At 41.4% G+C, this 55,560-nt stretch carries 39 protein-coding genes and 1 rRNA gene; 32 read left to right on the top strand and 8 right to left on the bottom strand.

The features are described 5' to 3' along the window. Positions 1–544 precede the first annotated feature (544 nt). The 3 genes from ACSQ7D_RS10175 (at position 545) to ACSQ7D_RS10165 (ending at position 4,340) form a co-directional block, all read left to right on the top strand. Positions 545–877 (top strand): PadR family transcriptional regulator, encoded by a 333-nt coding sequence (locus tag ACSQ7D_RS10175; protein ID WP_002673691.1) that lies wholly within the window; start codon positions 545–547, stop codon positions 875–877. A 3-nt stretch (positions 878–880) separates the two neighbouring features. After that, positions 881–2,590: a PspC domain-containing protein gene (locus ACSQ7D_RS10170; RefSeq protein ID WP_437136180.1), complete on the top strand. Its 1,710-nt coding sequence runs from the start codon at positions 881–883 to the stop codon at positions 2,588–2,590. A 115-nt stretch (positions 2,591–2,705) separates the two neighbouring features. Beyond that, complete coding sequence (locus ACSQ7D_RS10165; RefSeq protein WP_437136179.1) at positions 2,706–4,340, top strand: S8 family peptidase; 1,635 nt, start codon at positions 2,706–2,708, stop codon at positions 4,338–4,340. Between the two features lie 111 nt (positions 4,341–4,451). Here the strand turns inward: ACSQ7D_RS10165 and ACSQ7D_RS10160 are convergent, their stop codons facing one another. Then, positions 4,452–5,057, bottom strand: a complete 606-nt coding sequence (locus ACSQ7D_RS10160) for a superoxide dismutase (protein ID WP_437136178.1) — start codon at positions 5,055–5,057, stop codon at positions 4,452–4,454. Between the two features lie 62 nt (positions 5,058–5,119). On the opposite strand from ACSQ7D_RS10160, the gene ACSQ7D_RS10155 reads away from it, so the two are divergent. The 13 genes from ACSQ7D_RS10155 to ACSQ7D_RS10095 all read left to right on the top strand — a co-directional run bounded on the left by ACSQ7D_RS10155 (position 5,120) and on the right by ACSQ7D_RS10095 (position 28,160). Beyond that, positions 5,120–6,733 (top strand): sulfatase-like hydrolase/transferase, encoded by a 1,614-nt coding sequence (locus ACSQ7D_RS10155; protein ID WP_437136177.1) that lies wholly within the window; start codon positions 5,120–5,122, stop codon positions 6,731–6,733. Positions 6,734–7,145: 412 nt separating this feature from the next. Next, positions 7,146–9,740, top strand: coding sequence for a DNA gyrase/topoisomerase IV subunit A (locus ACSQ7D_RS10150; protein ID WP_437136176.1), 2,595 nt, complete (start codon positions 7,146–7,148; stop codon positions 9,738–9,740). Positions 9,741–9,933: 193 nt separating this feature from the next. After that, entirely contained in the window at positions 9,934–11,565 is a 1,632-nt protein-coding gene (locus ACSQ7D_RS10145; RefSeq protein ID WP_437136175.1) for a DUF6377 domain-containing protein, read from the top strand. A 162-nt stretch (positions 11,566–11,727) separates the two neighbouring features. Continuing rightward, entirely contained in the window at positions 11,728–14,697 is a 2,970-nt protein-coding gene (locus ACSQ7D_RS10140) for a SusC/RagA family TonB-linked outer membrane protein (RefSeq protein ID WP_437136174.1), read from the top strand. A 13-nt stretch (positions 14,698–14,710) separates the two neighbouring features. Beyond that, positions 14,711–16,207 carry a RagB/SusD family nutrient uptake outer membrane protein gene (locus ACSQ7D_RS10135; protein WP_437136173.1) on the top strand — a complete coding sequence of 499 codons (1,497 nt, stop codon included), beginning with the start codon at positions 14,711–14,713 and terminating at the stop codon, positions 16,205–16,207. Then, positions 16,207–17,712: a glycoside hydrolase family 30 protein gene (locus ACSQ7D_RS10130; RefSeq protein ID WP_437136172.1), complete on the top strand. Its 1,506-nt coding sequence runs from the start codon at positions 16,207–16,209 to the stop codon at positions 17,710–17,712. The genes ACSQ7D_RS10135 and ACSQ7D_RS10130 overlap by 1 nt, the downstream gene beginning before the upstream one ends. Positions 17,713–17,800: 88 nt before the next feature. After that, positions 17,801–18,532, top strand: a complete 732-nt coding sequence (locus ACSQ7D_RS10125) for a GDSL-type esterase/lipase family protein (protein WP_048746305.1) — start codon at positions 17,801–17,803, stop codon at positions 18,530–18,532. 454 nt (positions 18,533–18,986) lie between these two features. Further along, positions 18,987–21,191: a glycoside hydrolase family 3 C-terminal domain-containing protein gene (locus tag ACSQ7D_RS10120; RefSeq protein WP_437136171.1), complete on the top strand. Its 2,205-nt coding sequence runs from the start codon at positions 18,987–18,989 to the stop codon at positions 21,189–21,191. Between the two features lie 175 nt (positions 21,192–21,366). Continuing rightward, positions 21,367–22,965, top strand: coding sequence for an apolipoprotein N-acyltransferase (lnt, locus tag ACSQ7D_RS10115; protein WP_437136170.1), 1,599 nt, complete (start codon positions 21,367–21,369; stop codon positions 22,963–22,965). A gap of 88 nt (positions 22,966–23,053) precedes the next feature. Beyond that, positions 23,054–24,442, top strand: coding sequence for an aromatic amino acid ammonia-lyase (locus ACSQ7D_RS10110; protein ID WP_181831196.1), 1,389 nt, complete (start codon positions 23,054–23,056; stop codon positions 24,440–24,442). Between the two features lie 58 nt (positions 24,443–24,500). Further along, a complete protein-coding gene (locus tag ACSQ7D_RS10105; RefSeq protein ID WP_437136169.1) occupies positions 24,501–25,649 on the top strand; it encodes a lactonase family protein in 1,149 nt (382 codons plus the stop codon). A 185-nt stretch (positions 25,650–25,834) separates the two neighbouring features. Further along, positions 25,835–26,446, top strand: a complete 612-nt coding sequence (locus ACSQ7D_RS10100) for a hypothetical protein (RefSeq protein ID WP_009418491.1) — start codon at positions 25,835–25,837, stop codon at positions 26,444–26,446. Positions 26,447–26,492: 46 nt separating this feature from the next. Further along, on the top strand, positions 26,493–28,160 hold the full coding sequence (locus tag ACSQ7D_RS10095) for a formate--tetrahydrofolate ligase (protein WP_437136168.1): 1,668 nt from the start codon (positions 26,493–26,495) through the stop codon (positions 28,158–28,160). Between the two features lie 43 nt (positions 28,161–28,203). Here ACSQ7D_RS10095 and ACSQ7D_RS10090 read toward each other — a convergent pair whose 3' ends face one another. Then, entirely contained in the window at positions 28,204–30,780 is a 2,577-nt protein-coding gene (locus ACSQ7D_RS10090) for a BamA/TamA family outer membrane protein (RefSeq protein ID WP_437136167.1), read from the bottom strand. Between the two features lie 40 nt (positions 30,781–30,820). Here ACSQ7D_RS10090 and ACSQ7D_RS10085 point away from each other — a divergent pair, with 40 nt between their 5' ends. From ACSQ7D_RS10085 to ACSQ7D_RS10060, 6 genes are all read left to right on the top strand, one after another. Further along, on the top strand, positions 30,821–31,552 hold the full coding sequence (locus tag ACSQ7D_RS10085; protein ID WP_437136166.1) for a TrmH family RNA methyltransferase: 732 nt from the start codon (positions 30,821–30,823) through the stop codon (positions 31,550–31,552). Between the two features lie 576 nt (positions 31,553–32,128). Continuing rightward, the gene (locus ACSQ7D_RS10080; RefSeq protein ID WP_009422002.1) at positions 32,129–32,689 is read left to right on the top strand and encodes a nucleotide exchange factor GrpE; all 561 of its coding nucleotides are present in this window, start codon (positions 32,129–32,131) and stop codon (positions 32,687–32,689) included. A gap of 10 nt (positions 32,690–32,699) precedes the next feature. Next, entirely contained in the window at positions 32,700–33,821 is a 1,122-nt protein-coding gene (dnaJ, locus tag ACSQ7D_RS10075) for a molecular chaperone DnaJ (protein ID WP_002673730.1), read from the top strand. Positions 33,822–34,250: 429 nt separating this feature from the next. Beyond that, positions 34,251–34,973 (top strand): nitroreductase family protein, encoded by a 723-nt coding sequence (locus tag ACSQ7D_RS10070; RefSeq protein ID WP_437136165.1) that lies wholly within the window; start codon positions 34,251–34,253, stop codon positions 34,971–34,973. Between the two features lie 112 nt (positions 34,974–35,085). Continuing rightward, complete coding sequence (locus ACSQ7D_RS10065; RefSeq protein WP_437136164.1) at positions 35,086–36,048, top strand: type I phosphomannose isomerase catalytic subunit; 963 nt, start codon at positions 35,086–35,088, stop codon at positions 36,046–36,048. A gap of 19 nt (positions 36,049–36,067) precedes the next feature. Then, positions 36,068–37,078, top strand: coding sequence for a 3-oxoacyl-ACP synthase III family protein (locus ACSQ7D_RS10060; protein WP_437136163.1), 1,011 nt, complete (start codon positions 36,068–36,070; stop codon positions 37,076–37,078). 121 nt (positions 37,079–37,199) lie between these two features. On the opposite strand, the gene holA is transcribed toward ACSQ7D_RS10060, so the two are convergent. Next, complete coding sequence (gene holA, locus ACSQ7D_RS10055) at positions 37,200–38,216, bottom strand: DNA polymerase III subunit delta (RefSeq protein ID WP_437136162.1); 1,017 nt, start codon at positions 38,214–38,216, stop codon at positions 37,200–37,202. 36 nt (positions 38,217–38,252) lie between these two features. Between holA and ACSQ7D_RS10050 the strand changes: the two genes are divergently transcribed. From ACSQ7D_RS10050 to ACSQ7D_RS10005, 10 genes are all read left to right on the top strand, one after another. Further along, complete coding sequence (locus ACSQ7D_RS10050) at positions 38,253–38,708, top strand: type I restriction enzyme HsdR N-terminal domain-containing protein (protein WP_002673741.1); 456 nt, start codon at positions 38,253–38,255, stop codon at positions 38,706–38,708. Next, positions 38,705–39,682 carry a glycosyltransferase family 2 protein gene (locus ACSQ7D_RS10045; protein WP_278591279.1) on the top strand — a complete coding sequence of 326 codons (978 nt, stop codon included), beginning with the start codon at positions 38,705–38,707 and terminating at the stop codon, positions 39,680–39,682. The genes ACSQ7D_RS10050 and ACSQ7D_RS10045 overlap by 4 nt, the downstream gene beginning before the upstream one ends. A gap of 644 nt (positions 39,683–40,326) precedes the next feature. Continuing rightward, positions 40,327–41,571: an efflux RND transporter periplasmic adaptor subunit gene (locus tag ACSQ7D_RS10040; RefSeq protein ID WP_437136161.1), complete on the top strand. Its 1,245-nt coding sequence runs from the start codon at positions 40,327–40,329 to the stop codon at positions 41,569–41,571. Between the two features lie 143 nt (positions 41,572–41,714). Then, positions 41,715–42,068 carry a hypothetical protein gene (locus ACSQ7D_RS10035; protein ID WP_437136160.1) on the top strand — a complete coding sequence of 118 codons (354 nt, stop codon included), beginning with the start codon at positions 41,715–41,717 and terminating at the stop codon, positions 42,066–42,068. Between the two features lie 107 nt (positions 42,069–42,175). Next, positions 42,176–42,397 carry a DUF2795 domain-containing protein gene (locus ACSQ7D_RS10030; RefSeq protein ID WP_002673751.1) on the top strand — a complete coding sequence of 74 codons (222 nt, stop codon included), beginning with the start codon at positions 42,176–42,178 and terminating at the stop codon, positions 42,395–42,397. 349 nt (positions 42,398–42,746) lie between these two features. Further along, the gene (gene secA, locus ACSQ7D_RS10025; protein ID WP_178976961.1) at positions 42,747–46,109 is read left to right on the top strand and encodes a preprotein translocase subunit SecA; all 3,363 of its coding nucleotides are present in this window, start codon (positions 42,747–42,749) and stop codon (positions 46,107–46,109) included. 12 nt (positions 46,110–46,121) lie between these two features. After that, positions 46,122–46,667, top strand: coding sequence for a DUF3592 domain-containing protein (locus ACSQ7D_RS10020; RefSeq protein WP_437136159.1), 546 nt, complete (start codon positions 46,122–46,124; stop codon positions 46,665–46,667). 187 nt (positions 46,668–46,854) lie between these two features. Next, entirely contained in the window at positions 46,855–48,609 is a 1,755-nt protein-coding gene (locus ACSQ7D_RS10015) for a DEAD/DEAH box helicase (RefSeq protein ID WP_437136158.1), read from the top strand. Next, positions 48,609–49,184 carry a phosphatase PAP2 family protein gene (locus tag ACSQ7D_RS10010; protein ID WP_437136157.1) on the top strand — a complete coding sequence of 192 codons (576 nt, stop codon included), beginning with the start codon at positions 48,609–48,611 and terminating at the stop codon, positions 49,182–49,184. Before ACSQ7D_RS10015 ends, ACSQ7D_RS10010 begins: the two co-directional genes overlap by 1 nt. 73 nt (positions 49,185–49,257) lie before the next feature. After that, positions 49,258–50,526: a DUF2851 family protein gene (locus tag ACSQ7D_RS10005; RefSeq protein WP_437136156.1), complete on the top strand. Its 1,269-nt coding sequence runs from the start codon at positions 49,258–49,260 to the stop codon at positions 50,524–50,526. Between the two features lie 43 nt (positions 50,527–50,569). Here ACSQ7D_RS10005 and ACSQ7D_RS10000 read toward each other — a convergent pair whose 3' ends face one another. The 5 genes from ACSQ7D_RS10000 to rrf form a co-directional block, all read right to left on the bottom strand. After that, the gene (locus ACSQ7D_RS10000) at positions 50,570–50,971 is read right to left on the bottom strand and encodes a pyruvate carboxyltransferase (RefSeq protein ID WP_437136155.1); all 402 of its coding nucleotides are present in this window, start codon (positions 50,969–50,971) and stop codon (positions 50,570–50,572) included. Further along, entirely contained in the window at positions 50,968–51,600 is a 633-nt protein-coding gene (locus tag ACSQ7D_RS09995) for an HAD family hydrolase (protein ID WP_437136154.1), read from the bottom strand. The genes ACSQ7D_RS10000 and ACSQ7D_RS09995 overlap by 4 nt, the downstream gene beginning before the upstream one ends. Continuing rightward, positions 51,600–52,664: a Wzz/FepE/Etk N-terminal domain-containing protein gene (locus tag ACSQ7D_RS09990; RefSeq protein ID WP_437136153.1), complete on the bottom strand. Its 1,065-nt coding sequence runs from the start codon at positions 52,662–52,664 to the stop codon at positions 51,600–51,602. Before ACSQ7D_RS09990 ends, ACSQ7D_RS09995 begins: the two co-directional genes overlap by 1 nt. Before the next feature lie 2 nt (positions 52,665–52,666). Continuing rightward, entirely contained in the window at positions 52,667–55,141 is a 2,475-nt protein-coding gene (locus tag ACSQ7D_RS09985; protein ID WP_437136152.1) for an SLBB domain-containing protein, read from the bottom strand. 186 nt (positions 55,142–55,327) lie between these two features. Then, positions 55,328–55,438: ribosomal RNA gene (gene rrf / locus ACSQ7D_RS09980) — 5S ribosomal RNA — on the bottom strand. Positions 55,439–55,560 lie beyond the last annotated feature (122 nt).

Below are 55,560 nucleotides of genomic sequence, written 5' to 3'. Positions count from 1 at the left end.
CTGACATTATTGCTGTTAGGCACATAATCAGGAAGTTAGGCATTTTATGGCGGATACCGCGTCTTTTTCTAGTATCCTCTATACTAGATAACATTTCTATCAGTGTCATAGACTTTTACATTTTATTGGAATGCAAAAATAGTAATTTAAAATAACTTACAAAACTTTGTAACAGCCCTGCCTTTGAAGGGGGCTAGGGGGATGTTATCCCCTAGTGCCCCTTCCTCTTTCTTTCGCCTCGAAACCTCATTTTTACCGTTTTTTGCATTGTTGTATTATATTATGAATCAACTTTTTATATACCCTTCCTATACCAATCGTCCAAGATTCGTATAAGCTTCCTATAAGCTCTCTATAAGCTCCCCATACCCAAAATACATCTCTACCACCAAAAAAATATATCTTTTTCTTACCTTTCCTTTTTCTCAATAAATCAATGATTTAAGTATTTCTAATACAAAAATATTGATTATTTTTGGTACTATGTATTGCATAATACTTATTTTTGTCGTATCTTTGCCCCGAATTTAAAAACATCAAAACTATGGAAGAATTTAATGTCGAAAAAACAAGAACACAAATGCGTAAAGGCATCTTGGAAATGTGTATTCTTTCCATTATTGACAAAAACAAAGAAGCTTATGTTTCCGACCTGATTGAGGCGCTCAAAACAGCCGATATGATAGTGGTCGAAGGAACGTTATACCCTTTGCTTACCCGATTGAAAAACAGCGGGCTACTTACCTATCAATGGAAAGAATCTACTTCAGGTCCTCCTCGTAAATACTACATTTTAACCGAATCAGGCAGACGCTTCCTAAACGAAACCGTAAAAGCCTGGCGTGATTTACAAACAATGATTGATAAAATTATTTAAATTATGGACAAAATAAAAAACATCAGTTTAGGTGGTTTTTCTTTTATCATCGAAGAGACCGCCTATAATGCCCTCAACAACTATCTCAATGAGGTGCGTAATCATTTGAACCAAAATACCGATAGAGAAGAAATTCTCTACGATGTAGAGCAACGTATGGCTGAACTACTCAAAGTTCGTCTCAAAGAGCGCGAAGTAGTAATCGGTCAAGACGTGCAATATCTTATAGAAGTATTAGGTCGTCCCGAACAATACGTTGAGAGTGAAGAACCTCTTAAATCTTCGCAAACCCTATGGAACCAAAATCTGTATCGCGATACGGATGATAAGAAACTCGGTGGAGTACTTTCGGGTTTGGCGCATTACTTTAAGGTAGATGTAACTAAAATGCGGATTGCTTTTGCATTACTATTCTTATTGTTTTTGTTGGGAGGTAATTTCTATAAGCATTTCTTTTTCACTATGCCAAGCACCTTAATATTATTATATGCTGTTTTTTGGGCAGTGGTACCTCCTGCGCGTACTACTGTCGAAAAATTGGAAATGAAGGGCGAAGCAGTAACGCTGGATACACTTTCCAACTACAAATCGGTTACGACTACCCAAAGTGAATGGAAAAGAAGTATTACCGACAAGAAGCTACTTGGCGTACTAGGAGGATTAGCACAGTACTCCACTACCAGTAGCACTTGGCTACGGATAGCATATTTGGCTCTTCTTTTGCTGAGTATTCCTTTATTTAAAGGGCGCTTAACGGTTATGTTAGTAATAGCTTACTTGGCACTGGGTATCATCTTGAAAAAGGAATCTGTTTTTGAGATAAGTGAGCAAGCTCCTACGTTTCAGCCCCCTAAGAAAAGTAATCTGGGAAATTTGATACTCAGCATATTGCTATACTTTATTCTTGCTGTAATACTATTACCTTTGTTTGTAGCGGTAATGGCAGTGTTGTTGGGTGTTTTTGGAGTAACCGTAGTGAGTGGTTTTTCTGCGTTTTTAGTAACCGACTATCTGCCTTTCATTTTCGAACATCAATGGCAGGTAGCAGTGTTATACCTCTCGTTGATATTATTGTTTTTGCTACCTGTTTCGGTGGTAGTATTACTCAGTTTAAAACTTTTTATTAAGAGTTTTCGCACTCCTAAAATATGGGTAATAGCCAATGTGTTGGCACTTGTGATAGGACTCATCGGGTTGCTAACCGTAGGAGGAACATTGGGCAAGGAGTTTATAACAAAAACACATGTGGAAGAAAAAATACCCCTCACCACCCTTTCTGATACCTTAGTGGCGGAAAAAATACGCAAAGAATACGGCTTCAATTCCCCTATAATACCCATCAATACCGATACCCTAATGGTAAGAGATTGTTCTTTTTTCATAGATACCCTTCCGCAAGGCGCAGTCCCCTATTTGCAATATATCAGAACGGCTCGTGGGAGCAATACTGTGGAAGCTAAAAAAAATGCCCAAAGTCCCATCTACCCGCTCACTATCAAAGGGAATCACATTAGCTTTCCTTATTATTACCAAATTGCCAAAGGAAATGTATATCGGGGGCAAGAGGTAAAAATAAAACTTTTTGTACCTATTGGCACTTACGTCCGCACCCTTAATGAGACCTTTTTTTCTCAAAAAGGAGGAAGATGGTTAAACGAAAACGGCCTTTACAAGGTAAGCAAAGACAGTATTTACGAGGTAACGGCAAAATAATACAAAAATAAAAAATGTTAATTATTCATTAGTTATTAGTATTTTTTGTACTTTTGCACGGTTTTTGTTATAAGATGAAAATCTATAGAATTTAAATACGTAATTAACTAATAGAATGAAAAAATCATTTATCTGGGTTGCCTTAGCAACTTTCCTATTTGTGGGCTGTCGGGCTACTAAAGTTAGTGCCGATATGGACAAAGCTCCCGCAACATCTTCAGCTCAGAAAACTTACAATGATGCTACCCTCAAAGGGTGGCCTCACGAAGGGTTTAAACAAAACTTCCCTGGACTGAACTTGCAAGAAGCCTATGCCTTACTCAAAGGTCTTACCCCTAAAAAAGTAATCGTAGGAGTGGTAGATTCTGGTGTAGATATCAACCACGAAGACCTTAAAAACGTAGTGTGGGTAAACACTAAAGAAATTCCTGACAACGGAATTGACGACGACAAAAACGGTTATGTAGACGACGTACACGGCTGGAACTTCCTCGGTAATATCGCTCAAGAAAATACCGAGATGACTCGTATTTACAAAACTAAGGATAAGAAAAATCCTGATTATGCCAATGCTAAAAAAGAATTCGATAAAGAAACTGCTGAAACTAAAAAACGCAAAGGCTATTATGAGCAACTTATCCAAATAACTGAATTTGCCGATAACAACTTACGTAAAATCACAGGTAAAGAAGTGTATACCGCCAAAGACATCGATGCTGCTACCAAAGGCAAAACTTTCGATGCTCCCACTACCGAGATGATTCAGTTTATGAAACAGCTATTAGCAGATGTCTCTAATTCTGGTGATATCAAAAAAGAACTCAACGACGCTATCGAGTATTTCGATACAAAACTGAAATATCACCTCAACCCCGATTTTTCACCTCGTAAAACTATCTTAAAAGATAATGAAAACGACTTTACCAAAAAGTATTACGGCAATAATAACGTAATAGGTCCGAATACCAAAGATGCCTTACACGGCACACACGTGGCAGGTATCATTGGTGCTGAACGCAATAACGGAATCGGTATGAATGGGGTTGCCGATAATGTACTCATTATGGCAGTACGCGCTGTCCCCGATGGTGATGAGTACGACAAAGATGTCGCTCTTGCTTTGCGCTATGCAGTAGATAACGGAGCCAAAGTGATAAACACCAGCTTTGGTAAAGCTTTCTCTCCTCACAAAGAATGGGTGTATGACGCTATCAAATATGCAGCTTCTAAAGATGTTCTTATCGTGAACGCTGCGGGTAACGACTCTCAGGATATCGACGTGAAAGATACTTATCCTAACGACGAAGTAAACAAGAAAGAAATCTCCGATAACTTCCTTACCGTAGGGGCTTTGAACTACGAATATAACAAGAATTTAGTAGCCTCTTTCTCAAACTATGGTAAACGCAATGTCGATGTATTTGCTCCTGGGGTAAAAATCTATTCTACCACTCCTGAGAATAAATACGAGTTCTTGCAAGGAACCTCAATGGCTTCTCCTGAAGTAGCCGGAGTTGCAGCCTTGTTGCGCTCTTACTTTCCAAATCTGAGTGCAGCCGAAGTGAAGAAAATTATTATGGAGTCTGGTGTAAAAGTAGATATGAAAGTATTCGTAGGTGAAGATGATGATGAAGGTAAAAAACGCAAAGAAATGAACTTCGCCGACCTTTCTACTACAGGTACTATTGTAAATGCTAAAAATGCAGTAATCTTAGCCGCTAAAATTACTAAAACAAAACTTAGCAAATAGAAATTTATATGATACAATGAAAAGCCGTATGAGAAATTCTCACACGGCTTTTTTCATATTTGCTTGTTATTCATAAGTCATTAGCATTTTAAATGCCTGTCGTGCTACGACTTATTTGTGAGTACTATAAAGCTCGGCAACTTTCGCCCAATTAATCACGTTAAAAAACGCCTCAATATAATCAGGACGACGGTTCTGATAGTGCAAGTAATAAGCGTGTTCCCACACATCTAATCCCAAGATAGGAAAACCTCCGCAACCAGTGTTAGGCATTAGCGGATTATCTTGGTTTGCAGTAGAGCAAATCTCAAGCTTACCTCCTTTGTGTACACAAAGCCACGCCCAACCAGAGCCAAAACGAGTAGCCGCAGCCTTGCTAAAAGCTTCTTTAAAAGCTTCAAAACTTCCAAAAGCCTCTCCAATTGCCTTAGCCAATTCTCCCGTAGGTTTACCTCCGCCATTAGGACTCAGCACTTCCCAGAAAAGATTGTGATTGTAAAAACCACCAGCATTATTGCGAAGAGCAGCATTGTTCATATCAAGTGAGGTAAGAATTTCCTCAATAGTTTTGCCTTCTACCCCTGCTGGAGCCAAAGCCGTATTCAGGTTCGTAGTATAAGCGTTGTGGTGCTTAGTATAGTGTATTTCCATTGTACGCGCATCGATGTAAGGTTCAAGCGCATTGTAATCATACGATAATTTAGGTAATGTAAACATAGTATTTTCTTTTTAAATTTTTAGCAAAAGTACTATAAAAACTAATTGGTTGAGATACTTTAATGATAGATTTTCTTTATATAGGTATAATTATATTTGGGAAGTATAATTATTTTTGTACTTTTGCAAGGTATTTTTCTTTTACAAAAACCCACTACCCTATAATTATGAAACATTGTATCTTTCTTCTCCTTTATAGCTTTATTTTCGCTACTTATGCCCAAAAACCTAATGTCATCATCATTGTAGCCGATGATTTAGGCTATGGCGACCTAAGTTGCTATGGCGAAAAGACAATTCATACCCCCCAGGTAGCCTCACTCGCCAAACAAGGAATGGTCTTTACGAACGTACATTCCACCGCTGCCACTTGCACACCTTCGCGCTATTCACTCTTCACGGGCTTGTACAATTGGCGACGCAATGACACTGGTATTGCTCCTGGTGATGCTGCTATGGTCATTCGTCCTGAGCAAACCACCATTGCCGATGTGTTCAAAGCAGCAGGCTATACTACTGGCGCTATTGGCAAATGGCACTTGGGCTTAGGAGGTGAACGCGGTAAACAGGATTGGAACGGCTTTATCACCCCTGGACCTTCCGATATAGGCTTCGAATATTCCTGCATAATGGCTGCCACAGCCGACCGTGTGCCTTGCGTGTGGATAGAAAACCAACGCGTAGCCAATTACGACTCCTCAGCACCCATCGAAGTGAGCTATAGCAAGCCTTTTGAAGGTGAACCTACGGGTAAGAACAACCCCGAACTGCTCACTAAACTCAAACCTTCCTTACACCACGGTCACGACCAAGCCATAGTAAACGGTATTTCGCGTATCGGCTATATGAAAGGGGGTGGCAAAGCACTCTGGACAGACGAATATCTCGCCGATACCATTGTAGCCAAAACGGTAAAATACATCGAAAATCACAAATCACAACCTTTCTTTCTCTATGTGGGTACTAATGACATACACGTACCTCGCTACCCCAATCCACGTTTTGTAGGCAAAAGTGGTATGGGTTACCGCGGTGATGCAATTCTCCAATTCGACTGGACTGTGGGTGAAATCGTAAAGGCCCTCAAAGCTAATAATCTATACGATAATACGCTTATCATTATCACCAGCGACAACGGTCCTGTGATAGACGATGGTTATCAAGATCAAGCCGAAGAGCTCTTAGGCAGACATCGTCCGTGGGGAGCTTTTCACAACCACGGAGGCAAATACAGCAATTACGAAGCGGGTACGCGTGTGCCGTTTATCGTACGCTATCCTAAGATAGTGAAAAAAGGTACTTCCGACGCTTTGCTTTCACATATCGACCTCTTTGCCTCTTTGAGTAAATTTATTGGTGCTGAGATACCCGCAGGAGCAGCCACCGATAGCGAAGATTACCTCAAAGCCTTCTTAAGCAAGGACAAGAAAGGTCGCCCTTATGTAATAGCCTCTGGGGGAGCGCTCTCCATCACCGATGGTCGTTGGAAATATGTAGTCCCCAGCGATAACCCCTCTTATCAACCCCTCACTCGCACACATCTGGGCAACTATCCTGAGCCCCGATTGTACGACCTCAAAGAAGACATAATGGAGCTCTACAATGTAGCAAAAGACCATCCCGAAGAGCTCACCAGACTCAAAACAATGCTCGACAATATTAAAAACAGAAAATAGTGCTTTAACAATCAATAATAAAATTCGTTCCAAAAAAGGTAGATACTTTTTTGGAGCGATGTAATATCAATACTTTTTCTTCTATTCTCACTTCTATTTCCCCTTTTCTTTCGTTTATTCTTCATCTGCCCGTGTAGCTCGCTCCGTCTTTTGTTCGTTCTTTAGTCATTGTAGACCCACTGTAGACCCACTGTAGACCCACTGTAGAGCCACTGTAGACCCACTCATCGTTCGCTCTAACTTTGCCTTTCCGTCGCTACATACTTTGCCAAAGTTGAAATCCCCTTCGCATTATCTTCATCATTCGTTACTTGTCATCTCTTCTTTTTACCTTTTACCTTTTACCTAAAACCTATTTTTTGTCATTTGCTAATTATTTTCTATTTTTGCACTTTAAACAACATCTGTTCCGATGGAAGACAATACACCTCAAAACACTACTCCACAAGGAGATAGCATCATTAAAGTCACAGGTATGTACCAAGATTGGTTCTTGGATTACGCTTCATACGTAATCCTCGAACGCGCTGTACCAGCAATCGAAGATGGCTTTAAGCCCGTACAACGCCGTATTATGCACTCGCTTAAAGAATTAGACGATGGTCGCTACAACAAGGTGGCTAACGTCGTGGGGAATACAATGCAGTATCACCCTCACGGCGATGCGAGTATAGGCGATGCTATTGTACAAATCGGTCAGAAGGACTTGCTCATCGATACGCAAGGTAACTGGGGGAATATCCTCACAGGCGACGATGCCGCAGCTCCTCGTTATATCGAGGCACGCCTTTCTAAGTTTGCCCTCGATGTGGTCTTTAGCCCTAAGGTAACCGAATGGCAATCCAGCTATGACGGTCGTAAAAAGGAGCCTATCAGCTTGCCGGTGAAGTTCCCGCTCCTCTTGGCACAAGGTACCGAGGGAATAGCCGTGGGGCTTTCTACCAAAATATTACCTCACAACTTCATTGAGCTCATCGAGGCTTCTATTGCTTACCTCAAAAATAAACCTTTTGAGTTATACCCCGATTTCCCTACTGCGGGTATTATGGACGTAAGTGGCTATAACGATGGGGCAAGAGGCGGACGTGTGCGGGTGCGTGCTAAGATTTCGCAACTCGATAAGAGTACGCTTTGCATCACCGAAATTCCGTTTACTACCACCACTACTTCGCTTATAGATTCTATACTGAAAGCGAACGAAAAAGGCAAGATAAAAATCAAAAAGGTAGACGATAACACAGCTGCCAATGTAGAGATATTGGTGCACTTGCCCAACGGCACTTCGCCCGATAAGACTATCGATGCGCTCTACGCCTTCACTGCCTGCGAAACAGCTATTTCGCCCATTACCTGCGTGATTGAGGACAACAAACCGCATTTCCTCACCGTTTCAGAAGTGTTGCGTCGCAGTACCGACCGCACAGTAAGTCTGCTCAAACAAGAGCTCGAAATTGAACTTTCTGAACTCGAAATGCAATGGCACAGTGCCTCGCTCGAAAAGATTTTCATCAGAGAAGAGATGTATATCGACTTCAAGAACTACACCGATAAAGAGAGTTTGTACGAGTACTTGTACCAGCGTTTTGAACCTTTCAAAAAAGATTTAATCCGTGAGATTACCGATGACGATTTGGCTAAACTCACTCAAATACCAATGATTCGCATCACCCGCTTCGACTCTTATAAGGCTGATGAAAATATCCTCAAAATTGAAGCTGATATCGAGGAAGTGAAAAACCACCTCGCAAACCTTATCGACTATGCGATTTCCCATTTCGAACGCCTTAAAAAGACTTATGGTAAGGGGCGTGAACGGAAAACCGAAATGCGCGTATTCGATACCATCGAGGCGACCAAAGTAGTGGTGCGCAATACCAAACTCTATGTGAACAGAGCTGAAGGTTTTGTAGGTACAGGCTTGCGCAAAGACGAGTATGTAGGTGATTGCAGTGATATCGACGATGTGATTGTATTTACCGAAAGCGGTGCGATGTACGTTACCAAAGTATCCGATAAACAATATATAGAGAAAAACATCATACACGTAGCGGTCTTTAAGAAAGACGATAAGCGCACCGTGTACAATATGATTTATAAGGACGGACAAACAGGCTTCTCCTATATCAAGCGCTTCAACGTTACGGGTATTACCCGCGATAAGAAGTACGAGCTCATTCCTCAACACAAAGAGTCGCGTGTGCTCTATTTTACAGCCAACCCTAATGGTGAAGCCGAAGTGGTAACCGTGAACTTGCGTCAGTTAGGTACTTTGCGCAAACTGCGATGGGATATCGATTTTGCCGATACCCTCATCAAAGGACGTGGCGTGAAAGGAAACCTCGTGAGTAAATACGCTATCAAGCGCATCGAGCTGAAAGAAAAAGGCGTATCAACTCTCAAACCGCGCAAGATATGGTTCGACGATATTGTAAAACGCCTCAACACCGAAGAACGCGGTACGCTACTTGGGGCTTTCAAAGGTGATGACCGTATGCTTCTCATTACTAAAGAAGGCGTTGTGAAAACCATTATCCCCGAATTGAGTCTGCATTTCGAGAACAATATCGCCGTAATGGAAAAATGGGTGCCCGAGAAACCTATTTCGGTGATTTACTACGATGGTGAGAAAGAACGCGTGTTTGTAAAACGCTTTGTGGTAGAGAACGAAAATCGCGAAGAGTTAGTCATTACCGAACACCCTAAATCGCAATTGCTCTTCGTCTCTGCCGATTGGCGACCTATGGCTGAGGTGGTCTTCACCAAAGAAAAGGGTAAGGAGAAAGAGAACCTCACGGTGAATTTAGAAGAGTTTATCAGTGTAAAAGGCATCAAAGCCTTGGGCAACCAGCTCACTACCGACAAGGTGAAAACTGTCAACACGCTTGAATCTCTGCCCTACGAAGAACCCCAAGAAGAGGAACCCGTAGAAGACCTCGGCGATGAAGAAATTGTCCCTCCTACCTCTGAAAATGAGAGCGACGGCACCCAAACAGAATTAGAATTCTGAGATAACGATGAATAATCAAGTCGCTTTTGCATCGCTACACTTTGCCAAAGTTTTTAATTGCTCGTCGTGCTACGACCTTTGGCAAAGTTGATTGAGCAGTATATCCGAATAATATCCTAATAATCTCCTGCTGATGCAAATTTACGGCTTGTCCCCCTTCGGGGGTTCGGGGGCTTTAATAAAAAAAAACTTTATGAAAAACTATATCACACTCTTTATCATATTGTTGTTGGGAAGGAATGTAGCGGTGGCACAAGAGAGTAAAGAGGCTGTACTCCACCGGCTCAACCAAACCATTGAGCAGAGTGCTACTTATATACAAGCCAAAGAACAGCGTATTACTTCCTTGAAAAAGGCTCTTAAAAAAGCCTCTCAACCAACAGAAAAATACGACCTGCACAAACAATTGTATACCGAATACCGAAAATTTAAGGTCGATTCGGCAGTAGCCTATCTGCTGAAAAACGAACAAATAGCAATAGCTTTAAACGATACTGAAAAGCAAGACGAAACCCATATCTTGCTCTCTAAACTCTACTCGGTAAAAGGGATGTACATAGAGGCTTTGCAACTGTTAAAAGCTATCGATAAACACCGATTACCTAAGGAATCGCTGTGTGAATATTACGATTCGTGTTATGCCTTGTGCAGTCATTATGGGCAAAGTATCAACAATAGTGCTTATTTGAGTGCCTCCAACCGCTACCGTGATTCCTTACTATTGTGCATAGACAAACAGTCGCTTACTTTTAAAGTAAACAGTGCTATCGATGAGTTCTTTACAGGAGACAAAAACCGCGCTATGCAACAGTTTCAACAACTATTGCCACAAACTACCGAAGAGGAACCTGAACGTGCTATAATAGCTTATTATTTAGGTCTTATAGAACGAGAAAAAGGAAATGACAACCTTCAAGAATACTATTTTGCCCTCTCGGCAATTGCCGATATTAAAAACGTTATCAAGGATAATGCTTCTTTGCAAGGTTTAGCCCTCACTTACTACAAACGAGGAAATATAAGCAAAGCCTATCAGTTTATCAAAATGGCAATAGATGATGCTAATTTTTGCAATGTGCGACACCGCGCCGAAGAAAGTGCCTCTTTCTATTCTATCATCAATACCGCCTATCAAGAAAAAGAAGCCAAACAAAAGAAAGAATTACAATTGTATTTGATACTCATCAGTGTGTTATCGGTAGCCCTTATCATCGCTTTGGTATATGTGTACAAACAAGTTAAGCGACTGATAAAGATACGTAAAGAACTCTCTTACAGTAATCAGCAACTCGAAAAGCTCAATGCCGATTTGCAACAGATGAACCAAACCCTTGAAGAGGCAAATCTCAACCTCGAAGAGGCAAACCTTATCAAAGAAGAGTACATTGCACGTTTCTTCAACCTCTGTTCAGCGTATATTGATAAGATTGAGAACTACCGGAAATTGCTCTACAAAAAGGCTTCTAAACATCAGTTTGACGACCTTATCAAGGTGCTAAAATCTACCTCCGTAGTAGAACAAGAATTAGAGGCTCTCTACAAGAATTTTGATACTATCTTCCTCAATATATACCCGCATTTTGTAACCCACTTCAACGCTCTTTTAGAAGAAGGCGAACAAATCTTCCCTAAAAAAGGCGAACTACTGAATACCGAATTGCGTATCTTTGCCCTCATTCGTTTAGGTATCACCGATAGTAATAAGATAGCCGAATTCTTGCGCTATTCTCTTCGCACAGTGTACAACTATCGCACCAAAGTACGGAATAAAGCGAAAGGAGAACGCGATACTTTCGAAGAAAAAGTGAAGAAAATACGTAATTAATAGGTGAAATTTCAGTACTTTTTTAAGCTTTTTTCACAATTCAATTAGCTAATATTCAATTTGATATTTTTTGAAAGCAGTACTTTTCTAATACCCAATTACGCGCGAGTGTTTTTTTGCTGTACTTTTGGAGCAACTAAACAAACGTAATGTTTTTATTTTATGAAAGTACTCAAAGAACATTTAATGCTAATGATGGTACTGTTAATAGGCTTTGTAGGTTTCGCCCAAGCACAATACAGCAGAGTAACAGGTACCGTAACCGATGACAAAGGAGCACCTCTTCCTGGTGTTTCTGTAGTAATAAAAGGTACTACCAAAGGCGTAGCTACTGATTTCGACGGTAAGTATACACTTACTGACGTAGCTCGAGGAGCTGTTTTAGAGTTTTCTTCTGTAGGCTACAAAACCCTCGATTTAAAAGTAACAGGTGAACAGCTCAATGTTAAACTTTCTGAAGTTGCCCAAGACCTCGATGAGGTGGTAGTAGTGGGCTATGGTACTCAAAAACGTGGTGATGTAACCACTGCTATTACCACAGTAAAGACCCAAGACCTCGACCAGCGTCCTGTAATTTCGGCTGCACAAGCCATTCAAGGGCGTGCTGCGGGTATCCAAGTAGTGCAACCTAATGGTGCTCCAGGCGCAGGCTTGGCTGTGCGCATTCGTGGGAATACTTCTATTAGCGCTTCTAACGACCCTTTATATGTAGTAGATGGTATCCCTGTGCAAGACATCAGTGGGATAGCCCCTACCGATATCGAGAGTATGCAAGTGCTCAAAGATGCTTCCTCAGCAGCTATCTACGGTTCACGTGCTGCTAATGGTGTTGTGCTTATCACTACCAAACACGGAAAACGCAACGAGCCTAAAGTATCTGTTAATACCTATGTGGGTATCTCGCAAGTAGCCAAACGCATCGAGTCGCTCAACACAGCTCAGTACAAGGAACTGATGGACGAAACAGGTGCTGTTACTCTTCCTTCAGGGCTTACCGATAAAACTGATTGGTTTGATGAAACCTTCCGCAAGAGTATTATTCGCAATACACAGCTTTCTTTCTCAAATGCAACTGAAAACACCAAGTATTACATTTCAGCAGGTAATTCTAAAGATGAAGGGGTTATTCGCTCTTCTTTCTTCGAACGCTATAATGTACGTTTGAACTTAGAAACCAAAATGCGTAAATGGCTGACTTTTGAAACCAATCTATCCTATTCCGATTACTCGTCTAATGGTATTATCACCGGTACAGGTTCTAACCGCGCTGGAGTAGTGCTTTCGGTAATCAATACCCCTAAATACGCTCCTATATGGAGTGATAAACCCGGTGAAGAAGGTTGGTATTACTACAATTTCTATGGAGCAAACCTCACTCACCCTGTAGAGAATATCTCTCGTAATGCCGACAATACCTCTAAGAGCAATCGCTTGGTAGGAAGTGTATCGGCTATCGTAACTTTCCTTCCTAGTTTGAAGTTCAAATCTACAGTAGGTATCGACCGTTTAGGACGCACTCAAACCCATTGGACAGACCCTAAACTCACCGAATATGGACGCAAGATCTTCGGTACTGCCGACGATATCCGTACTAATAACACCGTGATGACCTACGACAACTTGCTTACTTTCGACAAGAGTTTCGGGAAACACAATCTTTCTGCTTTGGCGGGTACTTCAGGAACGGTATCTAAATGGAACGAAAGCTATTTGTACGCCTCTCACTTCCTTACACCCGACATCAAAACCCTCAACGCTGCCAATAAAATAGAACAAGGTAGTGGTTCAAGTGCTGCCGAATGGGCAATTATGTCGTATTTAGGTCGTATTTCTTATAACTACGATAGCAAATACCTTCTCACAGCTAATTTCCGTGCCGATGGTTCTTCAAAATTGGCACCAGGAAAACGCTGGGGTTACTTCCCTTCAGTATCTGTAGGATGGAGACTTTCACAAGAAAACTTCTTGAAAGAAGTAGATTGGCTTAGCGAACTCAAATTGCGCGGTGGCTGGGGACAAACAGGTAACCAAGCTGGTATATCCGATTACGGCTACTTGCAACGCTTTTCTATTACCCGTCAAAACTGGTGGGAGGCTGGTAAAGGTGATGCAATGGTAACCTTGCGCCCTAATTCATTCTCTAACCCTAACCTCACTTGGGAAACCACCACTCAAAGCAATATAGGGCTCGACCTTTCACTTTTCAAAAACCGTATCTCTTTAGCGGTAGATGCTTACCTTAAAAAGACTACCGATTTGCTAATGGATGTGCCACTGCCCGCTACTTCACCCATACCTTCTATTTATCGCAACGAAGGCGAAATGACCAATAAAGGGATTGAATTTGCACTCGATACACGCAACCTCACAGGTAATTTTGAGTGGAATACGAACTTCAATATCTCGTTCAACCGCAATGAGCTAACTAAACTTACCCTTCAAAAAGTGTATTACTACGCCAGCACTTCCGAAGCTACTACTGAACAAGTGGTGCGCATTACTGAAGGACAACCTTTAGGCAAGTTCTGGGGATTTATAAGTGAAGGAGTAGACCCTCAAACAGGCGACATCAAGTACAAAGACCTCAATGGCGATGGTAAAATCTCAGTTTCCGATAAAACTTATATAGGCGACCCTAACCCCGATTTTACTTTTGGGCTTACTAACGACTTCTCCTATAAGAACTTCACTCTGAGCGTATTCTTCCAAGGTTCTTATGGCAATGATATCTACAACGCTTCTCGTATAGAAACTGAAGGTATGTATAAAGACCAAAACCAATCGACTGCTGTGCTCAACCGCTGGAGAAAACCGGGTGATATTACCGACATTCCTCGTGCTGTAAGAAGTACCGATAACATCAAAGCTTCTTCGCGTTGGGTAGAAGATGGTTCGTATTTGCGTCTCAAAACACTTACTTTGGCTTATAACCTTTCCAATGACGAGTTGTTGAGATACGGTATCCGCAAGATACAGCCTTACTTCACCGCTCAAAATCTTTGGACACTCACTAACTACAAAGGATTTGACCCCGAAGTAAACCAAGGGCTTTCAGGTCCTACGATGGGTATTGATTGGGGTACTTATCCTCAAACCAAAACCTTTATCTTTGGCTTAAACATTGATTTTTAATACCTATACAAAAATGAAAAGATATATATACCTTGCACTCTCGTTAGCAGCACTAACGGCGTGCAGTTTAGATAAAGACCCTATTTCGGAGTTCAACGAGAAAAACACAACTACCGAGGGCAAAAGCTCTTCTGCCATAGAAACCAAAGCACAAATGCAAACTCGCTACGATGCTATCTATGCTTTTGTACGAGGTAGCGCGCAAGAGTTCTGGACGTTAGACTTTCTACAAAATACCGAAACTCGTGCCGATAACGCTTATGCAGGTACTTCTGGTGTCGAAATTACTTCTATAGAACAGAACAGCCAAGATGCATCTAACGGAAATATAAAACGTGATTGGCAAAAATACTTAGAAGGCATCAACTTAGCCAATGTAGTAATTGCTAATGTAGACAAAGTGCCCGATGCCTCGCTTACAACAACTGAACGAAAACAGTGGAAAGCCGAAGCTAAAATACTCAAATCGTGGCTTTTATTCGATATGGTGCGCTTTTGGGGAGCAGTACCTATTCCTCCTATTGAAGTCCCTGAAATATCATCTAAAAATGTAGAAGAAACCTACAAATTGCTCTTCCCTGAACGCACTTCAGTTGCTGAGGTGTACAACATCATTCGCACCAACCTCGAAGAGGCTCTCGTCGATGCTCCTGCTGTGAAGGCTAACGATAAGTTCTTCTTCAGTCGTGCGGTAGCTAATGCACTCTTAGCTCACGTATATGCCGAAAAACCTATACGCGACTACAACAAAACTATTCAGTATTGCGCAGCCGTAGAAGCCGATGGCTTTACTCTCTTGCCTAATTACGCCGATTTATTTCAAATCAACGATGCTAAAATCGATGTAAAAGTGCGTAATTCAGCTGAGTCTATCTTCGAGATTACCTACTCTCAAGGCGGACAGACTTGGTTACCGGGACTTTTTGGATTGAACTACACCAACCCCAATAGCACTTACGACTGGGCAAAATGGGTAACACCTTCACGTGACCTCATCGCTGCTTTCGATGCCGAGGGTGATGCTGTGCGCAAAGATCAAGCTATCGTTTGGGGGCAACCTTCGTGGAAAAATTATTACCCTTCTGAACACTATCCTTTTATGTACAAAATACGTTCAGGAGGCAGTAGCATCATCAAATTGCGTTTAGCCGATATCCTCTTGCTAAAAGCCGAAGCTTATGCCGCTTTAGGTCAAACTACTCAGGCGGCTGCCTTAGTAAACCAAGTACGTGCAAGGGTAGGACTTGCTCCTATTTCCACCTCTCTTTCACAAGAACAAATGAAAGAAGCAGTACTTAAAGAACGTCGTTTAGAACTCGCTTTCGAGGGCTTCCGTTGGTTCGATTTGGTGCGTAACGATAAAGCTATCGAAACAATGAACTCTCTCAACGCAAGAGATACTGGTAGACTAAAACAAACCTACCCTCTCAATGAGAATACAGTACTCTATCCTGTCCCACAAACTGAATTAGAAAACAATAAAAAACTCACCCAAAATCCTGGTTACTAATGAAAATATTCCCTTCTTTTTTACTTATAATACTCTGGAGCATCGCTTCTTGCAGCTGCCAGAAAAAATCCAACACAGGGGAGGATCCTACTCCTCCCCCTGTTGTTGAGCCATCGGTAGGTAAAGTGAGCGTATTGTTAACCACAGGCAATCGCCAAAAAGAATTCTACAAAGAGCAAACCGACCTAAAGCTCATCAAAAACCCTAACGCATCTTATAGTATCACCCTAAAACCTACTGAAAAATTCCAAAGTATCTACGGATTTGGCTCTGCCATTACAGGGTCTACCTGCTATAACTTGATGCAGATGTCCCCTGCCGATAGAAAAAACTTTCTCACCCAAACTTTCTCTGAAACCGACGGCTTTGGGCAAAATTATGTGAGGGTTTCTATTGGCTGTTCCGACTTTTCCCTAAGTGAATACACCCTATGTGATACCAAGGGAATAGAGCATTTTGCCCTCACCCAAGAGGAAACTGAGTACGTGATTCCTATACTCAAAGAGATTCTCGCTATCAACCCCAAAGTGCAAATCATAGGCTCTCCTTGGACACCTCCGCGCTGGATGAAGGTCAATAACCTCACCGATTTGCAACCTCATAACCATTGGACAAGCGGTCAGCTGAACCCTGCTCACTATCAGGATTATGCGCTCTATTTCGCCAAATGGTTGCAAGCGATGAAAGACAATGGATTGAACGTCAATGCCATTACTATACAAAACGAACCCCTCAACAGGGGCAACTCGGCTTCTATGTATATGGGATGGGACGAACAGCTCGCCTTTATCAAAAACGCCTTAGGTAAAACTCTGCACAACAAAGGTTTTGCTGAGGTTAAAATCTACCTCTTCGACCATAACTACAACTACGATAATATACCTTCGCAACAGCAATACCCCTTACATATCTATAAAGATACCGATGCCTCTCAGTACGTTGTGGGGGCTGCTTACCATAACTATGGGGGAAATCCTAACGAATTGAGCAACATTCATAACCAATACCCCAATAAAGAACTCATCTTTACAGAAAGCTCCATAGGTACTTGGAACGACGGTCGCAACCTCGAACGCCGTCTTACCGAAGATATGCAAGAGCTTGGTATCAAAATCCTGAATAATCATTGCAAGGCGGTGATAGTGTGGAATTTAATGCTAGACGAGCACGGAGCTCCCAATCGTGAAGGCGGTTGCAAAACTTGTTTTGGTGCGGTCGATATCCAAACATCCGATTATAAGACGATGCAACGCAATTCGCACTACTATGTGATAAGTCATCTTTCGGCAGTCATCAAGCAGGGTGCGACCCGTATAGGCGTTGAGAAAACCACCGACGACAATGTGCAATGTACCGCATTCGAGAACCCCGACGGCTCTTTGGCTTGTGTGTTGTTGAATAAAAAGAAAGAAGCAACCTATCTGACCCTAAGTACCGGCAAGTACTATTTCTCTTATGAAGTACCTGCTAACAGTGTGGTATCCTTTTTGATACCTAAAATATAAACAGAAATTGTAAACTTTGCCAAAGCTCGTAGCACGAGAGGCTATAATAACTTTGGCAAAGTTGAACATCAACAAATTAATTAAGCGAATGAAAAGAATATTACTGTTGTTATTCCTATTAGTAACAACCTTTGCGAGTGCGCAAACCGCAACCCCTACAACCCTTATCAAAACCGTTATTCCGTTTGAACAACGCGACGAGACTTCTTGGATTACCCGCTATCAAGGCGATATCAATCGTTATCAAAAGGAGAATAAACGCTTAAAAGACCTCTCTTGCGACGTACTCTTTCTGGGGAGTTCATCTATCAATCTGTGGGATACTATCTATGAAGATTTTGCCCCACTGAAACTCATTCGTCGTTCCTACGGAGGGGCTACTTTGCGCGATATGATTTACAATTACAACACTATTGCCAAAGGCTATACCCCTAAGAGCATTTTGCTATACGTGGAAAACGATTTGGGCAATCATAAGGAAGGTGTAAATGCCGTGAAGTGCTTTGATCTTTTCCGTATATTTATCGACAAGCTTAAAAAAGATTATCCTAATACGCCTCTGATTGTGGTATCGCTAAAACCCTCACAACACAAAGCCGACCAGCTGAAAGACCAGCTATTGGTAAACGCTCTTTTAGAGGAAAATGCCACCGCACAAGGCTATACTTATATTGATATCACCAAAGTAATGTACGATGAAGCGGGTAACCTCCGCACCGATATCTTTAAAGAAGACAACCTACATATGAATGCTGAAGGTTATAAGCTCTGGACAGCCATTCTCAAACCGCTTCTTATTAAAAAAGTGAGAGGAGAATAGATTAGCAAGTTAACAGATTAACAGATTGTAAATGAAGAGTGAGACATATATATAGGAGATATAGAACTTTTAGACTGCTGAAAAAATGTTAAAGTATGCTAAAAGGACAAGAAAAACACAAACTTTTTTAGGAGGTACTCATTTTTCACCTTAAATGACTAAAATACTAATAATCATTTTATTACATTACTTTTTATGTTTTACTTTTCAGCCACTTTGGACGAACCTAAAGCGAACCTAAGGCGAAGGTAAGGCGAAGCTAAACCGAAGATAAGGCCTTACTAAACTGAAAATCAATTGGCTAAAAAGGGGTATGAAAATCTGAAGAAAATATGTTAAAAATTAGTTTTTGACGAAAAAAACGCAAAAATATTATCTCTGAAAAAAATGAAATTTGTTTTATTAAGAGGTAGTATTTCTATTTGCTCAATTCTAAGAACACTAACAACTAAAAATGACTAATATGAAAAATATAAAAACTTTACTGCTTTGCTGTGTCGTAGGTACGCTCTCAGCCCAGCAAACGCCTGTTTATTTAGACGCTTCGCAACCCATTGAGAAACGTATAGACGATGCTCTCTCGCGAATGACTTTAGAGGAAAAAGTAGCTATGTGCCACGCTCAATCTAAGTTCAGTGCCCCTGGCGTGCCCCGTTTGGGTATTCCCGAAAATTGGATGACCGACGGTCCTCACGGCATACGCCCCGAAGTACTCTGGGACGAGTGGAATCAAGCAGGATGGACAAATGATAAATGCACCGCTTTCCCCGCTCTCACTTGCCTTGCTGCCACGTGGAATCCCGCTCTCAGCAAAGCCTACGGAAAAGCCATAGGTGAAGAAGCCCGCTATCGCAACAAAAACGTACTCTTAGGTCCTGGGGTGAACATCTACCGCATTCCTCTCAACGGTCGCAATTTCGAGTATATGGGTGAAGACCCTTATTTGGCATCCAAAATGGTCGTGCCTTATGTGCAAGGCGTGCAAGCCAATGGTGTGGCTGCTTGCGTGAAGCACTATGCGCTTAACAATCAAGAAATCAACCGCCATACTGTGAATGTAAAGGTAGACGACCGCACCCTGTATGAGATTTACCTCCCCGCTTTTAAAGCTGCTGTGCAAGAGGGAAAAGCGTGGAGCATAATGGGCTCTTATAACAAATACAAAGACCAATGGGCTTGTCAAAACCAATACCTATTGCAAGACATCTTGCGCAAAGAATGGGGCTTTGACGGTGCCGTAGTATCCGATTGGGGTGGAGTGAACAACACCGATGGCGCTGCCCTCCACGGATTGGATATGGAATTTGGTACTTGGACTGACGGAATGGCTGAAAACCACTCGAATGCTTACGACCATTACTTCCTTGCTCAACCCTTTCTCGAAAAACTGAAATCGGGAGAAATAAAAGAAGAAGTTGTAAATGAAAAGGTGCGCAATATCCTCCGACTCGTATTCCGCACCAATATGGCAGCCAATCGTCCCTTTGGGTCATTCGCCTCACCAGAACACTTTGCTGTAGCTCGCAAGATAGGACAAGAAGGTATCGTACTGCTCAAAAACGATAAAAATGTATTGCCTATCGATGTTAAAAAGGCAAAAACCATAGCCGTTATAGGCGAGAATGCTATCAAAATGATGACCGTAGGTGGAGGAAGTTCCTCATTGAAAGCCGTTCACGAGATACTCCCCTTAGACGGAATTAAAAACCGTGTAGGCAATACAGCCAAAGTGCTCTATGCACGTGGCTATGCCAGCGACGATTACAAAGACCAAGACGGGCTTGCTGCCAACGACATCACTGATAAGCGTCCGGCTCAAGAACTCCTCACCGAAGCTGTAAAAACCGCTAAACAAGCTGATGTAGTTATCTTTATAGGCGGACTCAACAAACACGACGGTCAGGATTGCGAAGGTAACGACCGCAAACAATACGGCTTACCTTACGGACAAGATGCCGTGATTGAAGCTTTGGCAAAAGCCAATAAAAGCTTAGCGGTAGTACTCATTTCGGGTAATGCAATGGCGATGCCTTGGGTGAAAAGCGTACCTGCGATTGTACAAGATTGGTATTTAGGCTCCGAAGCAGGCAACTCCCTTGCCGATGTACTCTTCGGTGATGTAAACCCTTCGGGTAAATTGCCTTTCACTTTCCCAGTGCGTTTGGAAGACAATGGAGCCATAGCCTTAGGTGAATACCCAGGTGATAAAGAGGTTACCTACCACGAAGGTATTTTGGTAGGCTACCGCTACGCCGATACCAAAGGTGTAAAACCGCTATTCCCTTTCGGTCACGGACTTTCTTACACTACTTTCAAATACGGCAAACTCACTGCCGACAAGAAAACCACTAACGGCGATATCAACTTCTCGGTAACGGTACAGAACACCGGCAAACGTGATGGTGCTGAAGTAGTACAACTCTATTTGCACGACAAAGAAGCCTCAGTATTACGCCCTTACAAAGAGCTCAAAGGATTTGAGAAAGTATTCTTGAAGGCAGGAGAAACCAAAACCATAACTTTCCACATCACCAAGCAAGACCTATCTTTCTTCAACCCTGAGCAACACGCTTGGGTAGCCGAAAAAGGCACATTCAAAGCCTTAGTAGGCACCTCTTCAGGCGATATTAAAAGCACAGTAGATTTTACCTTAGAATAAATATTTTTTACTTTTCATATGAGAAAAGCTTGAAGTCCACAAGACTTCAAGCTTTTTTGCTTAAAGGAGCTTGAGACATTTTGCCAAAGTTGAATTGGCGACAACATTTTTTCATCATTTATCATTTATCATTCGCAATTGTTTTTTATCTTTGCCACATTATTAAGTGTCTATAATGAAGAAAAACATACTCCTCGCCCTGCTTTCAGGGGCTTTACTCGCCTGTGCGTGGGTAACTTACGGCATTACTGCCCTTATATTCATTGCCTTAGTACCTCTCTTACTAATGGAAGCGCACATTAGACGTGATTACCAGCATACCAAACGCAAGGTGTTTGCACTCTCTTATTTGGCTTTTCTCACTTGGAATATCCCCACCACCTGGTGGATATGGTACTCTACCCAAATAGGAGCAATTTTTGCTATTTTAGCAAACACTCTCTTGATGACACTCACTTTCTTCCTCTATCATATCGTAGCGAAACGTATGAACCGGAAAGTGTCGCTCGTTTTCTTAGTAGCGATATGGCTCTCTTTTGAGAAATTCCACCTCACGTGGGACGTTTCTTGGCCTTGGCTGAACTTAGGAAACGTTTTTTCCGAACAAGTTACGTGGATACAGTGGTACGAATATACGGGCACTTTCGGGGGCTCACTATGGGTATGGCTTGTGAATATCGTACTTTTTATAGGCTTAACTGATTATCTTTCTACTAAAAACCGTAAAGCATTTGCCCGAAAAGTGGGGGTGGCGATGCTCCTTTTTGCTATTCCTGTGGTGATTTCGTATTTCCAGTATATCAATTATAGCGAAGCTGGCAAAAAGACAATCAATGCTATTGTTTTACAACCTAATATTGATCCTTATCAAGAAAAATACGCACTTTCCAATCAAGAAGTAGGTAGGCTTTTGGTACAACTTGCCACTGAAAATATAGACGACCAAGTGAATTTTATCATCACTCCCGAAACGGTTTTTGCTGAGAACATTAAGTTACAAGATTTACCTGTTTCGTGGGAAGTATCTATTTTGCGTACTTTACTCAGTCACTATCCTAATGTAAACTGGATAGCAGGAGCTTCTATGATTGAGTTTGTAAGAGACAAAGCCCAGACAACCTCACAAAGCAACTACTTGCCCGACTATGGTTTTTGGTACAACGATTACAATTCGGCTTTCTTGCTCAATTGCAATGCCGAAGTACCACTGTATCACAAGAGCAAACTGGTGGTAGCAGTAGAAAATTTCCCTTATCAGCAGGTGCTAAAACCTATTTTAGGCGAAACCCTTATCAACCTTGGCGGTACGGTAGCCCTAAAAACTACCCAGCCTGAACGCACTGCCTTTGCAGGAGTAGACACCGAGGGCAAGGCAGCACCTATCATTTGCTATGAGACTATCTATGGTGAGTTTGTAACGGGCTATATTAAGAAAGGGGCTAACTTCTTGGCTATCCTTACCAACGATGCGTGGTGGCGCGATACACAGGGTTACAAACAGCTACTCAGTTACACCCGCTTGCGTGCGATTGAAACCCGTCGCAGTGTAGCCCGCAGTGCTAATACGGGCGTTTCGGCTTTTATCAATGGTAGAGGAGATATACTCAAAACCCTTCCTTACGGCACCCGAGGTAGTTTGAAAGGTACCATCGCCTTAAACAACGAACTCACATTTTACGTTCAAATGGGCGACTACATCGCTCGCATTGCGTATTTCTTGGCGTTTTTTGTTTTCTTGTATGCGGTATTGAGGAAACGTGAAAAAAGGTCGTAGCACGACGGGCAATTAAAAAATTTGGCAAAGTTGAATACCTCTATTTGCATCACTTTTCTAACGACTAAAAAACTAACGAGTAAATCGTATGGAACACTACATTTCAAACGAAGTCCTTCTGCTTGAACAACTAACAGCTATTATAGAAGGCGATACACAACTGAAACTCTCAGAAGAAGCGGTAATTAATATTGAAACTTGTCACCGTTTTCTCAGTGATTATCTCCAAAAAGACCCTAAAGCTCTGAACAAGCTCTCGGTAGACTCTATGTCACTCTTGCGCCATTATGCTTGTGGCATAGGAGAGCGCATTCCTAACGAGATTGTCAAGCTGATGCTTTTCCTAAAAATACAATCCTTCTCCTACGGCTATAGTGGGGTGCGATTAGCGTTGGTACAACGTCTCATCGACTTTTATAATCACGGGGTCTTCCCTGTAGTTTATTCCAAAGATATCCCCGACGAACGCATTGCCTTAGCACACCTTGCCTTGCCTCTGTTTGGTGAAGGCGAAGTGTGCATACAGCACAAAGTCTATTCGGCTCAAGAGTTAGAAGGCAAATACGGTTGGCAACCTCTATTGTCAGAAGGACGCGAAGCCGATGCCCTGCTCAATGGAACCCAGCTCACCACCGCTTATGGCATCTACAACCTCAGCAAATCGCTCAAACTTATTCAGTGGGCTGATTTTGTAGCATCGGTTTCCACCCAAGTATTTGGAGGCAACCTCTCGGCATTCTCGGAAGCAATGCAAGTGGTACGTCCACACAAAGGACTTGTAGAAACTGCCGAGCATCTTCGTATGCTTCTGAAAGACAGTGTGCTCTCTGAGCACCCACAAGCCTTCTCGTCTATGCCCGAAGCCTTTTGCTCTATCCCTCAAATACACGGAGCCGTCCGAGAGTCGATTGCGGCTATTCGTAAGGTAATTAAAACCGAGATGAACTCAGTTACCGATAACCCTATTCTCTTCCCCGAAACTCAAGAAGTTATCTTCGGAGGTAATTCACATACTCTGCCTCTCTCATTAGCAATGGACTTTTTGGCGATTACCCTCACCAGCTTGGGCAATATCAGCGAGCGACGCGTGTTCTACTTGCTTTCTAATATCGGTAAAGAGATAGAAACTGAAATAGATTACCCTATTTTCCAACGAATTATTGAAGGAATATTGAACGAAAACCGTCGCCTTTCCACTCCTGCAAGCATCGAGAGTCCAATTTTATTTGAAAAAACAATAGACATTAAAGGAATGGGAGGTAGTTCGGCTATTAAATGCGAGCAAGTAGTGAAGAATATAGAAGAAATATTAGCTATTGAACTCATTTTGGCTACTTCACTGTGGAAAAAGAAACAATTTGAGCATCATTCAGCTTTATTTAAGGAATATCTCTCTTTTATGGCAGAAGAGGAAGTAACTACCCTCAAGAAGCAAATAGAACACACAATAAGGTTTTTTGAAATGAATAATGAATAATTGATAATTAATTCATATCTTTGGGGCAAAATTGTTCAATTTTAATTGTTAAAAAGTTATGCTGAAATTACAAACTGTTCTTTCTTTGGTATTATCGATGTTTGCCTTTCATATATTTGCACAAGGCGAAAAACCTAATAACTTGACGATGTTTGTAGGCACTTATACCGAAGGAGGCAATTCTAAAGGTATTTATACCTATCGTTTTAATCAGGAGAATGGAACTTTCGAACTGCTGAGCAGTGCTATCGCAGCCAATCCTTCTTTCTTGACATTATCCCCCGATGGGAAACATCTGTACGCAGTAAGCGAATATAACGACGGGCGACAAGGAGCTTATTCGTTTGATTTGAGTCAAGATAAAGCGCATTTAAGTTATCCCGTTTTTCAATCCACCGTCCCTAAGGAGAGTTCTGAGGAAGAACCGAAACAGGCGGGTGCCGACCCTTGTCATATTGTTACTGACGAGAACTATGTAATTACGGCTAATTATACAGGGGGCGACATCAGTGTTTTCCCGCTGGATGCAGAAGGTAAATTAAAAGCAGAGACACAACATATTGCTTTCGTAGGAAAGACACCCAAGCGCGTGGCACATATCCACTGCATTATTCCCACCCCTGATAAAAAGTATATATTAGCAACTGATTTGGGCAACGACCGCGTGTATCGCTTTCGTTACAACAAGAAAACTCACAAAAACTCTGAGGTGCTCACCGCTCAGCGAGTAGCTTATGAGGTGAGCGACGGACAAGGGCCTCGTCATCTTACATTTAGTAAAGATGGACGTTTTGCTTATTTGATAGGCGAATTGGGTGGAAAGTGCGTAGTGCTCGGCTATCACAAGGGGCAACTGAAAGAAGTGCAACGCTTAATGGCTGATGAAGGTGGCGGACGAGGCAGTGCCGATATACATATCAGTCCGGATGGGCGTTTTTTATATACCTCTCACAGATTAAAGAAAGACGGCATTGCTATCTTTGTTATCGACCCTAAGAAGGGTACTTTAACGAAAGTAGGATACCAACTCACAGGTATTCACCCCCGCAATTTTGCGATTACCCCCAATGGTAAGTACCTTTTAGTAGCTTGCCGAGATGATAATAAAATACAAGTATTTCGGCGCGACGAAGCAACTGGTAAGCTCACCGATACGTCGCTTAATATCAGTGTAGATAAACCTACTTGTGTGGCGTTTACTTTTTAAAGGCCTCTCCCCCGTTCTCACATACCCAACTGTGAGCCCTCGCTGGCTCCTCCCAAGGAGAGAGGGGGGACAATCCATAAAAGTGATTTTTTAACAGGAAAATAACTTATATTTCCGTTGTGGCGTTTGTAAAATTGAACTAAAATCAGTACTTTTGTCACACAAAATTAAACAAACCAAAAAAAATGAAATCTTTAAAAGATAAAGTCAAAGACTTTATAATGTATTTATTTGATAGTGTAAAACAAAACAAGATAATTTCTAAAGATTACCTTATTGCAGAACTTACACCAGATGCTATGGTGGTGTTACAATCAATATCAGATATTCAGTTTAGGTATGACATAGCTTATGTATCTGTTAACCCTTCAGAACTAAAACATATTTTTGATAGACATTATGGTGAAAATGAAAAGGCACCACAACAAGGGAAGCCTCTTACAGATACAGATATTGCTCTTATAGTAGATGTTTTGGATAAACCTGATAAACTTATTTCATTAGGGTATATAGAAAAACATCAAGCTGAAACTTATTTGTTTTTGAAAAAGAATGAAGATAATACAGTTGTAATTATCGAAGTATTTGGTAGTAAAAATAATAAATTACGGCTAAAAAGTATGTATAATAGCGTTAAGTCAGAAGAAAAAATAATAGAAGATGAGTTAAAATCCTTACTCAACACGCCCGATAACGCTTCTGGGTTATTAGCCCAGCGAGTCTATGACTTTAACTCATCTCCGGGTACAAAAGTACAACATCTTTTACAATTTACCAAAGAATTGCCAATAAAATAAGTTCTATTCCACAAAATTATTAATTATTCTCAATTGTTCATTGTTTATGACCGACTTAGAAATCGCCCAAAAGGCACAGATGCTCCCTATCAGAGAGGTAGCTAAAAAACTAAACATCAGCGAGGATGACCTCGATCCTTATGGAAAATACAAGGCTAAACTACCGTTGCACCTCATCGACGCTGAGAAGATGAAAAACAGTAAGTTAGTGCTTGTTACGGCTATTACCCCTACCCCTGCTGGTGAGGGAAAAACTACGGTGAGTATTGGTCTGACAGAAGGACTTAACAAAATAGGCAAAAAAGCGATTGCCGTATTGCGTGAACCGTCGTTAGGGCCTGTTTTTGGTATTAAAGGAGGGGCAGCTGGTGGAGGATACTCACAAGTAGTACCTATGGAGGACATCAACTTACACTTTACAGGAGACTTTTCGGCTATTGAGAAGGCTAACAACCTATTGGCGGCTGTCATTGATAATAATATCCAAAGCAAAACACACTCTATTGGCATTGACCCACGCACCGTAGTTTGGAAGCGCGTAATGGATATGAACGACCGTGCGCTACGCCATATAGTGGTAGGGTTAGGTGGCACTACTCACGGCGTACCACGCGAAGACGGTTTTAACATCACTCCTGCTTCTGAGATTATGGCGATACTATGTCTTGCCGAAAGTTTTTCTGACCTGAAAAAACGTATTGGTAATATCTATGTAGGCAAGAAGTTTGACGGTACCCCCGTATTTGCCCGCGACTTGAAGGTAGTAGGGGCAATGGCGCTTTTGCTCAAAGAAGCAATTAAACCAAACTTAGTGCAAACCTTGGAGAATAACCCTGCGCTCCTACACGGAGGGCCGTTTGCTAGCATTGCCCAAGGTACGAACACTGTATTGGCTACCAAAATGGGACTATCGTTGGGTGACTACGTGATTACCGAAGCAGGTTTTGGCGCTGACCTTGGGGCTGAGAAATTCCTTAATATCAAATGTACTTCAGCTGGATTAGCTCCCGATGCAGTGGTGATTGTAGCAACTATCCGCGCCTTGCGTCACCACGGAGGGGCTAAAAAAGAAGAGTACAACACTCCTTCCTTGCAAAAAGTGAAACTCGGTATTGCCAATTTGGAAAAACACATCGAGAATGTGCAACTTTTTGGTCTCAAAGCAGTGGTAGCGATTAACTATTTCCCTAACGATAGTGAAGAAGAGATAGCCTATGTAAAAGAAGTATGTGCTCAAAAAAGGGTGCAAGCTATTGTAAGTAAAGGGTTTAGTGAAGGAGGTAAAGGTACCGAAGAACTTGCTCGCGCTGTCGTGGCTATAGCCCAAAGTGGTGAGAGTCATTTTAGTCCGCTATACAGCAATGAAGCGAGTATAGAAGAAAAAATAACAGCAGTAGCTACTAAGATTTACGGAGCGAGCAAAGTGAATTACAACAGCAAAGCCGTAAGTCAGTTGAAGCAAATCAAAACATTAGGCTTTGATAAAATGCCTATTTGTATAGTGAAGACGCCTAAATCGCTCAGTGATGACGAGAAGAAACTCGCCCGTCCTACCGATTTTGAGGTAACCGTGCGAGAGTTTGAGTTTGCCTCAGGGGCGGGCTTTGTAATCCCAATCTTGGGCGATACTGTGCGTATGCCGGGACTCCCCAGTGTGCCTGCCGCCGAAGGTATGGATATAGATGACGAGGGAGTTATCACAGGACTCTCTTAATAAGGTAAAAGGTAAAAAGAGCCTATTGTAGCTCATACTACACTTAAAACGGATAATTGATACCGAAGTTGAACACGGTTTCTTTTATTCTGAATTTCTTTATCCAGCGGTTGCTCATTTCTTCGGCAGGGTCATATGTAGGTATACCCATATCAAGGCGAATTACAAAGAAGTTGAAGTCGTAACGCAACCCAAATCCGGTACTTAACCCCACATCTTTTAATGAAGAAAGGTCTTTAAACTTGTATTCTTCAAAACGAGTATTATCGGCTACGTTCCAGATATTTCCCACATCGGTGAAGAGGGCGCCTTTGAGTGCCCCTAAGATAGGGAAACGATATTCGAGATTGAGCGTAATCTTCATATTGGCTTCGTTGTAATCTAAAATCGAACCACTTGAACCAGGTCCTAAACGATAGGCTTTAAAACCACGGTTATCGGTAGTACCTCCGGCAAAGTAGCTTTGTGAAAACGGAATATTATCGGAGTTACCATAAGGGATAGCTATCCCTAAGAAGGAACGGAATGCTAATGAACTCTGTTTGGCTATGGGGAAGTGCTTGATAAAATCGACCTCAGCTTTGGCATATTGAGCGTATTCTACCCCAAAAATCTTATTCTTAGTACTACCTTCGGTATTCACCACTTTATAAGTAGCTGTTAAAGCATTGAGCAAACTCCCTGCTCCTTCTATCTTGAAACGCAATTGTGAGAAATCGCGTTCAAAAAACTGTGATTTGCTATTGATGATATAAGTAAAACTACTTGATACAATAAAGTCATTATTTGTAATACGACGATAGCGTTCAGAAATAGCATATATAGGCAAAATATCTTCGCCTTGAACTACCAAATTCCTTTCGAATACATCATTTATAAAGTTAAAAGTCCCCTCAGTAGGGGTAAGATTACCTTTGTCGTCTACATATCGGCTACCTAAACTGTATTTTTTAGCAATATCGTTCAGCCTTTCATAAGTACTTTGGTAAATATTGAAGAAATTACCTGGGTTGATATTGTTTACGTATTGTACGTTTATCAAATCGAAAATGACTTTGTTCTTCTGCTTACGCGGATTCCATACATAGCGCAACAAACCCGAAGTGGTACGCTTGTCGAGCCCTATATTTGTTTGGTAGCTCATACCCGTTTGCAAGATAGTTTGTGGGGTCATATAATAGGGAATGAGCTTGCGCGTATTCAGCGGGAAAACGATAGAAGGAAAGATGAAACGTATATCACCACTGACTTCTGAGGTATTGAAAAAGCGTGTATCTTTAAGCGTAGGTTGCGAGGCAAAAGTACCTTGCAAGTTCAGTTCTAAGGTTTCTGCTCCACGAAAGACATTGCGTGCTGCAAACGAAGTTCCTACCCCAAAACCTATCGCCTCAATCTCAGAACGCTTTACCTCATTGGTAAGTCGCAATGAAAACTTATCTAAGGACGAAAGGTAGATATTGGCATCGAGTTTGTTTTGCAAGGTGTCTTTGGTAGCGTATTTGAAGTCCATATTTGGGTAACGGAACACGCGCAGGTTGTTGAACTGTCGGTAGGTATTTCCGCGCTCTAAATCGGAGTAGATTTGTCCTTTTTTGAGGCTTGTAGCGTGATACAACACCCGTGGACGATAACGCAACTTGTCCTTGTAATAAATAATCATATTGCGGTACTCCAAAGAATCTAAAGAGCTCTTATCTACCTTTTTGTCGTAATCAGTATACAGACGTACTTTATTGATGTAGTGCATCTTATACTTCTTGGCGGTAATCACATCGCCATCGCGTTCTATAAGGTCGCCTATATCAGTAGTTACTTGCAGTTTGTTGTCTTTTTGAGCTGTAACCGTATCGCGCTCGATTTGGAAGTTGATGGAGCTTTGCTGAAAGGTATAAAAACCGTTGTTGCGAAAGAGCTCGTAGAGGCGTGAACGTTCATTGCTAAAATCGGTAAGCTGGTAAGGGGCTCCTGATTTTAAAAACGTTTTTGCCTTGTTCTGCTGGTAAACTGAATCTATTTCAGGAGAAGTGATATGCGTCTTTAAGCTATCGATATAATAGCGCTCGCCGGTAGTGATATAATAGCCCACTTTGGCTTGTTGTTTTTCTTCATTAGGGAGAATGAAGATGCTATCAGTTACTTTGTTATTGAAATAACCTATACTTCTGAAATAAGCTCCCAACTGCTTGGTGGATTTGTGTACGCGTGCTGTATCTAATACCGATGGAGCTTCGCCTATCTTCTGCAACTGGTGATCGATGCCTGAAACGAAAAACGACTTCTGTAAGCGACCTACTTGTTTTTTAGAGAGAAAACCATCTAAAAACCTATGCCAACGAGGGTGTGTATCGAGCCATTGGACAAAATCCTTTTCGGCATTAGGGTTTCCTAAATTGTAGATATATAGACTGATAGGCATTCCTAAAACATACGAATTGGGCTTTTGTAATACAAAATTGTTTATCTTTGCATCGTCGGTCTTAGTGCCATTCACATATACGAGGTTTTCACGGAGCAAATGGCGGTCGTTAGGGACACGCTTGGTAGCATCGCACGAAAAGAGAGCAATGGCTAACACGAATAACAGACTGATAACGCTTAGTTGGGAAAGAGATTTTCTCACAAGTTTTTGTTTTTAGGGCTCAAAAATACACAATTATTTTATGCTTAGCAAAAATCAAGTAAAATTAATTCAGAAATTACAACAGAAGAAATACCGCAATGAGCTGAATCTCTTTATAGTAGAGGGGAAAAAGAGCATTGTGGAATTTCTGCAAGCGGGTTACCGTTTAGAGTTACTTATCGCTATCGAAGTGTTCGCCACAGCGCTGAACAATCACCCTATTACCTTAGTGAGCAAAGAGGAACTGCGGAAGGTGAGTAGCCTTAAAAATCCCGATGAGGGCTTGGCGATTTTCCACCAACGCCAACATAAGGGCATCTTGCAAGAGGGTGTAATCCTCGCCTTAGACAACGTGCAAGACCCTGGTAATTTGGGTACGCTTATCCGCCTCTGCGATTGGTTTGGTATCGAAACGCTTATCTGCAATAGCCAAACGGTGGATTGCTACAACCCGAAAGTTGTACAAGCCTCTATGGGTTCTCTCACAAGGGTTGCTGTGCATTACGTGGATTTAGCAGGCTTCTTGGCAACTTGTGCGCTACCTTTATACGCAATGGATTTGGACGGTGAGAACCTCTACACTACCGAATTTCCCGAAGATTGTGTGCTAATCTTAGGCAACGAAGCTAACGGTATTAGCCCCGAAGTACGCGCCTTGGCTGATGGCATTATCACCATTCCGCGTTTTGGCAAACTGCAACAGACGGAAAGTTTAAATGTGGCAATGGCGGGAGCGATAGTGGTGAGCCAGGTAAGAAAATTGGATAATTAGCAAATGAGAAAATGAGAGAATGAGAAAATAGGGTAAATGCCAATAATACCAGAAATAATGAACTTTGGCAAAGGTGCGAGCCGCACAGGCAAAAACTTTGGCAAAGTTTGAGATGAAAAAGCGATGTGTTGGGAGAGATTGGAGGATTCGGAAGGAAACGGAGGATTTCGGAAGAGGATAGGGAGAGATTTTGGTGAAAAAAGGCTGTAAGATGGGTGGGGTTAGCTTATAGAGAGCTTATAGGAAGCTTATACGAATCTTGGACGATTGGTATAGGAAGGGTATATAAAAAGTTGATTCATAATATCATACAACAACGCTAAAAATGTTAAAAAAGAGGTTTCGAGGCGAAAGAAAAGGAATAGGCAATAGGCCTTAGGCCATAGGCACTAGGGAGGTAACATTCCCCTTTACACATACCCAGCTGTCGCGGGGCACATACCCAGCTATCGCTGGCTAGCTTCAAAGGGGGAATGAGGAGAGGGGCATTGGGAGGCTTCTGTCAAATTGTCACCTTTTTAGTCTTTGGCAAATTATTTGCTACCTACTAACGAAATAAACTAAAAATGAATCATTATGATTACCGAAGATATTAAAAACGATGACTTAGAACTTGAACAAGAGGCAACTGATAACACTCCTTCGGAAGAAGTTGAAGAACCTACTTCTGTTGAAGAGCCCGAAGAGCCCGTTAAAGAAACTTCAGAAGACCTTCTTGCGAAAGAGAAGGACAAGTTTTTGCGTTTGTTTGCTGAGTTCGAAAACTATAAGAAGCGCACTGCGAAGGAACGTGCAGAGCTCTTTAAAACTGCTGGACAAGACATTTTGTCAGCCTTGTTACCTATAATAGACGATTTTGACCGTGCTTTGGTAGAATTGGCTAAATCGGGTGATGAACATACTCTTAAAGGGGTGGAACTCATCTATAATAAACTAATAAACACTCTCAAATCAAAAGGATTAGAGAAAATAGAAGTTGCCCCTAACGACACTTTTGACAGTGAACATCACGATGCAGTTACCCAAATTCCTGCCCCTACTCCTGAAGACAAAGGTAAAATTGTAGATGTTGTGCAAACAGGCTACAAATTAGGCGATAAAGTAATACGTTTCCCTAAAGTAGTGGTAGCACAATAAGGAGGAAGGAATGAAGAAAGATTACTACGAAATATTAGAAGTACAGAGAACGGCTACCGCTGCTGAAATAAAAAAAGCGTATCGGAAGCAAGCCTTGAAATATCACCCAGACAAGAACCCTGGTGACAAACAAGCTGAAGAGAACTTTAAATTGGCTGCCGAAGCCTATGAAGTGCTCAGCGATGATAATAAACGCGCCCAGTACGACCGCTTTGGTCACGCTGCCTTTGAAGGAGGTATGGGAGGCGGAGGCTTCTCGATGGACGATATATTCAGTCAGTTTGGAGATATTTTTGGTGGGCATTTCTCGGGCTTTAGTGGTTTTAGTGGTTTCGGAGGAGGAAGCGGTCAGCAACAAGTGTACGTAAAAGGAGAAAACTTGCGTATACGGGTGAAAGTTACGCTTGAAGATATTGTAAAAGGCACTGAGAAGAAAGTAAAAGTACGCCGTAAAGTAAAAGCTGAAGATACTACTTATAAAACTTGTCCTACTTGTCACGGACGTGGGCAAGTAGTACGCCAAATGAATACGATGCTAGGCGTAATGCAAACGGCTACTACTTGTACTGCTTGTGGAGGCTCGGGCGAAGTGATTGACAAACGTGGTGCTGATAGCGATTCGCAAGGATTAAAAACCATAGAGGAGACTATTCCTATCACAATTCCTGCAGGAGTGATAGATGGTATTCAGTTAAAGATAAACAACAAGGGTAATGAAGCGCCTACGAAGAATGGTGTAGCGGGTGATTTGCTTGTGCTCATCGAAGAACAAGAACACGAAACCTTAAAACGCGAAGGCGACAACTTGCATTACGACCTTTATATTAGTTTTCCTGAAGCGGTTTTAGGTGCTTCTAAAGAGATTGAAACGGTTACAGGAAAGGTGCGCATTAAACTAGACGAGGGAATACAGTCAGGGAAGATATTGCGCTTGCGTGGTAAAGGTGTACCTAACTTGCAAGGACGGGGTGCCGGTGACCTTATCATTCACGTGAATGTATGGACGCCTAAAAAGCTCACCGACAAGCAAAAAGCCTTCTTTAAGGAAATGCAAGAAGACGAGAACTTCGCTCCTAAACCCGACAAGAACGAGAAATCGTTTTTTGAGAAAGTAAAAGAAATGTTTTCATAGGTTATTATTTTACTTAATAGACAAAGAGAGACTACCAAAAAGGTGGTCTCTTTTTTGTTAGGTAAAAGGTGGAAACCTGAGTTAGAGGAATGAGGCTGTGCCTCAGAAATTAAACAAAATTTAAACAAAATCAAGGCTGTGCCTTGTAAAATGGGGAGGCGTTTAGTCGCGTACTTTCGGAGAAAATCGGAGGAGTTGGGAAAAGGAGGTAAAAGAGAAAAGGCAAAGACAGTAATAGATAGTATGTATGTGAAATGATATGAAAGAAATATTACTATTGTTTATATTGAGGAAAAGTTGTACTTTTGTATTTTAGTAATAGAGTCAAACCGGGCAGGGTGAACGATTCAGAAGGGTTTGTCTTTGGCGAACTAATTATATGTGAGCGAATTGCCTTTCGCCCTTACGATGACTGAAAACTAACGAACTATGTTAAAAGATATATTGAACTTTAGGAGAGCGGTGCGTTATTATGCGCCTACGCCCATAAGTGAGGAGAAGGTGCGCGAATGTCTTAAACTCGCCACACTGGCACCTACCAGCTCTAATATGCAGTTGTACGAGCTCTACCACATCACCGATAAGGCTTTGTTAGAGAAATTAGCACACGCCTGCCTCGACCAGCGTACGGCTACGACGGCACAACAAATGGTGGAATTCGTTACTCGTCAGGACAAACACCGCGCTCACGCTCGTGCTATCTTGGAGTTTGAGCGTGGCAATGTACAGCGGAACAGTCCGCCCGAAAGGCAAGCCAAGCGTATTAAGGATAAAGAGGCGTATTACAGTAAGCTGATGCCTTTTGTGTATAGTAGATTTTTTGGGCTACTAGGGCTCTTCCGCAAAGCGTTTGGGGTGGTTACCAGTTGGTTTCGCCCTATGATGCAACAGCTCTCGGAAGGCGATATTCGCGTAAGTGTACACAAAAGCTGTGGACTCGTAGCGCAGACCTTTATGCTGGCAATGGCAGAGGAGGGTTACGATACGTGTCCGTTAGAGGGTTACGATAGCAGACGCATTAAGAAGTTGTTACACTTATCTTGCGGAGCAGAAGTGAATATGGTGATTACTTGTGGACTTCGTGAACAGCGCGGTATCTGGGGCGAAAGGTTTAGATTGCCGTTTGAGGAAGTGTACAGACATAATGATTAATGGTTAATGAATAATGATGAAACACAAATAATTAATAATTTTACCAATTAACTAATTTGCTAATTGGCAAATTATTCGTATCTTTGCACTTTAACTAACAACCTTAATAAAAATGTATCCAATAAAATTTAAACCTATCCTCAAAGAACGCCTTTGGGGAGGGACTAAACTAAAAACATTATTCAACAAACCTATTGAAAGTGATATTACAGGCGAAAGCTGGGAAGTATCAGGCGTACCTGGCGATATCTCAGTAGTAGCCAACGGAGCTCTTGAAGGTAAAAGTCTGCAAGAACTCATCGATTTATACCCTAGTGAACTGCTTGGCAAACACGTGCACGAGCGTTTTGGTCACGATTTCCCTATCCTTATTAAGTTTATAGATGCACGCGAAGACCTCTCTATACAAGTGCACCCTAATGATAAATTAGCAAAAGAACGCCACAACTCTTTTGGTAAAACCGAAATGTGGTATGTGCTTCACGCCGATGCAGGAGCTGAACTGATTGTAGGCTTCAACAAAACAGTAACCAAAGAAGAGTATCAACAGCACCTCAATAGTGGTACACTCACCGATATTCTCAACTACGAAAAAGTAAAAGATGGCGATACTTTCTTCATCAATACGGGCAAAGTACACGCCATAGGTAAGGGAATTATCATTGCTGAAATACAACAAACCAGCGACATCACCTACCGTGTGTACGACTTCAACCGTCGCGATAAAAATGGTAACCTGCGTGAACTCCACACTGAACTCGCTCTCGATGCAATCGACTACGAGAAAAAAGACGACTTTAAAGTGGCTTATACCAAAGACACTAACACGGTAAACAAAGTGGTGAATTGTCCTTATTTTATTACCAACTTGCTACCGCTTACCGCAGGCTATGAAAAACAACTTTCACAAGACGATTCTTTCCATATCTATATGTGCGTAAAAGGCGAAGGTATAATAGGTGATGGTACTACCGAATTACCTATCAAGCAAGGGGAAACAGTGCTTTTCCCTGCTTCTTGTCACAAATTGGAGGTAAAAACCAAAGGAATGGATTTATTGGAAGTATATATTTAGACAACTAAAAACTAAAAATATGTTATATCGTTCAAGAATTAAGGGATTAGGATTTTACGTCCCTGAAAACGTAGTTACTAACGACGACCTATCCAAACTAATGGATACCAGCGATGAATGGATTCAAGAGCGCACTGGTATCCAGCAGCGTCATCACGCACTAAGAGGTAGTGACACTACTACCTCAATGGGTGTAAAAGCAAGTTTGAAAGCTATTGAAGCCGCTAATATCAATAAAGAAGAAATCGACTTTATTGTGTTTGCAACCCTCAGTCCCGACTTCTATTTCCCTGGTTGTGGGGTATTGGTACAAAAAGAATTGGGGTTGCCTACTGTGGGAGCTCTCGATATCCGCAACCAATGTTCGGGCTTTATCTATGCCCTTTCAGTAGCCGACCAGTATATCAAAACGGGTATGTACAAAAATATCCTTGTGATAGGTGCTGAAACCCAATCGCCCGCGCTGGATATGACCACTCGTGGTCGCAATATGGCAGTGCTCTTTGGAGATGGTGCAGGTGCTGCTATCGTTTCTCGCTCCGATGACCCCGAGCGCGGTATTCTCTCCACTCACTTGCATAGCCAAGGTGAATACGCCGAACAATTAGCAATGATTACCCCAGGGGTAGGTACCAAATGGGTAACCGAATTATTGGCAGAAAACGACCCTGATGATGTGAGTTATTATCCTAATATGAACGGTCAGTTTGTATTTAAAAATGCTGTGGTTCGCTTTGCGGAAGTGATAGAAGAGGGATTGAAAAGCAATGGTCTTTCTCACAAAGATATTAATATGTTGATTCCTCACCAAGCTAATTTGCGTATCTCACAGTTTGTACAACACCAATTCAAACTCACCGATGAACAAATATTCAACAATATAATGAAGTATGGTAACACTACCGCAGCTTCTATACCTATCGCCCTTACCGAAGCAGTTCAACAAGACAAAATCAAGGACGGAGATCTCGTAGTACTTGCTGCCTTTGGTAGTGGCTTTACTTGGGCAAGTGCTATCATCCGTTGGTAGACTATAGCGTGGCAGGCAGTCACAGTGTGACATAGAATAAAAAGGCTGTTGAACAGATAAATTTGTTCGACAGCCTTTTTTATATGTACAAATTACTGGTGTACGCCACAGTAACGATTTATCATTGAGTACTAAGCATTATAATAAGTTCTTTGCGGAGGTCAGCTTCTGTGAGGTTATTAGTAGCGCCTAATCCTTTGCTTTTTAGGTCTATTTCGCGCAAGGTAGCTATGATGGCACTTACACGCTTCATTGGGTAATGTTGAGAGCCTGAACGAAGGTCTTTGATGCCAAAGATAGGTACTTTTAGGGTCGCCATTACATTCTTATCACTTTGGTCGGTAAGACCGTGAAAGCCTAAGAGCTGTTGGAAATAACCGTAAAGCACCGTAAGTGTCATCACCAAAGGATTATCCTTAGGATTATCGGCGAAGTGTTTCAAAATACGCGTTACCTTATAGCTGTCGTTTACAGCAATAGCACTCTTGAGTTCATAATTATTAAACTCCTTGCTAATCCCTATATTTTTCTCTATAATATCAGGCGTTACTTCTGTATTTTCGGGGACGATGAGCGCCAATTTGTTTACCTCGTTTTGTATCCTACTCAGGTCGGTACCCAAGAAATCTACTAACATCTGTATCGCTTTAGGCTGAATACTGAGATGTTTCTTCTTCAACACATCAGGTAGCCACGTAGCTATCTGATTTTCGTAGAGTTTTTTACTTTCCAAGAGCACACAATCCTTATTCTTTTGCAGGGTTTTCAGCAATTTTTTGCGAGCGTCCAACTTCTCGTATTTGTAACAGAACACCAATACGGTCGTAGGCGTAGGGTTCTCTACATAAGGCACGAGTTGGTCGATAGTGCTTTTGAGGTTTTGCGCCTCTTTTACGATAATCACTTGGTGCTCGCTCATCATCGGGAACCGACGTGCATAGTCGATAATAGCAGGCACACTCACGTCCTGACCATAGAGTACTATCTGGTCAAATCCCTTTTGGTCTTCTTGTAATACGTGGTCTTCAATGTAATCAGAGACGATATCTATGAAATAAGGTTCTTCCCCCATCAGGAAGTAGATAGGGGCTATAATTCCTTTTTTTATGTTAGCTACAATAGTTTTTACTTCATTCATAGTGCAAAAATACAAAAAATATTCTACTTTTGCAGTATGGAAGCTCTAAATTTCAAAAACTACTCTTTTCGCTTGAAAAAAGCTGATGATAAGCTGTGGATATTCGACCTCATTCGTCGCAAGTACGTGGTACTACAACCCGAAGAATGGGTGCGCCAACACGTAGTACATTTCCTCATAGAAGAAAAAGGTTATCCAAAATCGCTCATCAATGTCGAGAAAAAGCTCTCTGTAAACGGACTCACTAAGCGTTACGACGTGGTAGTCTATTCCAAAAAAGGAGTAGTGCTCTTGGTAGTGGAATGCAAAGCGCCTAGCGTGACTATCACCCAACAAACATTCGACCAGATTGCACGCTATAACCTCAGCCTCAACGCCCAATACCTAATGGTCACTAACGGCATTACTCATTATTATTGCCAAACAGACTATAACCAATACAAATATATATTCTTAGCAGACCTTCCTCATTATAATGACCTCACACTATGACTCTCGCCATCGTAATACTTAACTGGAACGGCAAAACACTGTTGCAACAATTCCTCCCCTCGGTAGTACAATATACTTCCGAAGGGCAAATCTATGTGATTGACAATGCTTCTACCGACGATTCCGTCGCTTTTCTACGCTCACACTTCCCCGAAGTAACTATCCTAGAAAACCCTACTAATAGTGGGTATGCAGGGGGCTACAACCGCGCTTTACAACACATTGAAGCTGATATCTACTGTCTGCTCAACTCCGATGTACGAGTAACCGAAGGCTGGCTCACTCCCATCTTACGCACTTTTGAAGACGAACGCATTGCCGTAGTACAACCCAAGATAAAAGATGAAAAACGCCCCTCTTATTTCGAGTACGCAGGAGCAGCTGGGGGCTTTATCGACAAGTACGGGTTCCCGTATTGCAGAGGGAGAGTATTTGAGCGCGTAGAAGAAGATAAAGGTCAGTACAACACCCCTTCCCCCTCCCCTATCTTCTGGGCATCGGGGGCGTGTTTTTTTATTCGCGCAGAAATATTTCACCTATTAGGTGGCTTCGACGAAGATTTCTTCGCACATCAAGAAGAAGTCGACTTGTGTTGGCGGGTACATCACCTCGGCAAGCAGGTAGTGTATTGCGCCGAGAGTACCGTTTATCACGTGGGAGGGGCAACACTCACAGCTACCAACCCTAAGAAAACCTACCTCAACTTCCGTAACAGTCTTTTTATGTTACTGAAAAACCTCCCTTCCAAAAGCCTTTACACTACGCTCTTTCTCCGTATGGTGTTGGACGGTATTGCAGGAGTGCGTTTCCTTTTGCAGGGCAAACCCTGCTTTTTGTGGGCGATTGTGAAGGCACATCTCCATTTCTATAAAAGATTTCACTTCTTTAAAAAGAAGCGTCCTTCTCAGCTTATCACTGATTATTACCAAAAGAAATCCATTGTGTGGGAACACTTTGTTGTAGGCGACAGATAAATAGATGTCTGTTTGATATATAACAATTCTCTTTTCTGTCACACTTCCCTCCTAGTGCCTATGGCCTAAGACCCCAACACCACCCCATTTTCTCATTTTCTAATTTGCTAATTCTCTTCCCCTTTCGGTCACTACACTCCCCCTCTCCTTGGGAGAAGTCTCCGAATAGGAGAGTATGTGAACGGGGTGAGGATTCTCTTTCTTTCGCCTCGAAACCCCGATTTTAACATTTTTAGCCTTGTTGTATCACAGTATGAATCAACTACTTATATATCCTTTCTATACCAATCGTCCAAGATTCGTATAAGCTTCCTATAAGCTCTCTATAAGCTAACCCCACCCTCCTTACACCCTTTTTTCACCAAAACTCCTCTTAACCTTCTTTTGAATTTCTCCGTTTCTTTCCGAATACTACAACCCCTCCTCTGATCTGTCCGACCCGTCCGAAAAGTTCGACCCGTCTATTCCCCTTGGTGGTATTATTGGCATTTCTGGTTTTTCTGGTATTATTGGCATTATTGGCATTTACCCCATTTTCTAATCTGTTAATTCTCTCATTTTCTCATTCTCTCATTTTCTCATTTTCAAATTTGCTAATTTACTAATTGTTTTATACTTTTGCACCTGAAAACAACTTCACTATTATGAAAAGAAAAACCGTTCTCATTATTTTAGCCGTTATATTGCTAATTATCATTTTGATTATTGGTAAAAAAGCAGGTTGGTTTGGCGAAGAAAATTCTGCCATAAACGTCGAAACTCAAAAAGTAATTCCTACAACAATCATCCAAAAAGTGTCGGCTACAGGAAAAATACAACCCGAATTAGAAATCAAGATATCGTCGGAAGTATCAGGCGAAATTATAGAACTCCCTGTAAAAGAAGGGCAAATGGTAAAAAAAGGCGACCTTTTGGTGCGCATCAACCCCGATATTTACCAATCGGTAGTAAAGCGTAGTGCTGCAAGTTTAGAAACCGTACGCGCCAGCTTACAACAGTCCAGCGCTACCCTCAAAGAAGCCGAAGAGAGCTATAAGCGCAACAAAGTGTTGTTCGATAAGGGTGTAATCTCAAAATCCGATTGGGATAAAGCTGTTTCAGCCTACGAGGTAGCCAAAGCCTCTCGAGAGTCAGCTCGTTTTAATGTACAGAGTGCAATGGCAAGTGTTTCCGAAGCCCAAGACAACCTCAAAAAAACAATTATTTATTCACCTACCGATGGCACCATTTCTAAGCTCAGCGTAGAGTTGGGCGAGCGCGTGGTAGGTACGATGCAAATGACGGGTACCGAGATTATGCGTGTGGCAAATCTTCATAATATGGAAGTGGAAGTAGATGTAAATGAGAACGATATCGTAAAAATAAGTGTAGGCGACTCGGTGAATGTCGAAGTAGATGCTTACCTAAAACGCGTGTTCAAAGGTACCGTTACCAATATCGCCAATACCGCCAATACCACCACTAGCGCAGACCAAGTAACGAACTTCAAAGTCAAGATACACATCGAAGAAGCATCGTATAAAGACCTCTCAGAAAACAAACCGGTTGGCTATTCGCCCTTCCGTCCAGGTATGACCGCAACGGTAGATATTATCACCCAAACCAAAAAAGACGCAGTTGCAGTACCTATCAGTGCCATTATTGTAAAAAAGAAATCTGAAATCGACCCTAAAACCCCTAAGGAAGAAGCCGACAAAAAGCAGGAAGCGGTGTTTGTACTCAAAGACGGTAAAGCCGAACTCCGTGCGGTAAATACCGGCATTCAAGACAATGTGAATATCGAAATCCTTTCAGGTGTAGCCAAAGACGAGATTATTATCACCGGTCCTTATAATGTGATATCTAAGACTCTTAAGAATAATGAAAAAGTTAACAAATTAACAAATTAGTAAATTAGAAAGAACAGAAGAATATCAAAAACTATCTGAAGAAGAGAAAGAAGAAATAATTAAAATAGCAAAATATGAACGTGAAGCAAATCCTAACAATCTTTGTAATTAGTCTTCTAATATTTCTTAGTAGTTGCAATTCTATGAAAAGGCAAATAGATCCTTATCAAGAGAAAATTGGCAAGAAAGGCGATGATTACTCTTTGTCTTATTATAAAAGTAAAAGGGCGTCGGTTAAAAGTATTTTAAATATTAAAATTTTTGAAGGAGACGGCTCTTTGTCAACTAGTAATTTGTATTTACATATTAATGGAGTACCTATTATTTCAAATTATAAAGAGAATTTTTATCTTCTTCCTAATAGAAAATACGATGTGCAAGTCACTACTTTTTCAGGGTATAAAGGTGTGTATATAAATAATATAAAGATGAAAGAGAAAGATTCGGTAGTGCTAAATGTATATCTGAAAGAACCTGCTCTAATATTTTGTGAGTAGCACAAAATGAAGAAAGGCTATACATGCAGGGGCAAATTAGCAAATTATTTTGTATAATAAATAAAAAGTATTACTTTTGCGCAAAATTTATAAAATTCTATTAGTTTATGTATTGGACGTTAGAACTTGCATCTTATTTAAGTGATGCTCCTTGGCCTGCTACTAAAGACGAGCTTATCGATTATGCTATCCGTACAGGCGCTCCTATGGAAGTGGTGGAAAACCTTCAAGAAATAGAAGACGAAGGTGATATGTATGAATCTATCGACGAAATCTGGCCTGATTACCCGTCGGAAGAAGATTACCTATGGAATGAAGATGAATATTAAAAACAAAAATAAAAGTCTCTCTGAGGAGACTTTTTTTAATTTGCCAATTTGTAGATTAACCCAAAATTTACATTAAAATAATTAACTTTATAAATATTCACTTTTGCAGATTGTCCCCCTTCGGGGGTTCGGGGGCTTTCTTTTAATTTGCAAATCAGCAAAGTAGCAGATTAGCAAATCAATATAGTGACAAATTGTCAGTTCTCGCCTTTTGGTATATTTATTGACAAATTTACGGTATGAATTTTGCCAAAGTTTCTAACTACCTGTCGTGCTACGACTCGTGCTACAACTCGTGCTATGACCTTTGGCAAAGTTAAAAATTAATCATTAATCATTAATCATTATAATGAGCATTATCAATTCCCTTATTAAAATTTTCGTTGGCGATAAAGCCAAAAACGACCTAAAAGCAATCCAACCTATCGTTGAAAAGATAAAAACTTACGCCTCTCAGTTAGAAAATATCTCTAATGATGAGTTGCGCGCAAAAACTATTGAGTTCAAACAAAGAATAAAAGACGCTCGCGCCGAGTTCGATACTAAAATAGCCGAACTCGAAGCCCAAGCAAACGCTACCGACGATATCGACGCTAAAGAAGACCTCTATACCGAAATAGATAAACTCAACGGCGAAGCCTATCAAGTATCTGAAAAAGTATTAAACGAGATCCTTCCCGAAGCCTTCGCAACAATGAAGGAAACTACCCGTCGTTTTGCTAATAACGAAACAATTACCGTAACAGCTACCGAACACGACCGCGAACTATCGGCTACCCACGATTATGTAACGATTGAGGGTGATAAAGCTGTGTGGAAAAACCACTGGGACGCCGCTGGTAAAGATGTTACTTGGGATATGGTACACTACGATGTACAGCTCATCGGAGGTATTGCCCTTCACCAAGGTAAGATTGCCGAAATGCAAACAGGGGAAGGTAAAACCCTTGTGGCTACCTTGCCAGTCTACCTCAATGCCCTAACGGGGAATGGGGTACACCTGGTAACCGTGAACGACTATTTGGCACGCCGAGATAGTGCTTGGATGGGACCTTTATTTGAGTTCCACGGTTTGCGTGTGGATTGTATCGACAATCACCAACCTAACTCCGAAGCCCGTCGCCGTGCTTACAACGCCGATATTACCTACGGAACTAACAACGAATTTGGTTTCGACTACCTCCGCGACAATATGGCGCACACTCCCGAAGATTTGGTGCAACGCGCTCACAACTATGCCATTGTCGATGAGGTCGACTCTGTATTGATAGACGATGCTCGTACACCGCTCATCATCTCAGGTCCTACCCCTAAAGGCGAATTGCACGAGTTCAACGAACTGAAACCTTTAGTTGAAAATTTGGTAAACAAACAGCGTACTTACCTCACCAAAGTATTAGCCGATGCCCGCAAACTCATTGCCGAAGGGGATACCAAAGAAGGGGGATTCCAACTCTTGCGCGTGTATCGCGGTTTGCCTAAAAACAAAGCACTCATCAAATTCCTCAGCGAAGAAGGGGTAAAACAACTGCTCCAAAAAACTGAAAATTACTATATGCAGGATAACAATCGCGAAATGCCAAAGGTAGATGCCGAATTGTACTTCGTGATTGATGAGAAAAACAACCAAATCGAGCTTACCGATAAAGGGTTTGCTGATATTGCCTACGATGGTGATAAAGATTTCTTTGTTTTACCTGATATTGGGGTAGAAATTGCCAATATCGAGAATCAAGGTCTTCCTATTGAAGAAGAAGCTAAACTAAAAGATAAGTTATTCCAAGATTTTAGCGTAAAAAGCGAACGCATTCACACCCTTAACCAATTGCTCAAAGCCTACACCCTTTTTGAAAAAGATGTAGAGTATGTGGTGATTGACAACAAAGTGCTCATCGTCGATGAACAAACAGGTCGTATTATGGACGGTCGTCGTTATTCTGATGGTTTGCACCAAGCGATTGAAGCCAAAGAGAATGTGAAAATTGAGGCAGCTACCCAAACCTACGCGACTATTACTTTGCAAAACTACTTCCGTATGTATAGCAAGTTAGCAGGTATGACGGGTACTGCTATCACCGAAGCAGGTGAGTTCTGGGAAATCTATAAACTCGATGTAATGGAAATCCCTACCAACCGTCCTATTGCCCGCAAAGACCACAACGACCTTATCTATAAAACCAAACGCGAGAAATACAACGCCGTAATCGATGAGGTAGTAAAACTATCCGAAGCTGGTCGCCCTGTGTTGATAGGTACTACTTCTGTGGAAGTATCCGAACTCCTCAGCCGTATGCTTACAATGCGCAAGGTGAAACACAATGTGTTGAACGCTAAATTACATAAAAAAGAAGCTGAAATCGTAGCCGAAGCCGGACATAGTGGTGTGGTAACCATCGCAACCAATATGGCAGGACGTGGTACCGACATCAAGTTAACCCCCGAAGTAAAAGCTGCAGGAGGTCTGGCAATTATAGGTACCGAACGCCACGACTCTCGCCGTGTCGATCGTCAGTTGCGCGGTCGTTCTGGTCGTCAAGGTGACCCTGGTAGCTCACTCTTCTTCGTTTCTCTCGAAGATAACCTAATGCGCCTCTTCGGTTCTGAACGTATTGCCCGACTAATGGACAGCTTAGGTCATAAAGAAGGCGATGTAATTCAGCACTCTATGATGACCAAACGCATCGAGGCAGCTCAGAAAAAGGTAGAAGAAAACAACTTCGGTATGCGTAAACGTCTGTTAGAGTACGACGACGTGATGAACGCACAACGCAAGCAAATTTATAAACGCCGTCGCCACGCTCTTGAAGGTGAACGCCTAAAAGTGGATTTGGCAAATATGATATTCGATACTTGCGAGAATATAGTAGAAAACAACAAAGGTGGAAATAACTACAAGAATTTCACTTTCGAGCTCATCAAATATTTCTCACTGAAAACACAAATTTCAGAAGCCGAATTCGCCAAACAATCGCCAAACGACCTTACTTTCACCTTGTATCACGAAGCGCTCAAACACTATCAGGAAAAAGCTGAACGCAGTGCCGCTCAAGCCTTCCCAGTGATTAAAGAGGTATACGAAAATCCTAATAATACTTACGAGCGCATCGTCGTGCCTTTCACCGATGGCGAAAAGATGCTCAACATCGTAACCGACCTCAAAGAGGCGTACGAAACCCAAGGTAAGAAACTCGTAAGCGATTTCGAGAAGAATATTACGCTTGGCATCATCGACGAAGAGTGGAAAACGCATCTCCGCCGTATGGACGAACTCAAACAATCTGTACAATTAGCGGTGCACGAACAGAAAGACCCGCTGCTCATCTATAAGTTTGAAGCCTATCAGTTGTTCAAAGCTATGGTCGATAAGGTAAACAAAGAGATTATTTCTTTCTTGTTCAAAGCCGAATTGCCTACTCAAAATCCACCCGTACAGGAAGCCCATGCGCCACAACGCACTCGTGAACGCTATCAAACCAATAAGGAAGAAGCCCTCAACAGCGATGAAATGGCACAACGCGCCCGTGAAGTAGGGCAACAAGCCTCACAGCGCCGTTCGGTAGTAGAAACCATCGTACGCGAACAACCTAAAATCGGTCGTAACGATAAGGTAGTAATCCAAAATATCCGTACCGGTGAACGCAAAGAGCTCAAGTTCAAACAAGCAGACCCCCTAATAAACAGCGGAGAATGGATTTTAGTATCCAATAAATAAATCACTAAGGTAATGGACGAGCAAATGATGGACAATCAAATAGGAATGTTGCTGAGTTCTGGTATATTCTTTCTGTTCTCATTGGTATTCTTGGTTACTGCTGAAGTTAACAAAAGAATTACCGAAAAAAACAAAAAGCTATATCAAGGAAAAGCACAAGGAGAGATATTAGAAATTGTCAAATCAGGCAGTCAAGGTGTAGGAGGTATTGGTTTTAATAATAGGACTTATGTAGTCTATAAGTATACTGTAGGAGAAAATACTTATATTGTAAAACCTCTTGTTCTCAACTCAAACGCCCCTATAAATTTGAAATATGCTAACTCGGATCATACTTTTTGTGTAACCTATTTTGGAGCTCATAGTGGTAGCCGTCAAACCAATTATCGAGCAGGTGAGAGTATTACAGTAGCCTATTTGCCCGAAACTCCCAATAAACACCAGATAGTAGACGATAAAGATAAAAAGTCTTTTTGTAAGGGGTTTCGTATAACAGGATTTGCAATAATGTCCATTGCAGTAATTTTCTTGATTGTTTCCTTTTTCATAAAAAAATAAGCAGAAACACAATATAAATTATTTATTATACTTTGCCAAAGTTTCCTGCCCGTGCGGCTCGCACCTTTGGCAAAGTTTTTTCTTCTTAATTGTCAATTATCAATTGTCAATTGAAAATATTGTTGTACCTTTGCGCTTTAGAATACATTAGCAAATTGGCAAATTTGCTAATTTACAAATTGTATTAATGAATTTATTTGAACAATTAGGTCTTAATGAACCTATCCTCAAAGCCATCAGCGATATGGGCTTTGAAACTCCTTCTGAAATTCAGCAAAAAGCCATCCCTACTCTTTTGGCAAATGGTGCTGATATGGTAGCTTTAGCCCAAACGGGCACTGGTAAAACAGCCGCTTTTGGCTTTCCTCTACTCCAACTTATTGATACTGATAGCCGTGTAACTCAAGGTCTTATCCTTTCACCTACACGCGAACTCTGCTTACAAATCGCTTCTGAACTCCGCAATTATGCTAAGTACCTCCCTAAGGTGAACGTAGTGGCGGTATATGGCGGTGCAAGTATTGAGGAACAAGCGCGTAGCCTCAAAAAAGGCGCACAAATTATCGTGGCTACTCCTGGGCGTATGCAAGATATGATACGCCGTAACTTCGTAGATATCAGTCATATCAACTATTGTGTGCTCGACGAAGCCGACGAAATGCTCAATATGGGCTTCTATGAAGATATTACCGCTATTCTGTCGCATACCCCTCAAGAAAAAAGCACTTGGCTCTTTTCGGCTACTATGCCTAACGAGGTGGCTAAGATAGCGCGTAAGTTTATGCGTAAGCCTATCGAAATAACAGTAGGAACTCGCAATCAGGCTACTAACACTGTGCAACACGAGTACTATATAGTGAGCGGTCGCCATAGATATCAAGCCCTAAAACGCCTCGCCGATGCCAACCCCGATATCTTCTCAGTAGTGTTTTGCCGTACCAAACGCGATACACAGGCAGTAGCCGAAAAACTCATTGAAGATGGCTACAACGCTGCTGCTCTTCACGGCGATTTGAGTCAGAATCAACGTGATTTGGTGATGAAATCTTTCCGCGCACGCCAAATACAAATGCTCGTCGCTACCGATGTAGCTGCCCGCGGCATTGATGTAGACGATATCACTCACGTAATTCACTACCAATTGCCCGACGAAATAGAAACCTACAACCACCGCAGTGGGCGTACAGGTCGTGCTGGTAAATCGGGAATTTCAATGGTAATTTTACCAAAAAGTGAGGTGAAGAAAATCAAAACTATCGAAAAGATGATAGGGCAACCTTTTGAGCAGAAACAATTGCCATCGGGTATGGAAATCTGCGAGATACAGCTCTATCACTTGGCTAACAACCTCAAAAATACAGAAGTAAACCCTGCCATCGATGATTATTTGCCAGCTATCTATAAAGAACTGCAAGAAGTAAATCGTGAAGAGCTCATCAAGAAAATATTCTCAGTAGAGTTTACGCGTTTCTTCAATTATTATAAAAATGCTGAAAACCTATCGGTAGAGAACGAGCGCGAAAGCCGCAGTGGGGGTAATAGCGATGAAGTGCGCTATTTTATCAACATAGGTGAGCGCGATGGCTACGACTGGAAATCACTCAAAGATTTCCTCAAAGCAACCCTTAATTTAGGTCGTGATGATGTTTTCAAAGTAGATGTAAAGAACAGTTTCTCTTTCTTCAATACCGATGCCGACCTCTCCGATTTGGTGATGAGCACCTTTACCGATTTTCAAATGGACGGTCGCTTCATCAATGTAGAACTCTCTACCAAAGGAGCTGGTAGAGACCGTGGCGGACGCAAACGCGGAAATGATGACGGTAGAAGACACGGCAATGATGAGGGGAGAAATCGCAAAAAAGGACAAAGAGAAAGCCGAAAACAAAAGACTGCTGAAGCCCTCCAACAGGCTTTTAAAAAGAAGAAAAAACGCAAATAATGTTAGAATACCTTATAGAAACGGATAAGCAACTGCTCTGTTCCCTCAATAGTTGGGGGACGCCCGAAGCCGACAGCCTTTGGTTAGTAATCACCAATGAACTCTCGTCTATCCCCCTCTATGCTTTTTTGTTATACTTGTGTTTCAAGTATTTCCATTGGAAACGAGTGTTGCTCATCTTGGTATTTGTAGCTATTATCATCACCACTACCGACCAGCTGGCGAACGTTTTCAAATACGGATTCCAGCGCCTGCGCCCTTGTCACGATGAGAGTCTTATCGGGCAAATGCGAATGGTGATTTGCGGTGGTAAGTATGGGTTCTTTTCAGCTCACGCCGCCAATACAATGGCAATAGCCGTATTTTTTAGTTACTTGCTTAGAAAAAATGCCCGATATATCGTCACTCTATTGCTCTGCTGGTCAATTATTGTAAGTTATAGCCGTATTTATTTAGGTGTGCATTTCCCAGGTGATGTATTGGTAGGTTGGATTTTCGGTACACTTTTAGCTACCCTTTATTATTTCCTCTTTCTATTTGTGGAAAAGAAATTAAAAAGCCCAACTCGAGAATAATTTGCATTGTTACAACCTTTACTAATTAAATAAGCTGGCACTTTTCTTACCTCTTATCTCTTACCTAAACAAAATGAAAGAAGATTTCTTACACTACCTATGGAAATACAAAAGAGTACCTCTCAACACTGTACTTACTACGGGAGAGCGCTTGCAAATTCTCTCATTTGGTGACTACAATACCCTTTCTGGTCCCGATTTCCAAAGTGCCCAACTGCTTATAGATGAGCAGCAATGGGCAGGTAATGTAGAAATGCATCTCAAATCATCGCATTGGTATGTGCACGGTCACGAGAGTGATCCCGCCTATCGCAATGTGATTCTGCACGTAGTTTGGGAACACGATATAGAAGTATTCGATGCTAACAACCAGCCTATTCCCACTTTAGAACTCCGAGGTCTTATCTCCCCCGAACTCTTAGAGCGGTACAATACGACTGTAACCTCACACTACCAATTTATTCCTTGTGAAAAAGAATATACCACCGTACCTGCCATTACTTTGCTTTCGTGGAATGAGCGTTTGTTAGTAGAACGTTTAGAAGAAAAAGCCACCGCTGTGAATGAGTTGTGGAAAGCTACCAATTTCGATTGGGAGAAAGTACTTTTTTGTATGCTCCTCAAGTCTTTTGGAGGCACTGTAAACGGCGAAGCCTTCCTACAATTGGGCAAACATCTCGATTTTAGTATTATTCGCAAAGAGCGTTCACACCCCTTACATTTAGAAGCACTACTACTGGGGCAAGCAGGCTTACTCTCCGAAGAAACTGAACTCACCTATTCACGTGAACTCTTGCAAAATTATCACTACCTACAACAGAAATACAACCTCTCTGCACCCGTAGTAAAAATACATTTCACCGGTTTGCGTCCGCAAGGTTTTCCCACTATCCGACTCTCGCAACTCGCACAGCTATACGAACTAAATGAAGGTTTGTTTTCACAAATTCTTGAAGTGAATGATTTCAAAAGTATCCAAAAACTCTTTGCGGTAGGAGTCTCCGACTTCTGGGAAACCCAGTATACCTTTACCAAGGCTTCTAAAAAAGTAAAAAAGCCTATTAGTGCGAGTCTCATCATACTTATTTGGATAAATGTATTCATTCCTCTCAAATATGCCTATTACCAAAGTTTGGGCAAGGACGTGAGTGAATCTCTCATCGAAGAACTCAAAACAATGACAGCCGAAAGCAACAGTATTATCACTCAATACCAACAATTAGGAGTCTCTGTTGCCACTGCTTTTGATACTCAAGTACTTCTGCAACAGTACAAACGCTATTGCCAATCCAAACGCTGTTTAGATTGTGCTATAGGGATTTCGATTTTAGGGAGGAAATAAAAAACTTTGATAAAAGCTATTAAACTTAGTCACATACCCAGCTTTACTTGTTACTTGTTACCTGATGTAGCGCTTCGTTATAAGCACTCTCAAAAGCGAGCAGGTTGATGCCCGTAGAGTGGTGTTGGGCTTGGAAGAAGGTGAGGAGTTTTTCAGTAGGAAGATAGCCTCCATAACCTTTGATAGCACTATAAAAACGCGTAGTGCCGGCTTGGTAGGCAGTAGCCAAACAGCTAATAGTAATGCCCTGTTTTTCAATGGCAGGCAGTTCGTCGTCTAAGAGCAAGATTTTTGTTTGGGTGTTTGAAAAATCTAAATAACTAACTAAAGGATGTAGTTCGGCTTTGAGGGCAAGACCATAAAAACGAACAGCCAATAAAGATTGCAAATAATCCTCATTGGCTATCGTTACACATTCTATAAGTTGTAAGTTGTTATTTGTCATAAAAGTTCTTGCATTGAATGGATAACGCTATCGGCTTGACTTAAATCTTGTCCGCCTGAAAGAGGATTTTGGAAGCCCACACACTGCATATTAGCACTTTTGGCAGCTTTTACGCCATTGGTACTGTCCTCTATCACTGTAAATTGTGTTACTGGCAAGTGGTACCATTGGGCTACCTTTAGGAATATTTCGGGATTAGGTTTGCTGTATTGCACATCATCGCCACTCATTATCACTTCAAAATAGTGTGCTATATTTGTTTGCTGAGTAAAAATATCGATAAGTTTGCGTCCAGATGAAGAAGCTAATGATAAGTGTTTTCCTTCATTCTTAAATTTCTCTAACACTTCTTTTACGTGAGGTACTAAGGAAACTTTCACTTCGGGTAATCGTTTGAAAAAGTAATCACGGTGAAACTGCATTAGCTCCTCTACACTTTCTGTGCGCTGGGCATCGCGTTTTACCTTTTCCCACATTGGGAAGGCCGACATACCTGTGAGAGTTTGTATATACGCCTTGTCAAACGGAATGCCTTTCAGCTGAAAAGTCTCATAAATAATCTCTTGGTGCATTGGTTCACTGTCTAATAGCACCCCGTCCATATCAAAGATAATATAGTTGTTAGTCATTAGTCGTTAGATTTGAGTTGCCGTCTAAAGTCTTTTAGAAAAACATTACCTATTCCTATAATGAGTCCTACAAACGTCCAAATGGCAATAATCATCATTCGTTTAGGTTTAGACCGTTCGTTAGGTACGCTCACAGGCTCAATAATGGTAAATATTGGTTGGTCTTCCTTCATCTTAATACGTTTGGTTTCAAGTTGCTTAGCTAATTCAGTATATACATTAAAAGCTAAATTATACTCAGCTTGTAGTTGTTGCAAACGCGTTTGAGGCAAATTGCTAAAAAGGTCACGATTGCGGTCTTGGAAACCTGCCACAGCGTATTGCTTTGCCTTAAAATCTTTTTCAGCTTCGATAAAACGTTGTTGTACAAAGTCGAACTCTTCTTTTGCTTTTTGCAATTTAAACTCAGTTACTGTTTCTTGCAATAACTGTTGCGCACTTTGCAACATTTGTGCCGCAGGAAGTGCTTCGGGCATTGCATACGATAGCGTAATATAACCCTCTTTTTCATTTAAATTCAACTTAATATTATTATCGATACTATTAAGGATAGCTCTCTCCTCTCTACTAATACTCGTAATATGAGTGGTGTCTTGTATCTTAATAGACGGTTCAGAAGGATTTGAACGGAAAATACTCATCACACTGCTCCAAATGCTCGGTTTCGCATAGCTTTTACAATATTGCTCATAGGTAATTGGATTAGGAATATCTGAAAATGTAAGCTTCGTCTGTGCTAATTTCTTTTTAAACGGAACACTTTCAATAATCTTGGAGTAGGTAGTAAGTGGAATAGCATCTGCATTGTTCCCTCCTAAATTAATCCCTGCCATAGCAGCAAGTCCTCCCAATCCTCCTGTCGATTTGCTATCAGTTGCTTGCGGTACCATAATAGTGGTAGCGGTATATTCTTTAGCCGAAAATAAGGCTACTAATACCCCTATAACCATAAATATCAACGTAAATACAGCGATTGATTTCTTAGCTCTCCAAAGCTTATTAATAAGCTGTAGCAAATCTATTTCATCTTCTTCTCTTATCGTATTGTGATGATTATTTCCCATAGTTATTTTTTAAAAGCACTGTAAATTAACACCCCCATAGTAGTAATAGCCGAAATGATACCCACCGTTTCTCCGGTTGTAAGACGTTGTTTTTCGGGTTTTGAAGGTACTATAATAATAGCCCCAGGCTCTATTTTGGGGTAGTTTTTAAAGAATAGAGAGATGCGCGTCGCCTTTATATCTCCATTGGCATACATCACATAAATAGCACTCCTCTTCGCCCTGCTGGCAAAGCCTCCTGCACTACTTACATACTGATGTATAGAAGCTCCTTTTTCATAACGCACTAATGAAGGTGCTAATACTTCTCCTCTAATTTCCACAGTTTGTTTTTCTGAAGGGACTAATAACATATCTCCGTCATTGAGCAAGAGGTCATATTTGCTGTGTTTTCGGTTTAATATCTTTTTTACATCAAGCCCTATGCGATACTCATTGCTTTTTTTAGCTACTCTTCTCAGTGTTTTATTCGAAGTGCTACTGCTCGTGTCGTTCTCAATCTCAATGAGTTCTTTTAAGAAATCTTCTTGTTGAATATCTCCTTCATCTGTCTTCTTTCTCACAAGCGTAAGTCCTTCTTTATAGGCAAAGGGAGTAAAACCGCCCACACGCTCCAATAAATCCGAAACACGTTCGTCTTTAGATTGAATACTATAAACACCTGGGTAGAGTACTTCTCCCATTACCGTTACAGTTTGCATAGGAGTAAATCCTTTAATATAACGTACCGATACGACATCGTTAGGTTGCAAGGTAAGTCGTTCTCCTTGGGGCTCTAACTGATGGTTAGACGATACCTTAAAGGCTTGACTTAGTTTCTGAAAATTACCATCGTTAGTTTCTCTAAATACCTCAATCATAGAAGGGTCTGCACCATTAGCCAAACCTCCTGCCAACGAAATCACGTCTTCCACCGTCATATTCTCCATAAAAGGTAATTCTTTAGGCTTATTTACAGCTCCTTCTACCTTTACAAAGCGTTTGTACTGAAGAGAATCTCTGTAGAAAATATGAATACTATCATTGTCTTTTAGTGGAATATCATTTTTCTTTTCTATGAGGTCTTTTACCGAAAAACTAAGTGTTTGATAATCTACACGGTTTTCAGTGCGGAAGATAAGACCTCTATTCAAGGAAGCATCTTTTCTCACACCGTTAGCTCTGTTGAGTAAGTCGTAAGCCGTCATCCCCTCTTTAAACTCGTATACCCCAGGCTGATATACCGCTCCGCCTATACTGAGCCTATTATGGTATTCATCAGTAATAGCGTGTACATTTAGGCGGTCTCCATTTTGCATTTTTACTTTTGAAATATCAGCAAAAGGAATCTCTTTTACTTCTCGTTTAGCATCTTTAATGCGCTCCAACACCAAAGTATTGGTAAAAGCATCAGAGGTAAAACCTCCAAAGAAGGTGATGAGGTTCGCCAGCGTCTCATTGTCTAAAGTCTCATAAAAACCACGTCGTTTTACTTTCCCATCCACCCATACGCGGTTTTTATATGGGGGTACAATAATCACATCTTGGTCTTTAAGACCTATATTGCCTTTTTCTGAACCATTTATTAGGAAATTATACACGTCAAAAGTAGCAACTTTTTTACCTCCACGAAAGATATTTATTTCCCTAAACGAACCGCTTTCCGAAGGGCCTCCACAAGCATATAATGCGTTAAGCACTGTTGAAAGCGAACTAAGTGAATAAGTCCCAGGAACTGCCACTTCGCCTATGATATTCACCTTTACTGTACGCACCTGACTGATGGTTACCCCTGTATAAATTTTCGCATAACTACCCTCAGGAGCCGAAATACCAGAATAAATGCGCTTGAGCTGTGAATTAATCTTAGCCTTCACCTCACTGAACGAAAGTCCTCCCACGTGAATACGCCCGATACCATTTAGGAATATATTTCCCTCAGCGTCTACTTTTTGCTTAAAAGAACCTTCTGTCGCCCCCCAAACTTCCACGAGTAGTTCATCGCCAGGACCTACTTGATAGTTGTCGGGAGTTGCCATATTGAGGTTAGGAGTAAAAGATATTTTAGGATTCTTGAAGAAACTCATTCCAAATATAGAATCCTTTTTCTGTTTAGTAGTGATAGAATCTTTATTTTCTTTGCCGGTATAACCAAAAATATCATCACCTTCAGCCGGGCGTCTACCTGTTTTTGTGTTTTCTTTAAGTTTGTTTTTAATATCAGAAGAAGTGCTGAGTTGCATAATGCGCTGCTTGAGCTTCATTACTTGCGTTTCTTGCATACCGCGACTGCGAGCCAAAGCAACGAATTGGTCTAATGAATAACCTTGTGCTTGAGCGCGATCCCAATAATTTTTAATCTGTGCATCACTCAAGTTATCCACATTCACAGTAGTGATATCTACATTGTTATAGGTAGCATTAGGAGAGGTCACCTGTGCTACTGCCTGAGAGATAACTAAAAGTAAGTATATAATAAGTAATTTAATCTTCAACATTATTGCATAATTGATTTTGGGGCAAAGATACAAAACTATTAGCAATTAGCAATCAAGATATTGTTTTTTTAGTCCACCGTTGTTAATTCTCCTACTCTCCCTCCAACTCGTCTTCCCCCTTCCAAGCAGTCCCACAACTTCAAACAACAAAAAAAGAGCAACTCTATATCAGAATTGCTCTTTATAAGAAGGCGGCGACATACTCTCCCACAACAAGTGTAGTACCATCTGCGCTAAAAGGTTTAACTGCTCTGTTCGGAATGGTAAGAGGTGAGACCTTTGACTATAACCACCTTAAATCTTTAGGCCTTAGGTTTTAGGCCATAGGCCTTAGGTTGTGCGACTCAGAACTAATGCCTGATGCCTGTGGCCTAATGCCTTGATATTTTAACATATAGGGATAAAAAACATATTTTCTC

This window comes from Capnocytophaga sp. G1920 (assembly GCF_051417515.1).
The sequence above is the reverse complement of the archived record's forward strand: the minus strand, read 5'-3'. Positions and strand labels throughout refer to the sequence as shown.

Coding starts and splice junctions, on each gene's coding strand:
- ACSQ7D_RS10000 (WP_437136155.1), bottom strand. CDS start 50,971: ATGACAAATAACAACTTACAACTTATAGAATGTGTAACGATAGCCAAT.
- ACSQ7D_RS10175 (WP_002673691.1), top strand. CDS start 545: ATGGAAGAATTTAATGTCGAAAAAACAAGAACACAAATGCGTAAAGGC.
- holA (WP_437136162.1), bottom strand. CDS start 38,216: ATGAATGAAGTAAAAACTATTGTAGCTAACATAAAAAAAGGAATTATA.
- dnaJ (WP_002673730.1), top strand. CDS start 32,700: ATGAAGAAAGATTACTACGAAATATTAGAAGTACAGAGAACGGCTACC.
- secA (WP_178976961.1), top strand. CDS start 42,747: ATGAGCATTATCAATTCCCTTATTAAAATTTTCGTTGGCGATAAAGCC.
- ACSQ7D_RS10110 (WP_181831196.1), top strand. CDS start 23,054: ATGGAACACTACATTTCAAACGAAGTCCTTCTGCTTGAACAACTAACA.
- ACSQ7D_RS10160 (WP_437136178.1), bottom strand. CDS start 5,057: ATGTTTACATTACCTAAATTATCGTATGATTACAATGCGCTTGAACCT.
- ACSQ7D_RS10050 (WP_002673741.1), top strand. CDS start 38,253: ATGGAAGCTCTAAATTTCAAAAACTACTCTTTTCGCTTGAAAAAAGCT.
- ACSQ7D_RS10060 (WP_437136163.1), top strand. CDS start 36,068: ATGTTATATCGTTCAAGAATTAAGGGATTAGGATTTTACGTCCCTGAA.
- ACSQ7D_RS10140 (WP_437136174.1), top strand. CDS start 11,728: ATGAAAGTACTCAAAGAACATTTAATGCTAATGATGGTACTGTTAATA.
- ACSQ7D_RS10095 (WP_437136168.1), top strand. CDS start 26,493: ATGACCGACTTAGAAATCGCCCAAAAGGCACAGATGCTCCCTATCAGA.
- ACSQ7D_RS10105 (WP_437136169.1), top strand. CDS start 24,501: ATGCTGAAATTACAAACTGTTCTTTCTTTGGTATTATCGATGTTTGCC.
- ACSQ7D_RS10065 (WP_437136164.1), top strand. CDS start 35,086: ATGTATCCAATAAAATTTAAACCTATCCTCAAAGAACGCCTTTGGGGA.
- ACSQ7D_RS10045 (WP_278591279.1), top strand. CDS start 38,705: ATGACTCTCGCCATCGTAATACTTAACTGGAACGGCAAAACACTGTTG.
- lnt (WP_437136170.1), top strand. CDS start 21,367: ATGAAGAAAAACATACTCCTCGCCCTGCTTTCAGGGGCTTTACTCGCC.
- ACSQ7D_RS10130 (WP_437136172.1), top strand. CDS start 16,207: ATGAAAATATTCCCTTCTTTTTTACTTATAATACTCTGGAGCATCGCT.
- ACSQ7D_RS10165 (WP_437136179.1), top strand. CDS start 2,706: ATGAAAAAATCATTTATCTGGGTTGCCTTAGCAACTTTCCTATTTGTG.
- ACSQ7D_RS10145 (WP_437136175.1), top strand. CDS start 9,934: ATGAAAAACTATATCACACTCTTTATCATATTGTTGTTGGGAAGGAAT.
- ACSQ7D_RS10015 (WP_437136158.1), top strand. CDS start 46,855: ATGAATTTATTTGAACAATTAGGTCTTAATGAACCTATCCTCAAAGCC.
- ACSQ7D_RS10170 (WP_437136180.1), top strand. CDS start 881: ATGGACAAAATAAAAAACATCAGTTTAGGTGGTTTTTCTTTTATCATC.
- ACSQ7D_RS09985 (WP_437136152.1), bottom strand. CDS start 55,141: ATGTTGAAGATTAAATTACTTATTATATACTTACTTTTAGTTATCTCT.
- ACSQ7D_RS10005 (WP_437136156.1), top strand. CDS start 49,258: ATGAAAGAAGATTTCTTACACTACCTATGGAAATACAAAAGAGTACCT.
- ACSQ7D_RS10125 (WP_048746305.1), top strand. CDS start 17,801: ATGAAAAGAATATTACTGTTGTTATTCCTATTAGTAACAACCTTTGCG.
- ACSQ7D_RS10150 (WP_437136176.1), top strand. CDS start 7,146: ATGGAAGACAATACACCTCAAAACACTACTCCACAAGGAGATAGCATC.
- ACSQ7D_RS10155 (WP_437136177.1), top strand. CDS start 5,120: ATGATAGATTTTCTTTATATAGGTATAATTATATTTGGGAAGTATAAT.
- ACSQ7D_RS09995 (WP_437136154.1), bottom strand. CDS start 51,600: ATGACTAACAACTATATTATCTTTGATATGGACGGGGTGCTATTAGAC.
- ACSQ7D_RS10010 (WP_437136157.1), top strand. CDS start 48,609: ATGTTAGAATACCTTATAGAAACGGATAAGCAACTGCTCTGTTCCCTC.
- ACSQ7D_RS10085 (WP_437136166.1), top strand. CDS start 30,821: ATGCTTAGCAAAAATCAAGTAAAATTAATTCAGAAATTACAACAGAAG.
- ACSQ7D_RS10070 (WP_437136165.1), top strand. CDS start 34,251: ATGTTAAAAGATATATTGAACTTTAGGAGAGCGGTGCGTTATTATGCG.
- ACSQ7D_RS10100 (WP_009418491.1), top strand. CDS start 25,835: ATGAAATCTTTAAAAGATAAAGTCAAAGACTTTATAATGTATTTATTT.
- ACSQ7D_RS10035 (WP_437136160.1), top strand. CDS start 41,715: ATGAAAAGGCAAATAGATCCTTATCAAGAGAAAATTGGCAAGAAAGGC.
- ACSQ7D_RS10020 (WP_437136159.1), top strand. CDS start 46,122: ATGGACGAGCAAATGATGGACAATCAAATAGGAATGTTGCTGAGTTCT.
- ACSQ7D_RS09990 (WP_437136153.1), bottom strand. CDS start 52,664: ATGGGAAATAATCATCACAATACGATAAGAGAAGAAGATGAAATAGAT.
- ACSQ7D_RS10080 (WP_009422002.1), top strand. CDS start 32,129: ATGATTACCGAAGATATTAAAAACGATGACTTAGAACTTGAACAAGAG.
- ACSQ7D_RS10030 (WP_002673751.1), top strand. CDS start 42,176: ATGTATTGGACGTTAGAACTTGCATCTTATTTAAGTGATGCTCCTTGG.
- ACSQ7D_RS10120 (WP_437136171.1), top strand. CDS start 18,987: ATGACTAATATGAAAAATATAAAAACTTTACTGCTTTGCTGTGTCGTA.
- ACSQ7D_RS10040 (WP_437136161.1), top strand. CDS start 40,327: ATGAAAAGAAAAACCGTTCTCATTATTTTAGCCGTTATATTGCTAATT.
- ACSQ7D_RS10135 (WP_437136173.1), top strand. CDS start 14,711: ATGAAAAGATATATATACCTTGCACTCTCGTTAGCAGCACTAACGGCG.